We start from the raw sequence: 57671 nt of genomic DNA on the forward strand, positions 1-57671 counted from the left end.
CAGCCCTACTACCTCGCCTCCCTGTCGCTTAACGACCAGAACCTCCTCAAGGACAACAAGCTCATCCCCGGAATGCCCGTCGAGGTCTTCGTCCAAACCGCCGAGCGAACCGCCCTCTCATACCTCCTCAAACCATTCACCGACCAAATGATGAAGGCATTCAGAGAGGAATAGCCGGACCAACAACCAGACCGAGCCCTGCAGGTACATCGGACCGGCAACGGTTACTGATGCCGCAACCGCACTGCATGATTTTTTTTAAAAAGCTAACTGGAGTAGATCACGACTGCCTTGCAGGGGATGGATCAGTCGCTATCGCGCAAATGAGCGATGGAGATCTCGGCCGGTGCTCGGGCTTGTCGGCGGCAGCGGGGGCCTTTCAGTATATTATATCGGCCGCCTTGTGCCTGAGGTCACCGGCTTCATGCTGATCGATGCAGCGATCGCTCGTGACTGGGAGGTTTTCGGCGATGCGTTGAATCATCTCATCCTGCCCGCCAGCACGCCCGGTCAGGAAGCTTGCCGAAATACGGCAGAACAGTCTTGTCGAGACCCTCGTAGTCAATCAGGTAACGAAGCGCCTCCGGCCTTGGCCAGGCGATCGCTATCGCCTTGGCTGCGGCCGGTGACTCGATCGTCGCAGTCGGCCGCTCGGCGATGGACGAAACCGAGGCTGCAGTGCGCCAAGCCGGCGCATTCTTCCACGCAACGACCGTCAGTCACGTCCGGTCATGGACGGCCTCATACAGGCCCTCAAGGCCCTACCCCATCTAGCCCGTCGCTCGATCACCTTCGACCGTGGCACGGAGTTTACGGATTGGCCGTATCTTCAGGCGAGCATCGGCACCCAAACCTGGTTCTGCGGCCCGCAATCGCCGTGGCAGAAAGGCACCGTCGAGAATACCAATGGCCGCGACCGGAAATGGCTTTCGAGAGAGGTCGATCCATTATCGGTCACAGATGCCGATCTTATCGAGATCTGCAACCGGCTCAACGCAACACCCCGCAAATGCCTTGGCTATAGAACCCCGGCCGAAGTCTTCCGCAAGAAACTGCTCGCGCAGATCAGACATGCCGGCTAGCTTGATGAGCCACAAAAGTCGCGGTTCAGCATGAACTCACAGTCAATGCCATTGCGCCAGGCTATTTTGTCACGAACAACACGACAGCTCTGCGCGAGGATCCTGACCGCAGCGCTGGCATCCTTGCCCGCATCCCTGCCGGTCACTGGGGAGATCCCGCGCAACTCGGGGGCGCAGCAGTCTTCCTGGCGTCCAAGGCTTGCGACTATGTCCACGGCATAGTCCTACCAGTCGATGGCGGATGGCTGGCGCGGTAGTTCCATTTGTACGGCGACGACGCGCACAAGTGTTAAAAAAGACACGCTAGCGAACATTCGGCGACGGCCGCCCTCGCATCGGCTTTGCCTTTCAATTAGGGCATGCTTAATTACCGTCGTTAGACATCATTTTTCCTGGAACTCGGCCCACACCTCCCGTGGGCCTTTTTTGTGTCCGGGTAGGAAGCTCCTTCAGACTTCGCTCGAACCCAATTATTCAATGAGAGCAGGAAGGAAACGACGGTCGATATGGAAGCGCAGGCTTCGGGTGCAGTTTTTTTGGAAAGCGCGCCAAAAAGCGCCGCACCACGCCTAACCGCACTACGGCCTTGGCGTCGGGGGACATCCGGTCACGCCACAGATGAAAAGAACGGCGAGACCTTCCGATATAAGGGTCTCCCCCACATCTCGGTCGTCCACTTCCAGCCGACCGCAACTCTGACCGTAGTAACGCGGCGGGAATGGTTCTGGATGGCGGGGTACGCGATACCGCCGACATCGTCTCCCTCGGCTTCCCCACCTATTGCCTCGGGCCGGCCGCGCCCGCCAATCTGGTGGCGCATCATGCTTCGGACATGAACCAGCCGATTGTATGCGGTGGCGTTGCCGTCTATCCGGGCGACATCATCTTCGGCGACAGTGAGGCCGTGATCGTTATTCCGAAGGAGTACGTCGACGAAATCGCCGACGAGGCGATCGCGATGGAAGAGCAGGAAGAGTTCCTGAAAACGGAAATTGAATCCGGACGTGCGACGCTCGACGTCCATCCTCCTAATGAAGAAACGCTTGCCCGCTATGCGGAATGGAGCAAAGCCCGGACCGTCGAGAGCTGATTGTCGGAATTCGGGCGTCGCGCGATTTCGCGCCGACGCATCCCTTGAGACCGATACCTTTTCCGCGGACCATCGTGAGCAGCCGCTCCTCCTTGGCGGTCGCCGGCATCAGCCCGATTTATGTTGCCTGCACTCAGTCGCAGACTGCTTCCGCCTCGATTTCAACCTCGTAGTCCCCGATCAGGTTTCCGGCCTCGATGAGCGTATTGGCGGGCAGGATGGATGAAAAGGCACGGCCATGGGCCCGGGAAACGGGTTCCCACTGGTTTGCGTCGCGCAGATAGATACGGGTGCGGATGACGTCTTCTATACTGCCGCCAAGGGCCGAAATGGAGGCTGCGATCTTGTCGAGAACGTAAGTGGCCTGCGCACCGGCATCGCCGGGTGCGACGCAGCGGTCCGCGCCATGGGTCGCGGTGGTGCCGGAGACGAGGATACGGTTGCCGATCCGGACGGCGCGGCTATAGCCGGCGATCGGCTCCCAGATGCTGCCGGACGAGACGCGCGAGCGGCCTGGACGACCGGGCACGGCCTGAGCGGTGTAGATAGATGGAATGGCATCGAGATGGTGACTGAGGTCGCCGGATGCGGTGAGGAACGGCGGCTTGCGGTATTCGTCGCCGCAGTCGCCGGGAATGGGTTGCGTCTTGGCGAAGGCGGCGTTCAACGCCAGGTGATCCTCTTCCTCGAGCGCGAAGGAGAAGACGTTCAGGTTGTCGCCGCGATGCTCGTTCTCACCGATCCGCGCGCCGACGATGGTTGCGGCGACCGCATCGTGTTCCAGAACCCAGCGGCTCGCGACGTTGGAAATCGAGACGCCATGCGTAGCCGCGATGGTTGCGGCGGCATTGAGAATGCCTTGGAAGGCCTCCCAGCCGCCGGCGGTATCGATGAAGCGCTTGTACTTCGAGCGGCTCCAATCGGCGATCGACGTCGGTTCCGGCTTGTTGAGCCACTTCTCCGAGAGAAGTCCGCCGCAGAGCGTCCCATAGGCAAGAAGCTTGACGCCGCTCTCCGCGCAAAGCTTTGAAAGCGCACCGGCGGCGCGGCGGTCGACCAGGGAGAACGAAACCTGATTGCTGGCGATCTCGATGCCATCGGCGAGCGCCAGCGCCAGATGCCCGGCGTCGAAGTTGGTGAGGCCGAGCGAGCCGATCAGGCCTTCATCGCGCAGGCGCTGCATCTCGTGCAGGGCGTCGAGCCATGCGGGATGCTCGAAGCTCCACCAGTGGAATTGCAGGAGATCCACCTTGTCGACGCCAAGCCGCGTCAGCCGTTCCTCAACGCCGCGACGCACGACATCAGCCGTCATCGGTCCCGGTTCCGGGCACCACTTCGTGAAGGCAATGGGCCGCTGGCCATTGTGATAGCGCGACAGCAGTCGCCCTGTGATCAACTCCGCCGAACCGTAGTGATCGGCCATGTCGAACGTGTCGAAGCCGTCGCGCGCATAGGCCTGCAGCACATTGGCGCCCTTGTCGGGATCGATCACCGTGCCGTTCTTCTCGATGTCGGCCACTTGCCAGAGTCCGCAAACGATGCGGCTGATGGAGAGATCCTTGGTGAGCGCTATGCGTGGGGGCGTGGGGGACATGCTTCTATTCCCTGAATGTCTGTTTTCGCTTGCTGGTCAGCGAGGCCAGCGTATTGGAAGCGCCGAGGATGCCGCGTGGGCGCAGGAGCAGGATGAGGCAGAGCCCGACGCCGATCATGACGATCTGCATCGATGCCGCGCGGGCCTGCTGTTCGGGCGGTACGAGCGCGGAGACGGCGGCGGCCGACAGCGCCCAAAGACCCCAGACCAGCACCGCGCCGAGAATGGCGCCGCGATTGTTGCCGGAGCCGCCAACGATCAGCATCGCCCATACCTGGAAGGTCAGGATCGGCAGATAATTGTCTGGCGCGATAAAGCCGATGAAATGTCCTTGCGCCGCGCCTGCCAGCCCCATGATGGCGCCGCCGATGGTGAAGGCCTGCAGGCGAAAGCGGATCGGCCGTTTGCCGAGCGCCTGTGCCGCGTTCTCATCTTCGCGGATGGCGCGCAGCACGCGGCCCCAGGGACTCTTGGCGAGATGCTGGAGCGCCAGATAGAGCGCCAGCACGACGGCCGCCATCAGCGCGAGATTGGAAAGGGAAAATACCAGCGGATCAGCGGCAAGGTTTCCGAACGGGCGCGGAATGAAGCCGATGCCGAAGGCGCCGCCGGTCAGCGGCTGCAGGTTGAGAACGCAAAGCTGCACCGTGACCGCAACGCCGAAGGTAGCAATGGCGAGGTAATCGGATCGCAGCCGAATGGTCAGCGCGCCGACCAGCCAGGCGGCAAGGCCGGCGAACAGCGCGCCGCCGAGCCAGCCAATGGCGATCGGCATGTCGAAGCCGCCGAAGCGGCCGGGCGCATCCGGCGTCGTCAATAGCGCCGACACGTAAGCGCCGATCGCGACGAAGGCGGCGATGCCGACGTTGAAGAGGCCGGTCTGGCCCCATTGGACATTAAGCCCGAGGCACATGATGGCATAGGTCAGCGCCATCGTGAGAAAGAAGGCGGCGTAGGCGATCAGATCAAGGCTCATGCCGCTCTCCCGAACAGGCCGCGCGGGCGAAGAAGCAAGACCGCCACGATGATGACGAAGGAAACAGCCGCACGCCACTCCGCGCCGACGATCTGCACGGCGGCAGCCTCCGACAGGCCGACGATCAATCCGGCGATCATCGCGCCCGGCACGCTGCCGATCCCACCAAGGATCGCGGCTGCAAACAGCGGCAGCAGCAGGTCATGGCCAAGATAGGGGCGGATCTGCACAAGCAGCCCGGTCATGATGCCGGCGATGCAGGCAAGGGCAGCGCCGACGAACCAGACGACGCGGATCACGCGGCGCACATCCACGCCAGCAATGCCCGCCAGAGCCGGGTTTTCGCTAACAGCGCGCATCGAGCGGCCGATATCGGTCCGGGTCATCAGCAGGTGGATGGCGACGACCGCCACCAGTGACAGGCCGAGCGACAGGAGCTGATCGGGCGTGGCGCGCAGGCCGCCGCCGATCTTCACGGCGATCTGCAATGCCTTGGTGTAATAGACGGGCTTGGAGGTGAAGATGAATTCGAGCAGGCTGCGCAGCGCAAGCGAGGCGCCGAAGCTCGCCATGACGAGGATGATGATCGCGCCGCCGCGCGCTCGCAGGCGGGCGAACAGCACCGCATCGACGGCCAGCGCCAGCAAGCCTGTGAGCAGGATCGCGATCACGGCTGCAAGCGGCAGCGACCAGCCAAAGGAGAAGGGGCCGATCGGCTTCGTCAGCGTGGTCGACAAGAGCCCCATGCCGCCGCTGACGGCGAGCGCCAGATAGGCGCCCCAGGACAGCATCTCGCCATGGGCGAAATTGGCAAAGCGCAGGATCGAATAGGTGAGCGTCACGCCTATAGCGCCAAGGCCGATCATGGCGCCGGCAATCAGGCCATCCATGAGAAATTGCGGGTTCATGGTGCCTCCGACGCTTGCGTGGCGGTGCCGAGATAGAGCTTGGCGATCAGCGGGTCGCCGAGCAGCGAGGCGGCCTCGCCCTCGTGCCTGATCCTGCCTTCGACAAGGATGACGGCGCGGCTGGCGATCGCCAGCGCCGCCTTGATGTTCTGCTCAACGAGAATGACGGTAACGCCGCCGGCGTTAATCTCCTTCAGCATCGAAAACACCTCGCCGACGATCCTCGGTGACAGGCCGGCCGAGGGCTCGTCGAGGATGAGCACGGAGGGATCGACGATCAGTGCGCGGGCGACTGCCAGCATCTGCCGCTGCCCGCCCGACAGCGCCCCGGCAAGGCGCGAAGGCTTGCTGGCGAGGTCAGGAAAGCAACGGTAGAGCGCGGCAATCTGTTCGGAGCGCTGCGGCTTCGGCAGGACAGCGGCAGCAAGCTGCAGGTTTTCGTGAATGGTCAGCGTCGCGAAGATGTTTTCGGTCTGCGGCACGAAGGCAAGGCCTTCGCCGATCTTGCGGTGAGATGCGACGCGGGTGATCTCCCGCTCCCCGAGCATCACGCTTCCTGAGTGGATCGGCACCACGCCGGCGATCGCCTTGACGAAGGTCGACTTCCCGGCGCCGTTCGGTCCGAGCAGCACCAGCAGCTCGCCCGGCGCCACCGAGAGATCGACGCCGCGCACGATCGGCAGGTCGGGTTCGTATCCGGCGATCAGCGCATGGGTTTGAAGCGCTGTCGCTGTCATGCCGCCGCTCCGAGATAGGCTTCGATCACATCGGGATTGGAGGCGACGTCCGCCGGCGTGCCCTCGGCCAGCGGCTTGCCGAGCGCCATGGCGACGACGCGGGAGCAGAGCCGCGACACCATGTCCATATTGTGCTCGATCAGCAAGATCGACTTGCCCTGCGCATTGAGATCCAGCACGCGTTCCATGATCGTCTCCAAGAGCGCCGGGTTGACGCCCGCCGCCGGCTCGTCGAGCAGGATCGCTTGCGGATCGGCCATCAGGATGCGTGCGAGCTCGAGCAGCTTGCGCTGGCCGCCCGACAGCACCTTTGCGGGCTGTCCCTCAAGGCCGGACAAGGTGACGAACTCCAGCAGCGCGCGCGCCTTCTCAATCGCCAGCCGCTCCTGCTGCCTGACATGGCCGAAGCGCAGGAAGTTGGCGACCAACCGCTCGCCGTCCTGCGCCTGTGCGCCGACGAGCACGTTTTCGAGCACGGTCATCTCAAGAAAGGGCTTCGGGATCTGGAAGGTACGGCCGACACCGCGACCAATTCGTCGTTCCGGGCTTTCCTGCGACACCTCGCGACCACCGATCCAGATTTCGCCCGACGTCGGCTTGAGACTACCGGCGATCAGATTGAACAGCGTTGTCTTGCCGGCCCCATTCGGGCCGATGAGGCCGACCATTTCGCCTTCGCCGAGCCTGAGCGACATGCCGCCGACGGCCACGTTGCCCTGAAACGACTTCATTAGTTCGCGCGCGTCGATCACGGCTCTCGCGGATTCTGCCGCTTTCTTTGGGGCGTCTGGCATTGGCAAGGGCATGGAGAAAGAAGTCTCTTGATTTGATCGGTGATGTTTGATCAAACTTTACCCCATGTTTAAAAGCAACCGAAAAAACGGGCCTTCCACGGACCAGGCTCAATGGTAGTCCAGACGGGGGTAGTACCGTCTGCAGGAGCCCAGGCGAGGAAGCCCGCCGATGGCGGTCACTACCGCGACGACGCGCTCGCTCCGGTCGGGCGCGAGACGCTGCAGGACCGCGTCTACTCGCAGCTCCGGAACTCGCTGATCAACGGCATGTTCGATGCAGGCGATGTTTTGCGCATCGTCGATCTCGCCGAGCGGCTGCAGACCAGCACTATGCCGGTGCGCGAGGCGCTTGGGCGCCTCGTGTCCGAACAGGCGCTGGAATCGCTGCCCAATCGCTCGGTGCGCGTGCCGCTCATCACCCGTGAACGTCTCGACGATCTCGCCCGCGCCCGCATCTTGATCGAGGGCCAGATGGTTGCGCTGGCGTTGCCCAGTCTGATGGATGACGACTTTGCCGTGCTGAAGCAGATCAATGTCGATTGCGATCTCGCTTTCGAGCAGCATGGCAAGGATATTGGCCATGTCACATCAGCGCTGAACCAGCAGTTTCATTTCCACATCTATCATGCAGCGCGCTCGCAGGTGCTGATCCCGATCGTCGAGAGCCTGTGGCTGCAATCGGGCGCAATAATCCGCAAGGCCGCGCATATTCATGACGAACAGGGCGGACTTGCCGCCACCAATCATCACTGGGCGCTGATCGATGCGCTCGAAAAGCGCGATGTCGAGGCCGCGATGCGATCGCTTTCCAACGACATCAGCCGCTCCTTCGATCTGATCCGCGGGCGGCTGGACGCCGAACCTGAAGATGGCGCGCCGGGAGACCATCATGGCTGAACCCATCGACGACGGCTTCGACCTTTTTGATCTGAGGGTCGACGTGATCATTCCCGAAGGAGGCGCGGTCTATTGCGGCGCCAAGCCGGGCGACCATTTCGAGCTCAAAGGCGAGATGCTGCACCTGCCACAGGGGCAGGGGATTTCGATCTACTCGCTCTCCTCCGTGCTGCCGCTGCTCGCGGCCAAGCAGCGTCCGACAGATCGCAACGACTGGATGACGACGGACGCCGACATCGCTTGCCCGGATCCCAATTGCTCGACACGGCTCAGGATCACCCGCACGGGCCTGCGCCGTTTCAGCCATGCCGCCACCACGGCGGTTCCCTTGAATGACGAATAGGCCGACCAATATGCAGCGCATCACCATCGCCCCCGGTTACGCAATCTCCCGCGTCATTCGCGGCGGCTGGCAGCTGGCGGGCGGCCATGGCGCGATCGATGGCGAGAGCGCTCTCGAGGACATGATTGCCTTTGCCGATGCCGGCATCACCACCTTCGACTGCGCCGATATCTATACCGGTGTCGAGGAGCTGATCGGCCGTTTCCGCGTTGCCTACAAAAACCTGCGCGGCGCTGAGGCCCTCTCGCGCATCCGCGTCCACACCAAGTTCGTTCCCGATCTCACGGTCCTGCCAAACATCAGCAAGGCTTACGTCGAAGGCGTCATCGATACCTCGCGCAAGCGGCTCAACCTCGATTGCCTCGATCTCGTTCAGTTCCACTGGTGGGCCTATGATATCGAGGGCTGGCTGGCGACGGCGAGCTGGCTGAAGGAGCTGCATGAGGCCGGCAAGATCGGCAAGATCAGCGGGACCAATTTCGACACCGATCATATCGAGGCGATCATCGGCTCCGGCGTGCCCTTCACCTCGCTGCAGCTGCAATATTCGCTGCTCGACCGGCGCCCGGAAAAGCGCATGGTGGCGCTTGCTCAGGAGAAGAACTTCGCCTTGCTTTGCTATGGCACGGTGGCCGGCGGCTTCCTGGGCGATCGCTGGCTCGGCCAAAAGGAGCCGGAGCATCCGCTCGAAAACCGGTCGCTCACGAAATACAAGCTAATCATCGATGATTTCGGCGGCTGGGACCTGTTCCAGGTCCTGCTATCGACGCTGCGCGGGATCGCCGACCGCCACGGCACCGATATCGCGACCATCGCCAGCGCCGCCATGCTGACCAAGCCTGGCGTCGCGGCCGTGATCGTCGGCGCCCGCAATAGGGATCACCTGCAGTCCAATCTCGCCATCGCCGATATCGTGCTCAGCGAAACGGACAGGGCCGAGATTGATGCGGTCCTTGCGCATTCAAAGCCGCTCGACGGCGACGTTTATGCGCTGGAGCGGAACAGGGAAGGCCGCCACGGCAGCATTATGAAGTACAATCTCAACAAAGGGGAACAAAAATGAGAACGACATTCCTGCTTTCCGCCATGGTCGCTGCCCTTGCTGCGTCCACGGCGCCGACATTGGCGGCCGACTGCGACATCACCGTCGGCCTCGTCATGGAACTGACCGGTCCGGCCGGTGAATATGGCAAGGCGGGTGCCAAGTCCGTCGAGATGGCTTTCCGCGATATCAACGACGCCGGTGGCGTCAATGGCTGCAAGGTCGTGGCCGATACCCGCGACAGCCAGAGCCAGGGTAACGTTGCCGTCGATCAGGCGACGCAGCTCGTTAACATCAAGAAGGTGCCCGTCATCATCGGCGGCATCATCTCGTCAGTCTCGATCCCGATCCTGACATCGGTGACGGCGCCGGCCGGCGTCGTGCAGGTATCGCCTGCATCGTCTTCGCCGACGCTGACCGAGCTTGGCCGCAGCGGCAAGACCAACGGCGTCTTTTTCCGCACCATTACCTCCGATGCGCTACAGGGCACGGCGGCTGCGAAGTTCGCGATTGATCAAGGCCTGAAGAAGATCGCGATCATCAACGTCAACAACGATTTCGGCGTGAACATGGTCAAGGAGTTCGCGACCGCCTATCAGAAGCTCGGTGGCACGATCACCTCGACTACGCCCTATAACGAGAAGCAGTCGAGCTACGCCTCGGAAGCCAGCGCCGCCATGGCCGGTGATCCCGATGCGCTCTATCTCGTCAGCACTCCCGTCGATGGCGCCACCATTGCCCGCGCCTGGGTTTCCGGCGGTGGCAAGCAGACATTCCTGTTGAACGACGGCATGAACTCCAAGGACTTCATCGAGAGTGTCGGCGCGCAGTATTTGGAGAACGCCTATGGCACCTCCTCCGGCACCAGCCCGACGGCGTCGACCGAGTATTTCAACGGCAATTATGAAGCCTTCTCCGGCGGCATCTCGCCTTCTGCCCCGGCCGCCGACCGCTCCTATGATGCCGGTGCGATCGTCGCACTTGCCATCGCCAAGGCGGGCAAAGCGGATGCTGCCGCCATCAAGGCTGCGGTGCCGGGAGTGGTGGCCGAAGGCGGCACGCCGATCCATGCCGGCAAGGAAGAGTTTGCCAAGGCTCTGCAGCTCATCAAGGACGGCAAGCCTGTGAAGTACGAAGGCGTCATCGGCCCTGTCAGCTTCGATCAATACGGCGATATCACCGGCCCGTTCCGTCTCTGGAAGATCACCAATGGCGAGGTGACGACTGTTGGCGAATTGAGCGCCGAAGAGGTCAACAAGATAAAGACCGCGAAATAAGCGAAAAAGGCTCGGGGATCACCCGGGCCACTACTATCCTTTTCTAGGCTTTTCAGAAGCTTAGCTCATTTGAATAGTGCCGCGCTGGTTCTGTTCCCTTCAACTCAAACCATTCAGATGGGCCTGACATCCGATTCATCAGGAAAGACTGTACCAGGCGCCGCGGCCGGCACCAGGATGAGGTGCCCTTGATCCACAAGTGCCTTGAGATGGTCCTTGATGGTGTGACGGCTTGCATCGGTGATCCGGGCAGCCTGCGCGACCGTAATCCGCCCTTGCTCGCGCGCCAACTCGAGCAATGTAACGGATAATTCCGGCATGTCGGCGAGGATAATACGCTCGCGCTCCATTTTCTTCTCAAGCCGGGTCTTCTGCCGATGCAGGGCTCTCAAAAAAAACTCGATCCAGGGATTCCAGTCGGGCTGCGCGCTGCGGATCGTTCCCTGCGTGCGCCGAAGCGAGATGTAATAGCTCTCCTTGCTTTGCTCGATGATGCTTTCGAGCGAGCTGTACGGGACGTAAGCGTAGCCGGCCCGCAGGAGCAGCAAGGTGGTCAGAATACGCGATAGGCGGCCATTGCCATCCTGAAATGGATGGATTTCTAGGAAAACGACAACGAAGATCGCGACGACCAAAAGTGGATGGAGCCGCTTTTCTCGCCCTTGCTCATTCAGCCAGGCGATCAGTTCCTGCATTCGACGCGGCGTATCGAACGGCGAGGCCGTTTCGAAAACGGTGCCGAGGCTCTCGCCCTGTTCGTTAAACGCTTCCACGTTGTTGGAGAGGGTTTTGTAGGCGCCGCGATGCCGCTCGTCCTTTGTCGAATGCGCAAGAATGTCGCGGTGGAGCTGACGGATATGATTCTCGGTGAACGAAATAGCTTCGTAAGCATTGAAGATGGTCTCCATCACCTCCGCATAGCCGACAACCTCTTGCTCGTCGCGTGTTGTAAATGACCCGAGGCGGATATTTGCCAGCAGCTTTTCGACCTCCCGGTCGGTCAGGCGTGCCCCTTCAATACGTGTGGAGGAACCGACGCTTTCGATCGTGGCGACACGCCGGAGGATGGACAGCCGCTCAGGCGCGATCCGGCCGATCGCACGCCAAGCACCTTTGAATTCGTCGATTTCGGCGATCAGCGAAAGGATTTCGGGCGTGATCGGGACGGTCGCCGTGTTTAATCTGAAGTTCGGTTCATTGTCTTCTGGCAAAAGCGTTTGACCGACGCGAGGATCTGGTCGGCGGATTTGACCCACTTGTATGGGGTGGGATTGTCGTTGTGGGTTTCGATGAAAGCGTCGATGTCGGCTTCAAGTTCTGCAGTGGAACGGTGTACGCCGCGCTGCAACTGTTTTCGCGTCAGCTCTGCGAACCATCGCTCGACCTGATTGATCCAGGATGCCGACGTTGGCGTGAAGTGAACATGCCAGTGTGGGCGGCGCGCGAGCCATGCCTTGACCCTTGGTCTCTTGTGGGTGGCATAGTTGTCCATCACCAGATGCACGTCCGGCCCATTGGGCATTTCGGCGTCAATCCGCTTCAAAAAGTCGAGGGCGGACATTTTCCAGCACCCGCTTCGAGGACATCGGTGCAATACGTACCTCGCGGAATTCGGACATTTTTTTCTGAAAATGACGTGATGAGAGATCGTGTTTGGGCATGCTCATTCCATTTCTTGTCAGCACCGGTGCCGAGGGCGAGCGGAAATAAGCGTCGGCGTTTAACGAAGCATGTAAGGTGGGGACGCCTCGCGGTGTCGTCTGAAAACGTCATTAATGATATGTAAACAGATCATCTGTTATAAAATGATCCGTATGTTTATCTTTTTGTTTGACTGGAAGGGATGATCTTGCTAGCTCACCCACCAGCTCTAAGAAGACGGGACGGGTAAGGATGATGGCACGCTCCGAGTCAAACGCACTGCTGGATATCGGGCAACTGCTGAAGGCCGCTCGTAAGGTCCAGCGATTAACCCAAGAGCAGGTCGCCGACATGGCAGGCATATCGCGGCCTCGATACCGTGAAATCGAGGCTGGAAGTAGCGCCGCGCGTACGACGACTTTAATCAACATCGCCCGTGCTCTCGGGCTTGAGCTAATGCTCATCCCGCAGGCGATGGTGCCGGCCGTCGATGCTTTACTGCGGCCACACGACGATCTCGATGATCTTCCGGCATTCGTTGCAAATCCAGGCGGTGAACGTGGTGACTGAGGCCTTTCCCAATCCGAGATCCATCTCGTCGCTCGACGTGCTGCTGAACGACGTGAAGGTAGGCACGCTCGTAAGGACGCCCGGTGATTTCAACGCGTTCAGTTTCGATGATAGCTATCGCGCGACCGGCGGATTTCCCGTTCTTAGCCTGTCTTTTCGCGCCGCCAACGGGGGCTTGCGCAAAGACCCGAAGCCTATTGCCAGAGCCTTGCCGGCGTTCTTCGCCAATCTTCTCCCAGAGGACAAGCTGCGCGAGGCGATGGAAAAGCATCACGCCGATAGCATACGCGCCGGGAACGATTTCGACCTGCTTGTCGCACTCGGCTCGGACCTGCCGGGTGCCGTCCGCGTCGTGCCGAGCGACGGAACTGTGGTGCATCTCAACGATATACAAGTCCCGAAACCGAAAGCCCGGTTTTCGCTTGCAGGTGTGCAAATGAAGCTCTCAGTCATCAAGAACACGGGGAAGGGCGGCGGCCTGACCCTGCCGCTTGGTGACGAGCAGGGGTCGTATATCGCCAAGTTTCCGTCCACCTCATTTCCCGGCGTCTCGGAGAACGAGTATGCCAATCTTGCTTTGGCAGAAGCGATCGGCATGGAGGTGCCGGAACGCGAACTTGTCGAGCAATCGGAGCTCGAAGGAATTCCAAAAGAGTTCGAAACGCTGTCAGATGGAAAAGTCCTGCTCGTCAAACGCTTCGATCGTAGCATCAATGGTGAGCGGATCCATATCGAGGACTTCGCCCAGGTCTTCGGCGTCAATCCTTCCCGGAAGTATGAAGGAGCCGCCTATCATGATATCGCTGCGGCCTTGAACATTGCCGTGTCGTCCGCAGCCGCTCTCGAGTTCGCCCGCCGATTGGCTCTAGCTGCCTTGACGGGCAATGGCGACATGCACCTGAAAAACTGGTCATTGATCTATCGAGGTGTCGGCGACAAACCGGATCTCGCGCCTGTCTATGACGTGCTCTCGACGATCCCGTACATCCCGGCGGACGCCATGGCTCTGTCGCTCGCCGGCGAGCGTCCTTTCAAGGCATTGGATGCACAGCGATGGAAAGCCTTCGCCAATCGCGCGCGATTGCCGGAAGCCGCGGTTTTGAGGGTGGTGGTCGAAACGGTCGAGCGCGTAAATGATCGCTGGTGGTCGCTACCGGAACGCGAGGTCGTTCCGGCAAAGGTTCTGGAGCGCATGGATGCACATGTCAGGCTGATGACACCGATCCTCTGCACATGTGCAACCTGAGTACCCGGTGGACCTCAAGGATCATGCTGATTTGTCGGCCTTGTCAGCCATCGCACGATAGGAGACAAGATCGGCGTTTTATCAACTATTATCAAGAACGTTGATCTTCTGTCCCGCTGTCAGCGTCGGCCATTCCTGGCTTGGGAACCTGCCTGAAGGCGCCTCCGACGATCGTCGTGGCCTGTGCATGACCCGGCTATGTCGAACGGGATCTCGTTGGCAAGACCGATCTGATTTTGATGAGGGAAAGTCTCCTCTACACTTGGATGTCCTTTCGATATGACATCAAAGCAGCGGAACTGCAGAGTCGCTGGTTCGGATCCCTCACATCAGGTCCCTCTAGGTGCTACTCTTCCGTGGCCAGGCCGTGAGTGCGATATCGATTAGCCGTTTCAACAGAGCATCGCAGGCGCCGTCCCTGACGCTCCGTCTGCACGCCGCGCAAGCTCTGCTTGAAAAGGCCGGTTGCGCCATCGACCGAGCAATCCAGAACCCGAATGCTGAAACGGTCAGCAAATGAGGAGCGATCAAATTCCCGATTGATCGGCTCCTTGCTTCCACGTGTGATACAAACTCGACATACATTGACGCTAAGTCGGATAAATCATCAACGGCACTTGGTTAAAGTGCCAAAGTTTTCATAAATGCTCACGCGCGACTTGTTAAATGCAGAATCAATCCATACGTTGCATCATGATTAAGTGCTGAAAATTTTCATTGATGATCTGCTAAGTCATAAATCTTTGCATTTTCAGCGCCGCGGGTGCGGCTAAGGAGAGAAAATGGTCGATATTCCAGATTTCATAGTGTCCACAACAGCGACTTCGCTTCAGATTTCGCGGGCAGTGCAAGCTGGCAAGCTTCGGCCCCTCGGTAGTCGATTGTTCACAAGTCATCTCTCGGGTGATCCTGCCGAACTGGTCAGGCGGAATGTATGGAAGATCGTCCCCCTCTATTTTCCTGACGCTGTCATCGTTGATCGCACCGCGCTCGAAATGAAGCCGGCAGGTGACGGAACAGTCTTCCTCGATGCCGGGTCAAAACGGGATGTCGAACTTCCTGGTATCACGCTCCGCGCACGTATAGGTGTCGGGAGGGTGGTAGGCGATTTCCCTATGCGCGATAGTCTTTACTGTTCGTCGCGAGCGCGTGCATTTGTCGAAAACATGGTGTCCTCTCGCGCCCGAACCGGGGTTTCACGGACCGCTTCCCGAGTTGAGATTGAAGAACACCTCACCAAGTATCTTCGTACCAACGGAGAGGCTGGCCTGAATCTTCTGCGTGACCAGATTAAAGACGCAGGCCGCGTCCTCGGTTTGGTCAAGGAGTCCAACGACCTGGATACCATTATCGGTACGCTCCTCGGGACGAGGGACGTCAAGCTTTCGGCACCTTCGGCCATCGCCCATGCAACCGGGATGCCGTTCGATCACAAGAGGGTCGACCTGCTCAACTCAATGTACGACGTACTCAGGGCAAGGGCCCCTCAAAGTCCACGGATCGCTCATCTCAACGGTTCCTCGGCCGTGCACATGGCCTTTTTCGAAGCGTATTTCTCGAACTTTATTGAAGGTACAGAGTTCGAGGTCGAGGAGGCCGAGGATATCATCTTCAACGGGGCGATCCCGCCAGAACGGCCTGCAGACGCTCACGATATACAGGGTACCTTTGCCGTGGTGTCCAACCCAGACGACAACGGTCGAACACCCAAGAATTTCGAAGAATTTCTCGAACTGCTGAAGCAACGTCACCAGAGGATTATGGAAGGGCGTCCCGAAAAGAAGCCTGGAGAATTCAAGTCGTCCGGCAACAAAGCAGGTGCAACCATCTTCGTCAGGCCAGAAGATGTTGTCGGAACCCTACGACAAGGATTCGATATCTACCAACGACTCGAAGCGCCACTGGACCGGGCAATATTCATGATGTTCATGGTCGCGGAGGTTCACCCGTTTGCCGACGGTAACGGCAGGTCAGCACGCATTATGATGAATGCCGAACTGTCAGCAGGGAACGAAGCGCGGATCATCATTCCTACCGTCTACCGCTCGAACTATCTGGAGGGACTTAGGCTGATGAGCAACTACGGAAACCCGGACACTCTTCTCAAAACCCTCGAATTCGGACAGCGCTACTCACACGCAATCGATTGGACGACGCTGCCGGGTGCAATGGCACTTTTGAGCAAGACCAATGCTTTTGTCCTTCCAGAAGTAGGGGACCGCGAAGGCATACGGTTGCGTCTGCCGCGCGCCGATGACTACCACGACAACGACGGTGGTGATGGCACTGGTGGAGCAATGTCCGGAGGACCTGGTTAAAGCCATCGGAGACTTCGCGCCACCTGACCGACTTCCGGGACGATCTGAGGTTTTAAGACTCGATTCCGCCCTGTTGTGAGGTTCGTTCCGTCTGCGTTTGAAGCGCAAGCTGGATTATAAAGGAAAAACAATCACACTTATTCCGCCACGGTCTGAGGCGAGACTGGGTGGCACTGTCTACCTGTCCGCTTGTGACGAAAAGGGCATGATGGTTTCTTACATCCAGTCGAACTATTCGGGCTTCGGCTCGGGAGTTGTCATTCCCGGGACCGGCATCCATCTGCAAAACCGCGGGTTGGGCTTCACCACAGAAAAAGGTCATCCAAATCAGGTTGGACCCGGGAAACGGCCGTTCCATACGATAATCCCAGGCTTCCTGATGAAAGATAATCAGCCGTTGATGAGTTTCGGAGTCATGGGTGGCCCAATGCAGGCTCAGGGGCATGTACAGATGGTCGTGCGTATGATCGCATTCGGGCAGAACCCTCAGACGGCAAGCGACGCTCCACGGTGGCGCTTCGTTTCAGGTCGGGACGTGGCAGTCGAGCACACCATGCCGCAGGCGACGATTGACGGCCTTGTGAGCCGTGGTCACACCATCAGCCGGAATAGTCCCGACAACAGTTTTGCTTTCGGCGGCGCGCAACTTGTTTGCCGGTACCGTGACGGTTACATTGCCGGCTCTGATCATCGCAAGGATGGCGCGGCCTTGGGCCTCTGACTAGCGCTAACGCACGATCCCTTCATCACGACATTCCCGCCGTCCAACAGATCACAAACAGTTACCGCAATCTGTTGTTTTGCCCGCTTCGCACCCCTTCGCAGTATCCACAGGAGTTCGCACAGGCAGGGCAAGGAAACAGCGATCAGCGATGCCTCCCCCAGGAGTATGTCGGCGGCTCGGCAAAGGGTGAACGGCTTTAGAAAGGCTGAAAGAAAAATAGCATGGCTGCCGCTAGAGGGCGGCTTCAGGACGTCGCTTCCTTGCAATTCTGGAACTCTACTCCAGAAATGCTAGGATGGTTGCACGCCGGGGCGTCAACCTCAGCCCATGATCGCGGCAGTGTTCGCCTCGGCGGCGACACCATCAACGTCATGAAAAGCATAGCAAGCTGGCCGATATCTTCCATATCAGTTCAACCACTGCTATCTTAGAGATCTCGCATTTACCTCACGACGGTGCTTGATTTGGGAAGCCAGAGTTCAGGAAGTCGGATAACTAGGCCGCCGCTCTGGATAAAAAGCCGTAAAACGCCCCTCATCGGTCTTCTCTGTTTCGCTGTTGCGGGGAGCCTCGCGCTATCAAGCAATGCACACTTTTGGAGCTATCTCGCTCCACCAAGCGAATATCCTGTCGTTCAAAAGCAGGCACGATTAACGCGGTCGACCGGCGACTTGATTGCCGTGGGTGCCGATGCACGCCCATACGTGTTGAAGGGAACGCGCCTTTTCGATGCTCCGGTTTCTGAACTGACAAGCCAGTTCTCGCGCACATGGCGGATTTCGGGGCCTGAGATTTGCACTGCGTTTCGTGACGCGGGCATCGACACGACGCAATGGCGTGCCGCTTCCATGCGAAGTGTGAACTACGAGTGCTACTTTCAGCGCATTTACGAGCGAGACGAGGTCCGTCCTCTTCGGTCGACGTTTCTGCGTGTTCGAGGGAATCCATCGGGCGATATCACTGAGATCACCGGTAGAATTGTCGGGCCGAACACAGATGATCAGGGGGTGCTTGATCCCTCCCTTATGCGCATCTTCGAGGTCATCGTCGGCCAGGCGGGGTGGGGGGACTTTCAGGAAGCCCTGATCCCGGTCCAGAAACTCGCTGACACCAGATATGAGCGCTTTGGTGCATATTTTGACTTCAGAAGAGAGCCCAGCCAGGAGAACAGTTACAATTTTTCGCTGGTCCTTTCCCAGGCTTCTGACCAGCAGACTCGCACGAGAGCTTATTTCTCCGAGAACCGCTGGCTGATTTATCCAGATGACCAGAGGACACGCCCAGTTCTTCGGTAGTCTCGAACAGATAACTGAAACAGATCTGTAATTGCCTGCTATTTCATGGATGGGCCATCAGCCGACCTTGTGTGCCAACGAAAGCTCTCGCTGATAGGTCCGCCAGCCGCCGTAGTTCGTTATGTCAACTGCTCCGACAAGCGCCAGTGGTTCAACCAGGAACCCCTTTGCGGACGTGCCATCCGACAGCATGATGGTTCCGATGCTCATGGGAGCAGGGATGGCTGCCACGAAGGCACCGAAAGCAGCGGTTGTTAGCTTCCAGACTTCCACTTCGATCTTCCTTCCTTCGCCTTCGCCAACACGTGTCATGCCGGGTTTTAGCGGCACGGTCCCGGTGAGCGCATAAAGCCGGTACGCGCCGGACGTCCATGCGTCGCGAGAGAATTTTCCACCGAGATCGGTAAGCTGATGGTTCAGTGGCATGCCTGACAGGTGTGCGCCGACGACAACGATATCGATCAGGTCCTCACTTTCAGTGTCCGACGCGGGAGGAGCGTAGGGAGGCTGCGACCACTCCGTCGCCCCGAGCCTCATGCCGCTTGCCCGATGAAGATCCCGGGCAACAGTTGCTGCAAGCCCGTCTCGACCGGAGGGAGCAAGCAGCGTCACGCTCGCGGGAAGTCCGTCGGAGCGCGTGCCGGTCGGCACGGCGATACCGCATAGGTCGAGCAGGTTGACGAAGTTCGTATACGTTCCGAGGCGCGAATTCTCGCGGATCGGCTCGGCCTCGATATTGGCGAGCGTAAAATGGGTGGGGGCGGTTGGTACGCAGAGAAGATCGACCGATGCGATCAGCGGAGCGACCTCTTTCTTCAGTTCCTGCAGCGCATAAAATCCGCTGAACGCATCGGCTGCCGAAAGTGTCCTGGCGGCACCATAGATCTTGCGGGTCACCGGATGAAGGCTCTGCTCCTCGGCGTCGAAAAACGGCTTGATGGCGGCATAGCGTTCAGCCACCCAGGCGCCCTCATAGAGCAGGTTGGCGACCCTGTAGAAGGCGCCGAAGGGTATTTCAACCAGCCTGTGGCCAAGTTTTTCCAACGTGGACAGCGCGTTGAAATAGGCCTCTTCCATCACGGCGTCGCCGAAGAATTGCAGCTCGGCTTTCACAGGTACGCCGATGGCGAGGACCGGCGGAACCTTCCCGTAGCCGGTCGCTGCAATGGTCTTGGAATAAGGGTCCGTCTCATCATGTTGGGCGGTGACGCTGAACACGGTCCATGCGTCATCGACCGTGAGTGCGAAGACCGAGACACAGTCGAGTGTGCGACACGCGGGAATGATACCTGTTGTCGAGAGCGCGCCGACACTTGGCTTGAGGCCGACAATATTGTTGAGACCTGCTGGAATACGGCCCGAACCGGCCGTGTCTGTGCCGAGTGCAAAACTGACGATGCCGTGCGCTGTTGCCACGGCCGAACCGGAGGAAGAACCGCCTGGGACCAGTTTCGGATCGATGGCGTTTTTGGGGATCGGATAGGGCGAGCGCACACCAACCAGACCCGTCGCGAACTGGTCGAGATTGGTCTTGCCGATCACCAGCGCGCCGGCGTCCCGCAGCAGGCGGACGATGGTGGCGTCCTGTTCCGGCAGATAGGCATAGTTGGGGCAGGCTGCGGTCGTTGGCATGCCGGCGACATCGATATTGTCCTTCACCGCGAAGGGAATGCCGAACAGCGGTCGTGAGGGATCGAAGCTGCCGAGCCTTTCCGCCTCAGCCAGGAGAAACCTCTTTTCTGCAAGATGAATGAAGATGCCGGGATCGTTCACCGCGGCAATCCGGGCGAAGACCGTTTCGACCATCGCGGCGACACTGCCACCACTGCGATAAAACGCGTGCAACGAGCCAATATCGAAGGCTGGTATCGTCGAATTCATGCTTTTTCCTCTTCCAGTATTGTTACGGGCCGGTCCCACTGAATGAGCACGACACAACCCGTATCGCTCCAGACCGAATGCTCGGTACCGGGCGCATTGACGACGTAACGACCACGGCCGTAGTTGCCTGCCTCGTCTGATTGTACTCCCTCGAGGACCAGAATGGTCTCCAGCCCTTCATGTCGATGATGTGGAACGGAAGCGCCGGCCTCATATTTCAGCAGGGCAACGCCTGGCTGGTCGTCTTCGAAGGGACGGATCCAGTGGATTGTCACGTTTTTCCGGAAGGGGCCGAACTCCAGCTCCTTCCAGCCGTCTGTGGTCAGCAGGTCTAGGGTCGTTTCAGGCATTGGTGATGCTTTCCAGAATGTCATCGACATGGGCCGTCCAGCCAACAATCGCGCCCTGGGCACGGATCATGGCGATGGTGGCCGCCTTGAACTCAGGAAAATAACTCTCCGTCGCCTCCTCGGCGAGCAGGCATTGATAGCCACGATCGTTCGCTTCGCGCATCGTGGTCTGTACGCAGACCTCGGTCGTCACACCCGCGAAAACAAGTTGTTTGATACCCCTCTGCTGCAGCACTTCGCTAAGCTCGGTGTTATAGAAGGCACCCTTGCCGGGCTTTTCGATGATGACTTCCCCCTCGGCGGGAGCGAGTTCGGGCAGGATTGCGGTGCCGGGCTCGCCCGAGATCAGAATGCGACCCATCGGGCCTTCGTCGCCGATGCGGAGTATCGGGCTGCCACGGTCGCGTTTTGCCGGCGGTAGGTCCGAAAGATCGGGCTTGTGGCACTCCATCGTGTGAATGACCGGCAAGCCGGCATTGCGGAAGCCCTGGATGAGCCGTTTGACATCAGGCACGATCCTGGTGATGCGACTGACATCATTGCCGAGGCTGGCGCCAAAGCCGCCGGGTTCGGCGAAATCGCGCTGCATGTCGATGACGATAAGGGCAAGCTGGTCGTGCCTGACCGGGAAGGCGAAGGGTTCTGCCTTGATCTTTGCCATCAGTGATGCCCCGCCATGTGAGCGCCGATCGCGCCGATGTCAGCCGATCGCGCCTCTGTCTCGTAGACCAGCCTGCCTTCAGAAATCACCATGATGCGATCGGACATCTCAAGAAGCTCGTCGAGGTCTTCAGAAAGCAGGAGGACCGCCGTACCGCAATTGCGCGCCTTCATGATGCGGGCACGAATTTCGGCGACGGCCGAGAAATCGAGGCCGAAACAAGGGTTCGAGACGATTAGCAGGGCAACCTCACCGGTCAGTTCGCGCGCGAGAACCGCGCGCTGCACATTGCCGCCCGAAAGTGCCGCGATCGGCGAGGAAGAAGAGGCCGTCTTCACCTTGAAGTCGGAGATCAACGCGGTGGCGCGTTTCCTCATCCACCCCTTGTTAAGCCAGATCGCATCACTGCCGTCTGCCTTCAGGTCGAAGGTGCGAAAGGCGAGGTTTTCGCTGACCGTCATGCGCGGCGCGCAGGCGTTCTGAAGCGGTTCTTCGGGAATGAACCGGACTTTGTTCATGCGAGTCTCGGGACGCGTCGCGCCATAGGCGTCGCCGTTGATGGTAACGCGGCCGCTTTCGGCGGGCCGCTGCCCGGCCAGGATTTCCGTCAGCTCCTTCTGGCCATTGCCGGAAATGCCGGCAATGCCGACGATCTCGCCCGAGCGGACCATCAGATTATCGATCTCGATGGTCTTGAGGCCAGAGCGGTCGGCCGCCTTGACCTTTTCCATCTTGAGGACGGGCTTGGCTATTTCGGAAACCAGAACGCGGGTATCGAGCTCGGCGAGTTTCACATCGCCAATCATCATTGCCGCCATGTCTGATGTGGAGATCTCGCCAACCTTGCCACTGCCGACCAGCTTGCCACGCCGCAGGACCGAGACGGCATCTGCAAACTTTGTCACCTCGTGGAACTTGTGAGAGATCATCAGCACCGTCAGCTCACCGCGCCCGGTCATGTCACGCACGAGGCTGAGCATTTCGTCGGCCTCGGCTGGTGTCAGCACGGATGTCGGCTCATCGAGCACCAGGAAGGAGCGGCCGAGATAGAGCTGCTTGATGATCTCCAGCTTCTGCTTTTGACCCGCGGCCAGTTCGCTGACGGGACGGTCGAGCGGGATCTTGAAGGGCATGCGCTCCATGAACGCGGCAAGGTCCTTCCGTTCCTTTGCCCAGTTGATGACAGTGGGCACTTCGGCGCGGCTGATGACAAGATTTTCGGCGCCTGTCAGCGAGGGAACAAGCGTGAAATGCTGATAGACCATGCCGAGGCCGTAGTTGCTGGCGTCCTTCGGTGAGGCGATCGTCACCTCGTGGCCGTCAACCGAAAGCGAGCCAGAGGTCGCGTGGTAAAAACCCATAATGCATTTGACGAGCGTCGACTTGCCGGCGCCGTTTTCGCCGAGCAGGGCGTGGAAGCTGCCGGCAGGGACCTTGATCGATACATGATCGAGCGCGGTGAAGGCGCCAAAGCGCATCGTCATATCGATTGTGTCAATGCCTATAGCCGTGCCGGGTTGCGGGAGCGGAGTGTCTCGGACTGTCTTCATGGCAGCTGGCTCACGAGCGTTTCGGAGTTGGCGACGGAGCCGAACACGCCGCCCTGCATCTTCACCATCTTGATTGCGGCGAGATGATTGCCGTAATCAGTGGCGCCGCAGCAGTCCTCGATCAACAGGCACTCGAAGCCGCGATCGTTTGCCTCGCGCATCGTCGTATGAACGCAGACATCGGTGGTGATGCCGGTCAGGATGATGTTCTCGATCCGCTTCTGGTTGAGGATAAGCTCCAGATCCGTAGCGCAAAAGGAACCCTTGCCAGGTTTGTCGATGATCGTCTCTCCCTCGATCGGCTTCAACTCATCGATAATGTCCCACCCCGGTTCTCCACGAACGAGGATGCGGCCGCAGGGGCCGGCGTCACCGATCCCGGCGTTGATGCGCTGCGAGCGCCAGCGCTTGTTGGCGGGCAGATCCGCGAGATCAGGCCGATGGCCCTCGCGGGTGTGGATGACGTGGTAGCCCTTGGCGCGCATGGCCGAAAGAACTCGTTTGATCGGCTCGATCGGCGCGCGCACCAGCGAGAGGTCATAGCCCATGTGATCGACATAGCCGCCCGGACCGCAGAAATCGGTCTGCATGTCGATGATGATGAGTGCCGTGTTGTCGGGTCTCAGCGCGCCGTTGTAGGGCCAGGCATAAGGATCGGCATTGATGTAGTGTCCCTTCATTTCGACCATCGCATCCATTGTCTTCTCCTATTCACCTGCAAGTTTGAGGGTTTCGCCAAGGCGGCGCACCCGGGTGCCGCGCCTGGGTGCCGAAGCCGCGGGATGCGCCGTCGACGACCTTCTGATCGTCTCCCCCGTCAACTGATCGCTGACGAAAACGAAGCTGCGCATGCCGGCATACGGGGCGTAACCGGCGCCGCCATCAAGGACGACGTAATCGCGGCGGGGAAAATGGGAGGCGCCCTGACCTGACGTGTTGAGACTGCAGAAACCATTCACGGCAATCCTCTATTTCGTGAGCGACAACGCGCCGGGGGCTCCGGCAAGCGAGCGGGTCGGCGAGGACGTGGCAATCAGGATGGCGAGCGTCAGAACGTAGGGCGCTGCGTAGAACAGGTAGTAGCCCTTTGTGACGCCGACCGACTGCAGGGCAGGGCCAAGCGCACCCGCTCCGCCGAAGAGAAGTGCGGCCAGAAAGCAGCCGATCGGGTTCCAGCGCGCGAAGATTACCAGCGCCACCGCCATCAGGCCCTGCCCGGAAGAGATCCCTTCGTTCCAGGAGCCTGGGTAATAGAGCGAGAGATAGGCACCGCCGACGGCGGCGAGGGATCCGCCTACACCGGTCGCCAGCAACCGGACACGCTCCGGATTGATCCCCATCGCTTTCGCCGCATCAGTGCTGTCGCCAACCACACGCAGGACGAGACCGATCCGGGTGTTTTTGAACGCCCACCACAAGAAGAGCGCAAGCAGGCCGCCAAGGATGAACAGCACGTTGATGTTCAGGGCCGCCTGAACCTGTGGAAGATTTGACCAGGCGCCAAGCGGGATCGACGGCAGATGAGGGGCTGCCGGCTGGATGAACGGCTTACCAAGAAAGAACGCCAGTCCGAGGCCGAATTGCATCATGGCGATGCCGATCGCGATGTCGTTGACCTTGGGCCACTTGCAGATCCATCCGTGCAGCAGACCGAAGATCGCGCCGGTCCCCATCGCCGCCAAAACGCCGAGCCATGGCGAACCGCTGAGCACGGCGAGTGCGTAGGCCGTCATGGCGCCGAAGACGAGCGTGCCCTCAAGCCCGAGATTGATGCGGCCGGAGCGTTCGGTGATGGTTTCGCCAAGGCTGACGAAGATGAAGGGTGTCGAGACGCGGATCGCGCCTGCAAGGATCGCGAGGGGGACGCCCCAGATTCCAATGCCGCTTGCTTCCATCATGAGCGCCTTTTCCAGAGGTCGGGATTGAAGATCTTGAAGCGACCGTAAAAGGTCTCGCAAAACAGGATTACGACGAAGAGCGTTCCCTGCAGCACCAGCACGGTCGCGTCGGGCAAGCCCATCCGGCGCTGGATCAGCCCACCGGATGCGTCTATGCCGCCAAGCAGGATGGCGACCGGAATGATTGCCAGCGGATTGTGGCGCGCCAGGAAGGCGACGAGGATGCCGGTATAGCCATAGCCCGCGGCAAGCGAGGCATTGGCGCTGCCCTGGACAGCTGCAACCTCGATCATGCCAGCCAGACCGGCAAAGCTGCCGGCGATTGCCGTGAAACCGACGATCAGGCGGCCGACAGGCAACCCCTGGATCTGGGCCGCGCGAACGTTGCCGCCGGCGATACGCGCCGCAAAGCCATAGCTCGTGATCTCGATCAGCACCCATGAGACGATGCAGGCGACGACACCGATGGCGAGCCCCCAATGCACGTCCATTCCGGGGATCTTGCCGAGCATATCTTGCGCGGGAAGGGGAGCTGTGGAGGGTTTGTTAAGGCTCGCCGGATCGCGCAGTGGCCCTTCCACGAGCTGGTTCATCAGCGCGATGGCGATATAGGCGAGGAGTAGCGAGGAAATCGTCTCGTTGACACCGCGGTAGTGTCGCAGGAACCCTGCAAAACCAATCCAGATGCCGCCGACGATCATCGCTACCGCCGCCATCAGAACCAGGAGGAGGAGGGCAGGTAATGTTCCGACAAACGGCACGGCCGCGGCCGCAGCCGCAACGCCCCCCAATACCACTGCGCCCTCGCCGCCGATGATGACGAGCCCCAAGCGGGCCGGCAAGGCGACGCAGAGCGCTGTCAGAAGCAGCGGGGCGGCCCGACTGAGGCTGTTCTGGATCGAGAACCAACTGCCGAAGCCGCCCGTGTACATCAGTTGGAACAAGGTGGCCGGCGATTTGCCGATCACCAGAATGAAGAGGGAGAAGAACGCCAGTCCGATCAGAATTGCACCGAAGCTGATAACAACAGGTTCCGCGCGCCGTGCGAGCCATTCGAAGATGTGTCTGATTACGGACGGTCGATCGGAAGCGATCGCTATTGCAGACGTGTTTGCCTCGACTGTCATGGCGTTTCTCCCCTGGCTCAGGCCGTGGATCCGACGACGCCTTCCACCAGGTAGGCCATGCTCTCGAGCTCGATGGCATCCTCGGCATAGCTCTTGTCGGCCGTGACGACGACGTTGCCCTTGTTGTCCTTGATCGGACCCTTAAAGACGGAGAACTTGCCCGCCGTCATCTCGGCAAGCGTCGCGTCAAACTTCGTGCGTCCCTCGGCCGGCACTGCAGGTCCGAGCGGACTCATCTTGACGAAGCCATCCTTGAGGCCGCCGCGCACGAAGTTGCCGAGCTTTTCGCCGGCCTGTGCCTTCTTGACAAAATCGGTGTAGACGTTGCCCCACGCCCATTCGGCGCCGGTCAGATATTTTTCCGGCGCCAACGGACTCTGGTTTGCGTGATAGCCGCAGACGAAAGCTCCGCGGCCGGCAGCAGTCTCGACAACAACCTTCGGGCTGTCGACATGGCAGGTGATCACATCGGCGCCCTGGTCGATCAGCGCATTGGTCGCTTCCGCTTCCTTGACGGCAAGCGACCACTCGCCGGTGAAGATAACCTGGCAGGTAATCGATGGATCGACCGAGCGCGCGCCGAGCAGGAAGGCGTTGATGTTCTGCAGCACCTGCGGGATCGGCTTGGCGGCGACGAAACCGATCTTCTTGCTCTTCGAGGTGTAGCCGGCGGCAACCCCGTTCAGGTATTGGCCCTGGAAGATGTAGCCGAAATATGAACCCGTATTCATCGGGTTCTTGCCTTCCTGCCAGAGACCGCCACAATGGCGGAACTGGATATCCGGGTACTTTGCCGCCATCGCCAGCATATGAGGGTCGAAATAGCCGAACGACGTCGGGAAGATCAGCGTCGCGCCGTCGAGATTGATCATCGATTCCATCGTCTTCTGGACATCGACGGTTTCCGGTACATTTTCCTCTTCGACGATCGTGACACCCGAAACCGCCTTCAGTGCAGCCGCACCTTCGGCATGCGCCTGATTGTAGCCGTAGTCGTCCTTGGGGCCGACATAGATGAAGCCGACGGTTAGCGCGCTCTGGGCGAGGGCGCGGTCAGGCAACAGGCCCGGGGTCAAGGCGAGTGCGCCGGCTGCTGAAGCCTGAAGAAAATGGCGGCGGGTCATGGGAAGGAGTTTGGTCATCGGAATGCTCCTTGCGGCAAGGGCCGGTTCGAAAAAATGTTACAGAAAAGTGCATGCAATGAGCGTGCCAAGAGGTAAGGCATTGTTTAAGAACGCTTGTTGGTAAACGGAGAATCGCTGATGCAGAAAGTGCATACAGATTGATCGATAAAATGCATAAATAGTAATCAAAGATTACTGGATGTTCATCGGTAGGCGAAAGGTCAGGCTCTCCGCGGTTGTGAGATGGACTTAATGGTGCGGAAACAACCGATTTTACAGTCACTTCATGACTTCATTTGACTTCTTGAGCCATGGGCGCCATCTGTATGCATAGTGTCAAAGTGAGCAGATTCGCACCGTGAAGCACGCCGGCCGCAGACATGTCATCCGTACCGGAACCACTGTCGAACAGATGGTGCGGGCGATTTCCGACATGATCGTCACGGGACTGATCCTCCCCGGCGCGAAACTGGACGAAGGTTCGCTCGCAACTCGTTTCGACGTTTCGCGAACGCCGGTAAGAGAAGCCCTGCGCGAACTTGGTGCCATGGGATTGATCGATCGCGAGCCGAACCGAAGCGCCGTGGTCGCCACCGTCACGGAGACCTACCTGCATTCGATGTTCGAGGCGATGGCGGAACTCGAGGGGATCTGCGCCAGGCTGTCGGCAGCGCGAATGACAGTCGATGAGCGGCGGGCGCTGGAACTCGGGCACAAGGCGTCGATGAGGCTCGTGCATGCTGGCGCAGAAGAGGAATATTCGGTTTACAACACCGAGTTCCACACCCGGCTTTATCGAGGTGCGCACAATGATCATGTCTTGGAGATGGTGACCCAGACACGGGCGCGGCTTGCCCCCTTTCGGCGAGCGCAGTTCCGTCTCCCCGGGCGACTGGCAAAATCCTATCAGGAGCACGACCGGATTGTCACCGCGATCCTGAGAGCGGATGGTGCGGCCGCGGGGCAGGCTGCATATCAGCACGTAGAGCTTGTCAGTGATGCCAGCGCGGTGTTCGCAACAGCCGTCGCGCGGAGAGGCGCGTAGTTAAAATTCTCACGTGATGTCAATAACCTAGCTAATCGACTCTGAAATTCCCGATATTGTCCGCGGCGAGCGACCGTGGATGCCACCTTTGTGTCCTGGCTTTGGGCCTCGCTCAACATGAGGCCAGAGCGGCAATGGTTTCCGCTCTCGGCGGCCCAAAGCCGCGGTTATCAGCGTCCAGGGCCGCGTCGTCCGAAGACACTTTGCAAGGCCTTCCGGACGAGCGCCTTGAATGCGGCCTCTGTCGAGGTAAGCGGAATTTCCAGTGGATTGCCGCAGCAACCGCGAGGCGAGGTCGCCTCAGCGTGGCAGCATTGCCCGTTGGGCAACCCCTGAAGGTCGTCGAATTTTTCGACCGTCAGGCTGTGCCGCTCTGCCCTCATATTGCCAACCGACCTCGATGGGATCAACATGTGCGGTGACAAGAATACATGGAAGGAATTCAATTCAATGTTCGCATACTGACGCGCTGTGGGGTCTGGGAAGCGCGGTCGGGCAGCGCCATCGTGGGGGAGTGCGATGAGGGGGGTAGCTCGGTGTTGCTTGCGGCTCGGACAGTTTCTGGGGGCGCGTTGCGTCCTGCCGATTGTTCTTTTCCTGTCGACCGCACTTGTTCCGCTATACGCCAATTCGGCTGACAAGGCGCTGAAATTGCTGCTATGGCAGGCTCCAAGCACGCTCAATCCTCACTTGGCTCCCGGTATTAAAGACCAGACCGCCAGTCGGATCGTCTACGAACCTCTGGCCAGCTTCGACCGCGAGGGTCGCCTTGTTCCCTTCCTCGCCGCAGAAATTCCGACGCTGGAGAACGGTGCAGTAAGCGCTGATGGCCGTTCGGTCGTGTGGAAGCTCAGGCACGGCGTCAAATGGTCCGACGGGCACCCCTTCACCGCGAAGGACGTGCTCTTCACCTACAATTATATCACCAATCCAGATGTGGGCTCGGCGAGCATCGGGCCTTACAAGACCATCAACAAGGTCGTTGTTGTTGACGACTACACCGTGCAGATCACGTTCAAGGACGTTAATCCTGCCTGGGCGCTGCCCTTCGTCGGCGTCCAAGGTATGATCTTGCCCGAGCATGTATTTGCTCCCTACAACAACAGCGATGCGGCCACGGCGCCCGTAAACCTGGCCCCCGTCGGCACAGGCCCATATCGCTTGAAGGAGTTTCAGACAGAGGACGTGCTTGTCATCGGCGAGGATGTCGTCAACACCGTGAAGGTTATCTTCGAGCGCAATCCGTATTTTCGCGACGCCGGCCAGCTGAGCTTCGACGAGGTGACGCTGCAGGGCGGCGGCGACGCTTCAGTCGCGGCCAACGCCGTGCTGAAGGAAGGCGTTGTTGACTATGCCTGGAACCTTCAGGTCGACGACTCGGTGCTTAAAACACTCGAAACAGACGGAGTCGGAAAGGCGACGGTATCCTGGGGCTCCTATGTGGAGCGCATCATGCTCAACTTTACCGACCCCAGTCGCGAAACCGCCGAGGGGGAACGGTCGAGCGTACAGAATCCACATCCCGCATTGTTGGACAGAAATGTGCGCACCGCACTCGCACTTGCCATCGACCGCCAGAAGATCGCGGCGCTCTATGGCCGCACGGGCCGCGCGACCAGCAACATTCTGGTTGCGCCGGCAATCTTCAATTCGCCGAACAGCGAATGGGCGTTCGATCCCGACAGGGCCAAGGCCATCCTCGACGAGGCAGGGTGGAAGGATACCAACCGTGACGGTGTGCGCGACAAGAACGGCGTGCCTCTCAGTTTCCTGTTCCAGACGACCGTCAATTCTGTTCGCCAGCAGACCCAGGAGATCGTCAAGGCGAACTTGCAGGCGATCGGGGTCAAGCTCGAAAACAAGATGATCGACTCGAGCATCTTTCTCGGTTCCGGCTCCGACAGCACCAACTCCCGGCGGCACTTCTACGCGGATATGGAAGAATACGCCTACGGGAACAAGAGCCCCGATCCGGGCAGCTATATGATTGGCTGGACGTGCTCCGAAGCGGCACAAAAATCCAACAACTGGTCCGGGTCGAACTGGGCACGCTACTGCAACAAGGACTACGACGCTCTCTATTTAGCCTCGACCATCGAAGTCGATCCGGCCAAGCGCCGCCAGATCTTCGTGAAAATGAACGATCTGCTGGTTCTGGATAGCGCTGCAATTCCGCTGGTGCACTGGGCTGACGTCAGCGGAATTAGCAATGCCCTTGAAGGCTTCGACCCGACACCCTGGGATTCCGAAACATGGAACATCGCGGATTGGCATCGCAAATGACGACGTCACGCACGAGTATCAGTACAGCGCAATGCTCCGTTATTCTGACCGCGTTCATGCTGCTTACGGTCGTTCCACAGCAGGCGCATTCGGGTGATAGGACCCTGAAGCTCCTGTTCTGGCAGGCGCCCAGTATTCTCAACCCTCATCTCGCCCCCGGTGTGAAGGATCAGACGGCCAGCCGCGTTGTATATGAGCCACTGGCGAGCTTCGATGCCGAAGGACATCTGGTGCCGTTCCTCGCAGCAGAAATTCCCTCCTTGACCAACGGCCAGGTGGCAAGCGACGGGAGGTCGGTCACCTGGAAACTAAAGCCAAATGTGAAATGGTCAGACGGCGTCCCCTTCACCGCGAAGGACGTTGTCTTTACTTATTCCTACATCACCAACCCGGATGTAGGCTCATCAAGTATTGGAACCTATAAGTCGGTCGACAAGGTCGAAGCACTCGACGACCTGACCGTCAAGATAACCTTCAAGGACGTCGATCCCGCCTGGGCGCTCCCCTTCGTCGGCATACAGGGGACAATCCTGCCGGAGCATGTGTTTGCCCCCTATAACAACAAGGTCGCGGTCGACGCGCCGCCCAACCTGGCCCCCGTCGGAACCGGTCCTTATCGCCTCAAGGAGTTCCGCCCCGAGGACGTCCTGCTGATCGGCGAGGATGTCGTCAACACCGTCAAGATCATCTATGAGCCCAATCCTGAATACCGCGACCGGGCGCGTCTGGGATTTGACGAAGTGACCTTGCAGGGTGGTGGCGATGCGAAGACGGCCGCAAAGGCGGTGCTCGGCACCGGCGTCGTCGACTACGCGTGGAACCTGCAGATCGGCGATGCCGAGTTGCAGGAGCTTGAAGCGAAGCAGATCGGCAAGGTGGCGCTCTACTTTGGCTCCTACGTCGAGCGCCTCATGCTGAATTTCACCGACCCAAACCGTGAGACAATGGATGGCGAGCGCGCGAGCCTGCAGTTTCCCAACCCAATCCTTGCCGATGCCAAGGTGAGGCTCGCCTTGGCGAAGGCTGTCGACCGCAACAAGATCGCCGCGCTTTACGGGAGGACTGGTCGGCCAACCGCAAATCTCCTCGTCGCCCCCGTTCTCTACAATTCTCCCAACACGACTTGGGAATTCGATCTGGACAAGGCCCGCGTGCTTTTGGAGGAGGCAGGCTGGCGCGACACGAACGGCGACGGCATCCGGGACAAGAACGGCGTCCCCTTCACCCTTCTTTTCCAGACCTCCGTCAACACGGTCCGCCAGAAAACCCAGGAGATCATCGGCGCCGATCTGGCCGCGATCGGCATAAAGGTCGAGGACAAGCAGATCGACTCGAGCATCTTCTTCTCGCCTGCACCGGATATCCTCAATACCAGCCAGCATTTTTACGCGGATCTCGAGGAATTCGCGACCGGCAACAAAAGCCCCGATCCGGGAAGCTATATGGTCAAGTGGACCTGCGCGGAGGCCGCCCAGAAAAGCAACAACTGGTCCGGATTGAACGAGTCCCGCTATTGCAGCGACAAATACGAAGCGCTGTTCGACGCATCGGAAAGGGAGATCAATCCGGAAAAGCGCATTGGCCTGTTCGTGGCGATGAACGACCTCCTGATTGCCGATTCCGCGGTCATTCCCATTGTCGAGTGGGCAAACGTCCCGGGCCTTCGCAACGATATCGTCGGCTTCGATCCCACGCCATGGGACTCCGAGACGTGGAACATCGCGGACTGGCGGCGCAAGCCATGAAGGTCGAAGCTGACGGCGGGGAGCACGAGGAGCGTTTGGTCGCAAGAAATCGTCCATTCTATGTCGCCCCACTGCATGCGCTCGTCCGCGCAGCTTCGCCGGCTCTCAGAAACCTGAACATCGGCGGCAAGCTAACGGTCGGATTTGGCATTCTGGCGGCGCTGACGCTGCTCGTTGTCGGCTTGAACTATCTGGGTAGCCTCGATGCAGTCAGAAGCATCAACAGAACAACCGATCTGAGCGCCCCGAGTGCGGTCGCCTCGGCGCGGGCGCAGGCCGACTTACTACGGATGCTGAGTGCCGTCCGCGGCTATCTTGCGCTCGGTGAGGAGAGCTACCGTGACAATTACACTTCAGCAAAAGCCGCATTTCTGGAAGATATGCAGTCGCTGGAAAATCTCCTTAGAACCGGTCCGCAGCCAGGCCCCGCGGCAGACGTCGCACAGCGGATGCGCGAGCTCCACGAAAAGCTTAGCCCCTGGCAGCCGCTAACGGACCGCCTTTTCGAATTGCGCAACGATCAGCTCCGGCGCGAACCGGCCCTCAAACTGCTCGTCGCGGATGCCAATCCATTGATCGCCACAATTGTCGGAACCGCGAAAGCGCTGATCCTCGCGCAGCAGAAGCGGGACGCGACCCCCGAGAACATGGTGTATCTGGCCGATCTCGCGTCCTTTCAGAGTTCCTTTTATGCCATGGTCGCAGGGCTGCGGGGCTATGTGACGACCAAACGCGACAGCTTCAAATACGAATACGAGGCGAACTTTACGATCAACGATGCGGCCTGGAAGAACATAACGGAAGGGAATGCCGCACTGACGCCGTACCAGGAAAAGCTGATTGACAAGCTGTCGAAGACGCGAGCAGCATTTCTGCAATTCCCCGCGCAGATGTTTACTGCGGTTGAAGGCGACCATGCGCGAGAGGATCTGTATCTCTTCCGCACGCAGGCGGTACCACTTGCCGAAGGCATGCTTGGAATTCTCGACGAGATCGCCAATGAGGAACAGCAACGGCTGCAGGCAGATCTCGGTAGCGGCCGCGACCAACTCGAGACGGCCCAGCGCATTGTCCTGCTCGGCGGCGTGGCCGCGGCTTTTCTCGGCCTGATCTTGGGGCTGATTTTCCGGGAAAGCATTGCGGGACCGATCCAGCGCTTGACGGGCGTCGCCGACCGGGTTCGCCAAGGCGATCTCGCCGCGCGCGCCCAGGTCGAATCGGGCGATGAGATCGGCAAGCTGGCGACAACGTTCAACAACATGACAGAGCAACTGGGCTCCAATCTCGACGATCTCGAAAACCGCCGAAGGCAACAGGAGCAGCTCGCGCTGCGATTTCGCCGCCAGAGCGAATATCTGGCCGCCCTGCACGATACCTCGCTTGGACTGATTGCGAGATTGGATCTGACCGAGCTGCTGTCGGATCTGACGACACGCGCCGCCGGGTTGCTCGGCACGGAGCATGGCTACGTCTACCTCGTAGACGAAGCCGGGGAGGTCCTCCAGCGCATGGTCGGCGTCGGCGTCTATACGGGACAGGCCGCCGGCCAGCAGCTCAAGAGCAGGGAGGGCGTGGCCGGTGTGGTCTGGCACACAGGCGCGGCGCTTGTCATCAACGAATACGCGACGTGGTCGGGGCGGGCGGCTGCCGCTGCCCAGCTCGACGTGACGATCAGGGCGGTTATGGCCGTGCCGCTAAAGTCTGACGAACAGGTGATCGGTGTCCTCGGCATTGCCTACGACGATGCCTCGGCGCTCGAGTTTGGCACCGAAGAGGTCGAGCTTCTCAAGCGTTTCGGGCAGCTTGCGTCTATTGCGCTGGAGAACGCGCGGCTGCATACGGCCACGGAAGCCGCCAAGAGCGAGGCGGAGGAGGCGAGCATACGGATCGGCGAGCAGAACCGGGCGCTGGAAGCGGTGGCGAGCAAGCTGTCGAAATATCTCTCGCCACAGGTCTTCGCCTCGATTTTCTCCGGTAAGCAAAACGTCGAGATTTCATCCACCCGAAAGAAGCTGACTGTCTTCTTCTCCGATATCGCCGACTTCACGGCGACGACCGACAAGCTCGAGTCCGAAGAGCTAACGGACCTGCTCAATCACTATCTGACTGAGATGGCGAAGCTTGCGCTGGAATACGGCGCGACGATCGACAAATTCATTGGCGATGCGATCCTGGTGTTTTTTGGTGATCCTGAGACCAGGGGCATCAGGGAAGACGCACTCGCATGCGTCAGAATGGCGATCTCCATGCAGTCCAGGATGCAGGAGCTGCGTGCTGAATGGGCCGAAGCCGGCTTTGCCCTGCCATTCCATCTCCGCATCGGCATCAACACGGGCTATTGCACCGTGGGTAACTTCGGCAGCGCGGATCGGATGGACTATACGATCATAGGCGGCGAGGTGAATCTCGCGTCAAGATTGCAGAGCCATGCCGACCTCGGCGGCATACTTCTGGCTGACGAGACTTATGCCCTGGTCAAGGAGGAAATCGAAGCTGAGGAGCTGCCTCCTCTGACCGTCAAGGGCTTTGCCTATCCGATCAAGACGTACAGGGTGATCGGCTCTCGCATCGTCCAGGAAGCAATGAAGAACATGCTTTCGAACAGTGAGGATGGCCTGCAGTTGGATATAGACTCCGCTCTGAAAGGGACTGATCGCGAAAAGGCGATCAAGGCGCTCGAGCACTATCTGGCGACGCTGCGAAAATAGCGATACGCTCGACTTCATAGGCTGGACGCGCGCCGCATGGCGGGCCCCAAGTGCGCCTTCTTCTGGGTAGTTCCTGGTGTTTTCTGACTATTGCCGCAACGCCATCTGTGTCTCCGCCTTCATGGGTGGCCGATCAATCTACGTTCTCACCCACGTTCGATCGGTCTCGGCGAAGACGGCCCAACGCATCAGCCGGTCGAGCACCTGGCAAGCCTCCGGGCTATCCCGAACCTCCACGTCTTCCGCCCGGTTGATACGATCGAAACGCCGGAGTGCTGGGATATCGCCCTTCGCGATCAGAAGACGCCGTCCCTGCTCACTCTGTCGCGCCAAAACGTTCCTCAGCTGTGCACTGACTCCGGCAATGAAAACCTCTCCGCAAAGGGCGCCTACGTCCCGAAGGAAGCGTCGGGGCAATCGGGCGGCGACCCTAATCGCCACTGGCACCGAAGTGGCAGTCGAGGCCGCGAACGAACTGGAAGCGTCTGGCCACCCCGACGGCTGTTGTCTCGATGCCGACCTGGGATCAGTTCGACGCCCCGTCGAAAGAGTACCGGGCGCAGGTTGTAGGCCATGCCGCAAGGATCGCGGTTGAAGCGCTCGTTGCAAGTGAAGATGACGTCATCGGGATGATCGAATTTGGTGCGTCAGCACCGGCTGGAGTGCCCTACGAAAAGTTCGGTATCACAAAGCAGGCAATAGTATCCCGAGCCCTCAAGCTCATTGGGATCGCGTCATGACCGTGGACGTGTTTCAGCTCGCCATCGCGTCTTCACGCAAAAGATGCCGGGATCCTTCGCGCCGGCGAGCAACCCACCGCAATGCTAGTCGATATAGGCATCCAAGTATTGGTGGAGATCCAGCAGATCGGGCGGGATATTCCTCACGCGGCTTCACCAATCGACGCTTTTCTCAAGGCTAAGGAGATGCAAATCCTCAGGCAATAGAATCTAAGCTCCAAGTTTTTGTATCGATGGCGCGTATCCCTTCCAGAGTGTGGATCGCCGTGGACGCTAGTAACCACTTTTCATGCGAGGGGCAGTGGCAGCTTGATGCACTAGAGCACGGCCCAGTTCCGATCTTGGTAATCTCGCAAATCCCCTGAACGTCCACCCCGGAAAAAGTCGCACTCTTGAAGCACTTGGCTATTCCAGCCAAACTTGCCTTTGACCTCCAAAAAGGGCGTCTGAACGAACGGGCCCCTTCTCGACTTCAACGACTTTCAGTAACAGTGCCGATCCAAGGATCTCAGGCCAAGGAGCCGGGCAGCACGCCGGCGTAAAAAGCGATGGTGGCCCCCCAATTGGCGGCAAGGCAGAAACCCGAGGCAAGGATTACTTTTCGCAGAGCCGCCTCCCACCATAGTAAGGCTGGTATGTGCAGTCCGACGGCCGGAACGAACGGTAGCTGCGGGAGCAGGCGGTGATGTCGCAGGATTGGGGTGCGCCTTGACCGTCGTTCATTCCTCCCGTCGGCTTCGACTTATCCGGCGCAGGCTCCTTCATTGCCTCCCGCATGAAGTCCCGCCAGATCCGCGCCGGCAAGGCGCCGCCGGTGACGCCATTCATCGGCGTGTCGTCGTCATTGCCCACCCATACCCCGGCAACGAGAGGTTTCGTGAAGCCGACGAACCATGCATCGCGATTGTTCTGGCTGGTCCCGGTCTTGCCGGCCGCAAATCCACCGGGATCGGCTTCACGTCCAGTGCCGCGTTCGACCACGAGCTGCAGCAGGCCGAGAAGATCTGATTGGTAAGGCGAAAGATCGACATTCGGCACCGCTTGTGAGCCAACTCGAAACGCCTGTGGTTGCCCTGCTGCTTGAAAGTCGATGATGCCCCTTGGCTTGACAGGCGCCTTGCCAAGTTGGACAGCCGCATAGGCGCTGGTCAGATTAAGTAGGTTTACTTCGGATGTTCCGAGCGCCAGGGACGGGGTGTTGGCAAGCGGCGCATCGATGCCCAGCTCTCGAGCGGCCACAATCACGTTGTCGAGCCCCACCTCGTCGGCAAGTGAGACCGACGCGGCATTCAGCGACCGGGCAAAGGCTTCTGCCAGTGTAACCCAGCCGTGATAGCCGCCCCGGTAGTTTTCCGGCGACCATCCGTCAACGCTGATCGGTGCGTCGAGAATCCGGTCAGACAAGGTGAGCCCGGCCTTCAGGGCGGCATAGTAGACGAACAGCTTGAAGGTGGAGCCCGGCTGCCGCATTGCCGTGACAGCGCGATTAAACTGACTTGCCTTGTAGTCGCGCCCGCCGACCATGGCAACGACGGCGCCGTCCGGCGTCATCGCAACCAAGGCTGCCTGTGATGCTCCGACGGCCTTTCCTTCCTTGTCCAGAGCTTTGCTCACAACCCTTTCGGCGATCTGTTGCAGATTCGGCACCAGGGTCGTGCGCACGGTCGTCGAGCCTGGCGAGGAGCCAGCAATTTCGCTTGCTTGCGGCGAAATCCAGTCGGCAAACCAACTTCCGGAACGGGGTGTTGGCGTCGTCGGATGGAGTTTCGCGAAGCTCGCCTTGACCTCGTCGGCCTTCGATCCGGTGATCTTGCCATTAGCTGCCATCGCGTCGAGGACGACGGCACTGCGTTGTCGGGCGCCCTCGGAATTATCGATCGGGTTCCACTGGCTCGGTGCCCGCAGCAATCCCGCCAGCATGGCAGACTCCGGCAGGTTGAGGGCGCCGATATCCTTGTTGAAATAGATGCGTGCTGCGGCAGGCATGCCGGTCGCGCCGGCACCAAGATAGGCGCTGTTCAGATAGCGCGTCAGGATTTCCTTCTTCCCAAGTTTCCACTCCAGCCACAGGGCTATCACGACCTCCTGTATCTTCCGCTTTATTGTCCGATCACTCTCGAGATACTGCAGCTTGATGAGCTGCTGGGTGATCGTGCTCCCACCTTCTACCACCGAGCCGGCTTCAAAGTTCCGCAGGAGCGCCCTTGCGATACCTCTGAGGTCGATGCCGAAATGATCCATGAAACGCCTGTCTTCAATGGAGAGGACAGCGTCGATAAGCTGCGGTGGAAACTGGTCGTATTGAGCATACGCCCCTTGATACGGCCCCTGTCGTACCAGCGGTGCACCGTCAGCGGTTTCTAGCACTATGACAGGCTTCAAGGTTCCATCGCGGATCTCGCCCCACGGTACGTCCCTTAAAGCCCACCAAAGTGTGCCGCCTGCCACGAGGAGGCCGACAAGGAAGACCGATGCCAGAGCGGTTTTCCACCAGCCCGCGTTAGGTCGACTGTGCCGGCGACTCTCGCAAAGCATTGCCCGCAGACCATGAATTGCGGTCCCTGCTTTAGCCAGAGCAGCCCCCAGTCGCCTAGGGCTGCGGGGAGTTGCTGTAGTTTCCGGCCGGATTGCGGCCTTGAGCTTCGCCTTCAGGTAGGAAGCGGCTGTCTCAGCCTTGGTCTTTGCGAAGGTTGAACTTGCTTTTAAATCATGTCCCAGCGCACGCAGCAGATTGTGCGCTGCCAGTCGGCTTTGGCTAAAGGATGTGTGGGCCCGTCGTGGGTCGCGAGCAGGCGAGGCTGAACCGGCCTCATCCAATGTGTCCAAGCTGGGTGATGCTTGCGTCACGACATGGTCGGCTGAGATTCCTGGATCCGCCGTGGGGCTGGCGCCCGTACCGGGCTCGCCCGTATTTTGGTTTGAGGACTTGGGAGGGCTTTGCATCGGTTATCGCTAAAAAAACTCCTATCGAAAGTAGCGCGGGCTTATAGCGCGGCAATGCCGAATGAGCCACCGCGAAAGCGGCTCAATTTATACTTCGTGCTTTGAACGTGTCGCTGGCTCGAACGCCAAAACGCGAATGTGCGGCACGCCGAGTTTCAGCACTTCAGCATCACGTTCGCCGGTTCGCCTGTCATGTGCACATGGGCGGCCTTGGCGCGGGAGCGCGTCTGTCAACTCGCTGGTGCGGTTGATATGAATTCTGTATCTGGATATGGCTCTCGTTCCCAGCCCGAGAACCCGAACAGCTTCGCACAAATGGTTGCTGGATCCCGGCAACTTCCAGACCCAAAGGCCAGCGTTTTGAAGCGGAGCACGCGTTCCTTCGTCATCGCATGCCCGATAACCAATGACGTTTGAAATCCCGGCGCTCAGGTCCTTCAAGAGGGAGAGGATATCGGTTGTTTCAGCCATACCAAAGCTCTTGACGCAAGTCTGGAACTGGCTGGTCGGATCAAAGTACTGTGCATCCGAAGTACCCCGAGGTTTTGCCAGTCCTCTTCCTCGTAAAAGAACGGGTAGCGCGCCGGGATGCGGCGATGTCGAACACCGGCCAGGCTTCGGATCTCAGATCGACCTCGGCGCTGCTGACGATCTCGACCTGATGCGTCGGCGCGAAAAACGTCGCCGTGGCGATTGCGTTTTGGAAGACATCCGCTTTTTGGGCTATGCGGCCTTCAGGTAAAATATGAGGTCGTGAGTGTAGAGCAGGAGATCCGGCCCTTCGCGAGGACGTAAATCAGACGATGGGGGGAAAGCTGAACCGGCGTGAAAGCGGGTAGCCGGGTGCATCGTAGAGCGCACGGATCTGGTTGTGGTTGAAACGCGCCTCGTCAATCTCCAGCAAAGAGCCTCGTTGTTGACTGTGTGGCAGGTCTTCTACGGCGAACCGAAGGGCTTCGGCTGCTGTATCGAACCGCCGATAACGAGGACCGTTTATGCCGGCTTTCGATTTGCCAGCGTAAAGTCCGGCCCCGCCGGTGTAATCGAACTGAGTCATGTGATCGCCCTCGTGGCTGCGGAAGAGTGACGGAAGGGGCGGGCGGCTTCTCTGACGGTTCGCTCGCTATCTCGCAGCTTGCGTGTGCGCAGCTGCATGCCCTTTCGGAGGTTCAGGAGCTTTTCGGCATTGGAGCCGGCTTCTGGGGCCGGCGCGCGAAACAGAGTTTCTGCGAATTTCCGGGTGGTGTCATTGATCATTGAGTCCTCGAATAATAGCGCGGTGTCGCGCCCTTTGGCAGTGATATTGGCGTGATGAGCGGTCTACATGCTATTTCTTGCCAATACTCGCCGCGTGGCCGCCCGTAAGCTTGGCTTGCGGGCTAGATGGCGGTGGTGCTACCGCTGCGGTTTTGTCCTTCTTCGGTTTACGGATTTCTCGGTTGCTACGCATTTGGCCTTTGGCCATTGGTTTCTCCTTTAGCGCCAGGATCAATATCGGCTGTTTTGAGCCGTTAGGTTCGGGTCGGCGTTAGTCTCGCAGCGGATTTGCTAAAGCGGAAGGAGCGTCGTGCCCTAAAGTGCCGTCCGCATGCGGGATTTTCCATCGACGCCGAAATCGGGAAATGCTCTCATTCCTGCCAAAGGCAGCTTTAGCCGAGCGTCACGGGTGACCGCGGCGTCGAGAAGCACACGAAGGGTCGCTTGTTCATGATAGCCGAACGTACTCGTCCGAACCAGGTTCTGTGATACGTATGCGGAATACTCGTTGGAAGACATCGCGTCCTCCTCTCGTTTGGGTAAGGCCGTCCACTAAGACAGCGATGCCTATGACACGGCTTCTACGTCCACCACATGCCTGCCTCGCCGTTTGGGCAGGCTATTGTCATTTCCTGCGTGCGATGCCGCTTAGGCCAGATATGGGAGCGGTCGAAACCCGGGCCCGTCTTGGCTGATGCTTCAAAGATTACGACGTTACAATACGATCCTGTCACGAGGACTAGCAAATTCGGGCGTGACGATCTCTATGGCAAAAAAAACAAAAGGCCGGGCATGAACCCGACCTCTCACAGTCATTCAGCTTTGCTGCCAGTACATCCGTGGTCAGCGGTGCAAATGACGTTATTATGCCGCCTGAAGGTTGTCCGCCGAGCTCTTGCCGGACTTGCGGTCCTGGACGACGTCGTAGGTGATCTTCTGACCATCCGATAGCGCACGCATGCCAGCACGCTCAACGGCAGACACATGCACGAAGACATCCGTGCTGCCGTTGTCAGGCTGAATGAAGCCGAAGCCTTTAGCGGAATTAAACCACTTTACAGTACCAGTGTTCATAACGATTTCCTTTCGAAGCAATCGTTGGGGTTCCCGCGATGCCTTGCGGTATAAGATCGATTATTTGAGAGGAAATCCAACGGGAGCATAAAGCTCTGGAACGACGTCACAAGCATTGGTCGATAAACAAACATATAAGCTCAATTTTTGGTTTTGCAATGCCTATCTCGAATTTGTGCTAGATCCCTGCTGAGCCTGCCGTAAACTCAATAGCACCACCGGCTCTGCTTCGGTGGCATTCGGGTCGATCGGGCATCGCGCAGAAGGTTCTCGAACGGTGCAACCTCTTGGAATCGAGGCGGCCTTTCGAGCAATGGAGGCGCAGACGCAGCGTCATGGCGATAAGCGTCAGAAACGTCGACGATCGGCCATCCACTCTTTGGCGTGGCCTTGATCAGCCTTCTGCGGCCGCGCCCAACAGCAGGCCAGCTTCAAGGGATCGCCACCCATCCGGGTCCGACGAGGTGAGGTGAGAGTAGCCACCGCAAATACTGATGTGAGCACTGCCTGCAATTAAGCAAGGTATTTACCGTGAAAGAAATAACAATATTCTGCATCGTACTGTGTTATCGTTCTGGCATTGGAAATTTTTTTCAAGGAGACGCTTCAGTGAAATCCGCTTTCCCAGGCATGACCGGACGGCAAGTGGCGTTGTTTCTAATTGAAACATGTCTCGTGACGGCCGGATTGGTCGTTATCCTCGCAGTAACGATACCCATGCTCTAGCTGTCACGCCTCAATCGACCTCATCTCACCGGAACAGCGATTGATGTTTAACCGAGATCACTGAGGACGTAATTGTCCGCCGCTTTTTGAGCATAGCTGCGAAGGGTTCCAAGCGTATCTGGAAGCTGAATTGGATGATGGATTTGTTGGTCGCGATGACGTCGTTGAGCCCCGTCGCGGTAACCGGCGTTGGCCGGATGATGTAAAGGCTCGCATTGTAGCGGAAAGCCTTGAGCGTGGTGTGCGAGCAGTGGATGTCGCGCGCCGTAACGGCGTTGTAGCAAACCAGCTTTCCGATTGGCGACGTCAAGTGCGCGACGGCTTCTGGTGCTGACGGCTGAGACCGCAATTCACGCACCTTGGCCGCATGGCGCGCAACGGGGGAATGTTCTTCGCAGACGGCACATGCGCATGGACGGTTGTCAGATTCTCCTGGCGTTCACGACGACCATTAGGCGGCAATCCCCCCTTTACTTTTTCGGCCTTGCTCGGCCGCACACAGCGGAGCTCTCGGAGGCACGACGGTGGCAAAACTCAAGGAGCCCCTCGACGGCGCGGTTGGGCAAAACATTGACGTGGCCCTACAGCGGCTAAAAAACTCCAGGAGTCTTGGTCTGGACCTATTCCCGGCTCTAGATATCGCGATCGCCATAACGGGCGCCGACATGGCACTCTGCAACGCTTTGACGAAAGTACCGACTGACTTAAACTTGTTGCCAGCCGCGGTTTCTCCAGCAAAGCCGAGAGCTTTTTCAGCATCGTGCGTCGCGACACCAACACCACTTGCGCTGCGGCGCTCACGAGGCGCATGCGTGTGTTTGTCGAAGACGTCTCGACGACTTACCTGTTTGTGGGTACTGTTGAGCTCGACATGATGAGCGCCGACGGCATTGCTGCCGTGCAATCGACCCCGCTGATCAGCAGCAATGGCCGTCTCTGGGGCGTGCTCTCGACGCACTTTCGCAAAGCGCAGGTAGAGAGCGAGTTCGATCATGCTCCGCTTGATCGGCTTGCACTCCAAATGGCGGCCCCCCTGGCTTGGCCAGTGCAACAAAAAGCCATGGCGGAAATCCGCCATAAGGATAAACCCTCGGATCCGGGAGACTGATATGAAGTCGACGCCCCAGCCCATTCCCTTTGGTGGGACCATCCGATCACCACAAGTACGATCACTGTCAGCGGTTGCGCAACGCCGGCATCGACGTCGAGAAGGTGATGAAAAGCCGGCAACTTGAAGTAGCGGTGCCAGAGGATACATATCTCTGGACCGGGCGCTTCGATAAAGATACACAGGAAGGCGGTCACCGGGTCGGCGCCCTGATCCAACCAGCACGCCGAGAGCGCACTTGCCCAGTGAAACTGGCGTCATCCCTCCGCAGCTATGTGGCAGAATTCCTTGCATTTATAACGCGCATCTATACGGTATTGCCAAGCCTAGGCTGAACTGTTGATGGAATTGCCACCGAGGCGAAGACGTCGTCACGCGGACGCATGCGCAACTGGATAATTGAGCGTTTCGTCTCTTCTGCAAACGCCAACAGGCGGCAAACGGAACGCAGATAGAAACGTATGGGCCTTATCGAAACGTACGCACGGAAGATCGGTCGTGTCACCTGAATGGATTTCCGCATGGGCCAATCTAATGACCGGCATGGCGGCCCTTCTGGCTGGCTGGGCCGGGATGCGCGGGCTCAATGCATGGAGGGCCGAAACGGTCGGCAGGCGGAAGGCTGAATTGGCGGAAGAGGTTTTGGCGGGGTTCTATCGGACCAGGGACATTCTGACATGGGCGCGATTTCCGGCGTCAGATGCCGATCAAGATGAGACTGATCGACCAGACATTGGACAGGACGATGATGAGCCCGAAAAGAGCGAGATCATCGCCCCCGTGGACCGCTTGACGAAGGAAAGCCAAGTCTTCTCCGAGCTCCGGGCCAGCCGATACCGCTTCATGGCTTACTTCGGAGAAGAGGCTGCGCGCCCGTTCGACGAGATAAGGGCAATTCACAACGAAATTGTCGATGCGGCCCGCAATTTGGTCCGCACCCATGGCCAGAAGCCAGCCGGACGAGAACAAGAACGCGATCAATGGGAGGCGGCGATCGGTTGGGGAGAAATGGAGGGAGACGCTCTGAAGAAGAGGCTTGATCTTGCAGTAAAGGCGGTCGAGCAGACCTGCCGCCCCCTAATCGAGGAACGCCATAAGGCGCGCCGCGATAGTATCTTCTGATTTTCTGTGCGCATGACTTCGTCAGTGTTATTGTGGCGCGGCCTTGATCTTTCCACTCAATCGCGCTCGACATAGGCTTTTGAAGGGTTCGTCGCGCCGTCGGCAAAACATATCTGGCCTATGTTCGATTATCCAGTTGCGCGACACACCTGCTGTCCATTCTTTGCAGATGCCGCACGTTCCGCCCTCGATTTGAAGTCGGATGTAGCGCCGCGGTGAAAGCGCCCATGCCATTTTGCGCAGTCCTGTAAACTCCCCAAGCATTCGGAAATTTTGCTGAGTTCCTGACGGCGTATCTCGACACACTCACATTCCGGAATGACAAGACGCAAAAGCATTGTCGGAATCGAAATAGCCTCCTGCTCTTACGGTATTGCTAAGCCAAGACCTACCCGCTGTGATCCAGCCGATGCGCATGTTGGCATGCAGATCGCGGTCGCGCGTCCAGTTGGGCGGTTTTCGCAAGCCCGGCCTTGCCCGATCCATAGGCATCAGCTTTCAGCATTCGAGAAATATGATCCAGGAGGAACGCGTGAGCGCCTCCATGTTCTACGAGATCGCCGTCTCCCGTGAGCCGCTTCTTCGGAGGCTTGCCGGGCAATGATAAAGAGACCCGAACCTGGGCGGTGCCGAGAGTGTGTGAACGCCAATGATCGTTGGTCGCCGCGACGGTCGCAAACTCAGCCGCTACAACATGGCTCTCGGCTGTATCCGGATGGACGGTAACGCGTTCGATAGCCGCCGCCGCTCTGGCGCTGGCATCTGCGTTCATGCCGGGCCGGCCTTCGATGCCAACACGGTTAACTCGCTTCCGTCTCGTTGAAACTCCACCAGATCGTGTTGCACGCCAAAGAAACGAGCCGGCGTTGTCTGGCGTTGATATGTCGGGCCGCGACAAGGGCGGAACATTACCGCGTTGAAGGCGGAAAGACGGTCGGGAGCTCGGCGGCGGACGGGGCGCAAACGGTGGCGCTCTTCGCCTGACCGGTGAGATAGGTATGCAACTGGGCCACGACTTCGGCTCCTTCGCCGATCGCGGCGCCGACGCGTTTGACCGAGCCGGAACGCACGTCGCCGACCGCGAAGACGCCGGGGATGCTGGATTGCAGTGAGAGCGGTTCTGCGCCGTCGATTGCGGAGGGGATCGCCTGTGGCACGCTCGCACCCGTCTGCACGAAGCCTTTGGCGTCGAGAGAAACGCAGCCGTGCAGCCACCCAGACTCCGGCTCGGCTCCAAGGAACAAAAACATATGCCGAACCTGCCTTTCCGTTTCCTCACCTGAAACGCGGTTGCGCCACCGGATGCGCTCAAGCTGTCGTTGCGGTGAACCGCAGAGCGCGATAACCTCCGTGTTCGTCAGCACCTCGATGGTGCTGGCCGCATGTATCCGGTCAATGAGATATTGGGACATGCTTTCGGACAGGCTTGCCCCACGCACAACCAGCCAGATCTTGGCGGCGTAGTCGCGCAAGAACACGGCGGCCTGCCCCGCGGAGTTGCCGCCTCCGACAAGGACGATTTCTTCGTGCCGGCAAAGCCTTGCCTCGATGGGCGAGGCCCAATACCACACGCCTCGTCCTTCGAACTCGCTTAGATTGGGGATGTCGAGCCGACGGTAGCGTGCGCCGGACGCAATCACCACGGCCGAAGCCTTGGTTAAGGCCCCGTCCGCGAATTCCAGCATCAGCGGATTTTGATCGCAGTCGAGGCGTGCGATGGCGGACGGGATCGCCATTTCGGCGCCGAATTTTTGCGCCTGTACATAGGCTCGCCCGGCGAGGTCCCGGCCAGATATGCCGGTCGGGAACCCGAGGTAGTTCTCGATGCGCGCACTCGCCCCGGCCTGCCCACCGAACGCGTGTGCGTCAAAGACCACGATCGAAAGCCCCTCGGACGCCGCGTAGACGGCGGTCGCAAGACCGGCGGGGCCAGCCCCGACGATGGCGACGTCGTACGTCCGGTCTCGACCGTCCCTCCGTACCATTCCAAGGGCGCGTGCCAGGTCTGCCTCACTAGGGTTCTTGAGAATTGTGCCCTTGGGACACACCGCCAGTGGAAGGTCGCTCGGATCCGGCGCATATTTGTCGATGAGATCAGCGGCCTCGCGATCCCTCGCAGGATCGAGCACCTGATAGGGGTAGGCGTTCCGGGCGAGGAAGCCTTGCAGCCGCACGACATCGGGAGCGTCCTCGGACCCGATCAGCGCGGGTCCGCCGGCGCCCGCCTCAATAAGGAAGATGCGGCGCAGAATCAAGGCGCGCATGATCCGGTCGCCAAGCTCGGGCTCCGCGATCATGACGCCGCGCAGGTTCTCGGCCCGAATGACAACGGCCTCGATATCGTCGACCGCGTGAACGTCGACCAGCGCCGGCCGACCGGAAAGCTGTTCCACTTCGGCGACGAAATCACCTGCAGTCTCTTCCACGATCGGAGCGAGATGTCCCAGCGGGTCGCGCCGCGTCACTTGGGCGCGACCGCTCTTGAGCAGAAACATGCCGGGGGCGATCTCTCCTGTCAGGAACAGCGGTTGGCCCTTGCTGTAACGCTGCTGGTAGCCGAACCGACAAAGCCGATCGATTTCCGCCCCCGAGAATTTTGGAAACATCCTCTCATCGCTTGGATCGACCTTCGGCATCATATATCCTCACGGGTTCATCTCACGGCCTCGATCGCGCGGCCTTGGTGCGACAAGCAGGTCGGCGAAATTATCTGCCGTGTCTATCAGCTCGTGCCCAAGTCGATACCGGGGCCCGCCGGCGCGCGTATCGGATCGTCTTCTGACGGCACCACTGAGGTTTTACTAGCGCGATGCACGCCGCAACGCATTGACGACCGTCAATTCTAGGAGACGCGCCGCAAAGGGGAACGGGACCGTTCACTGGAACGCGCGATGGATCCGGCTGAACGGCAGGTCGATTTTTCAGAGCACGTGGCCGGCAGCGACGAGTTGATGCGCTCGCACCGCCTGATCCAACGCAACTCCGCCCGCGATCGGCGCGACCATCTGCCCTGTTCGATCACCTCGTTCAGCGCCTCCAATTCGGGGGCGCCCGATTGGCCGTTCTAGGAGACGATCTCAATTCGCGCGCTGCTACTGGACCGGCTCCAGCTCGGCCGCAGGCCGGGCCGTGAACCGCGACAGATATGGTGCTGTGCGGCTTATGGACGATCCAGCGACCTCGGCTGGCGTGCCGAACGCCACTACACGGCCGCCTTCCTCGCCTGCCCCAGGGCCGATATCCATGACCCAGTCGCTGCCGGCGGCGACACGCATGTCGTGCTCCACCACGATGACGGTATTGCCAGATTCGACGAGCCCGTCAAGTTGCGCGACGAGCCTCTCAACGTCAGCCGGGTGTAGTCCTGTGGTGGGCTCGTCGAGGACGTAGAGCGTGGCGCCGCGCTGAGGCCGCTGGAGCTCGGAGGCAAGCTTGATCCGCTGTGCCTCGCCGCCGGAAAGCTCCGTGGCCGGCTGGCCAAGTCGCAAATAGCCGAGGCCAACCTGCCGCAGCACATTGAGGAATCGGCGCACTTGCGCCTCCTCGGCAAAGAAGGCGTAGGCGGCATCTACCGTCATTCCCAGAACTGCGGCGATGTTCTTTTCGCGATATTCGATGTCCAAGGTTTGCGCGTTGAAGCGAGCGCCATGACAGGTTGGACACGGTGCATAGACGCTGGGCAAGAACATCAATTCGACGAAAACAAAGCCTTCTCCCTCGCAGGTCTCGCAACGGCCCTTGGCAACATTGAAGGAAAAGCGTCCAGCGTCATAGTGACGGGCGCGCGCCGACTTCGTCGCCGCGAAAATTTTGCGAATGTGGTCGAACAGCCCCGTGTACGTCGCGAGATTGGACCGTGGTGTGCGTCCGATCGCTTTCTGGTCGACGACCACCAGGCGCTTGACGTCCTCCGCCCCGCTCGCGATCCGACCGCGCGGTGTCGTCACGGCAGTCCGCTCGAGCCCGTCGTCTTCATCATCGATCGAGGGGATGGGATGGCCGAGCTGCTTTGCAATCAATTCCACCAGGACCTGGCTCACCAAGCTCGACTTGCCCGAACCGGAAACGCCAGTCACGGTGGTAAATGCTCCCAACGGAAAATCGACATTGAGCCCATGGATGTTGTTGCAGTTGACCCCGCGCAGCCGCAACCAGCCCCTGGGTGGGCGCGGCGTTCGGTCTGACACAATAGTGTGGTCGAACAGGTAGCGGCGAGTTTGCGATTGCTCTGCCTGCTCGAACCCTTGCAGCGGACCGCTGTAGAGCACGCGGCCACCGCGGTCGCCGGCGCCCGGGCCGACGTCGACGATCCAATCCGCATGGCGGATCACATCGATCTCGTGTTCGACCACGAACAGCGAATTGCCGGAGGCTTTCAATCGATCGAGCGCCGTCATCAGCGCCTCCGTGTCCGCGGGATGCAGTCCGGCTGAGGGCTCGTCGAGCATGTAGACGACGCCGAACAGATTGGACCGCACTTGGGTTGCAAGTCGCAGGCGCTGCAGTTCGCCCGGTGACAGCGTCGGGGTGCTTCTCTCCAGTGAAAGATAGCCAAGTCCGAGGTCGAGCAGAACCGCGAGCCGGCCGCCGAGGTCCTCGGCGATCCGCTGCACTACCAACGCCTTCTCCGGATGCTGCGCCTTCAGCTTGGTCAGGGTAGCGGCGGTGGCCTCCGCATAGGGGCGCAGGAGGTCAGCGAGCCTTGCCAGTGGGATCCGCGAAATGTCGGCAATATTGAAGCCGGCGAACTTGACGGAGAGCGCTTCGCGGCGAAGCCGCTTGCCGTGACAGAGCGGGCATTCGGTGCTCACCATGTAGCGCGCCACCCGTTTCTTGATCGACGCGCTTTGAGTGGTGGCAAAGGTGTTTAACACATATCGCCTGGCGCTGGAGAAATTGCCGCGGTAACTGGGCTCCTCCTTGCGCCTGATCGCCCGTCGCGCCTCGTCCGCGTCATACCCGATGTAGACCGGGACCACCGGCTGCTCGTCGGTGTAGAGGATCCAGTCGCGGGCTTCCTTCGGCAGCTCTCGCCATGGACGATCGACGTCATAGCCCAGCGTAGTCAGCATGTCGCGCAGGTTGCCGCCATGCCAGGCGGGCGGCCAGGCGGCAATGGCGCGCTCGCGAATGCTTTTGGAATCATCCGGCACCATCGAGCCTTCGGTCGCCTCGTAGACCCGACCGAGTCCATGGCATCGGGGACAGGCTCCCGCCGGCGTGTTGGGCGAGAAAGCCTCGGAATCGAGATGTACTTGGTGTCGGGGATAATTGCCAGCGCGCGAGTAGAGCATCCGAAGGAGGTTAGAAAGCGTCGTCACGCTGCCGACGGAAGAGCGCGTGGAAGGCGAGCCGCGCTGCTGCTGCAAGGCCACGGCCGGGGGCAGGCCATCGATTTCGTCGACCTCGGGAACCGCCATCTGATGAAACAAACGCCGCGCATAAGGCGACACCGACTCGAGATAGCGCCGCTGCGCCTCCGCGTAGAGCGTACCAAAGGCCAGCGACGACTTTCCCGAGCCGGAGACGCCGGTGAACACCACAAGGGCATCGCGCGGAATGACGAGATCGATGCTCTTCAAATTGTGCTCGCGTGCTCCACGCACGCGCACGAAGCCCCGCGGAGGCTCGTTTGCCGCTTCTTGAGACCGAGGCTTGTTGGTTTCCATCATTCGCACAGACCGATTAAGGAGAGTTCATGGCATCAGGGCAACGTTTCGACGACAATGGTCGCCATCGATCCGCTCGGCGTCGCGATAGTGTGGGCTGCCCGGGGGCTTCATCGATTCGAGGCTTTGGCAGCCCACGGGCCGGGTCGCGCTATCGCGGGGCGCTCGGCGTCAATCTTCCGGCGCTCGCCAGTTCAACCGGTCGACATCAGCTTGGTCATGTTGTGCGGATCGATCACGAATTTTTTGGGCGATCCGTCATTGAAGATTTGATATGCCTCGACTGCCCGTTCTAGCGATATCACTTCGGTGTTTATAAGCGGTGTCAGGTAAGGCATCCTGTCCCACAGGATGGCCATCATCAGATCGCGGTTGTAGTGCATGACGGGACATTGACCGGCGGTGAATGTGGGCGATTTTACCCAGGCTGCGGGAAAGCCCAGGGCCATGTAGCCTTTCTTGTTGAGTTCTGTGCGAGCACCGGGATCCAAATTAGTGTAGACGCCGGGGATGCCCATGGCGCCGGCAGGCTTGGTCACTTCCATCAATGTGTTGATGACGGCTTCCTCCACGTTCTCGGAGCTGCCGTCCGGCCCATACCCGTGGCACTCGAGGCCGACACAATCGACAGACGCGTCGACCCAGCGAGAGCCCGTGCCGAGGAGTTTCTCAATCTGATCGGCGACGGGGGTGGTGCTTGACGGATCCACGACCTCGTAGCCGGCTTTTTTCACCAGATCGCGCCTCGCCTCGTTATGGTCGCCGACAATGATGCAAGACGCTCCAAGAAGCTGCGCGCTCGCAGCCGCGCAGCGACCGACCGGCCCGGCGCCGGCAATGTACACGGTGGAGCCCGTTCCAACCCGCGCCACGACACAGCCATGATACCCTGTGGGCAAAATATCGGAGAGCAGGGTGAGGTCCCTGATCTTTTCGATTGCCTGGTCCTTGTCGGGGAATTTCAGCAACTGGAAGTCCGCCCACGGTACCAGCATATATTCGGCTTGGCCGCCCTGCCAGCCGCCGAGATTGAAGCCGTAAGCGCCACAAAAGCCGAGTTCTTCGTTCGCATTGAGGCATACTTCCGTATGGCGTTCCCTGCAGTTCCGGCATGTGCCACAAGACACGTTGAAGGGCACGGAGCAGACATCGCCGACCTTGATGCGCTCGACATGCGAGCCCACCTCAACTACCTCGCCGGTGTTCTCATGCCCCATCAGCATCCCCTGCGGGGCCGCGAAGCGGCCGTTATAGATATGCAGGTCGCTGCCGCAGATGTTTGTCGTAATGATCTTGAGGATGACTGCGTGCTCGATCTTCCTACCCTGCGGGTCCTCGAGCTTCGGGTATCCTTTGTCCTGGAGTTCCATCTTGTGTGGTTCCAAGAAAGTGATCGCACGATTGCTTGCTGGCATAACTAATCTCCTTGGGGCGATGACGTGGGTTTTGCCGCTGAAGCATTTGATTGATGCCTTGCGGTGAAGCAGAATAGGCGGAGAAGGCATCGGCCAGCCTTGATAACCGTCAGTATGGATGCGACGTCCGAAGTTTGTTGACTGTTAAGTTGCCATTCGATCGTTGCGCCTTGGCCCGGAACAACTAAGAGCGACATCGGCAGGCCCTCGCTGGCCGAGCCCTCTGGTTTGACCGTCAAATCATTGGCAGCCCGCGGCGACGCGGACCACGCGGGAAGGCGGCATCGATCCGCGCGATCTCGGCCTGCGACAAATGTATACCGGACGCGCCGGCATTCTCTTCGACATGCTCGACGCTGGACGCTTTGGGGATCGCGAAGACCCAGGGCCCCCGCGTCAGAAATGCAAGCGCGACCTGGCGCGTGGTCGCATCATGCGCCTTCGCGATATCCGCGAGCAGGCGGCCGCCGGGCGTGTAATTGCCTGGAAAATCGCCGTGCCCGAACGGACTATACGCGGTGACGGCGAGACGGTGCTGCTCGCACCAGGGCAATACGGCATGTTCGATCGCGCGCTCCTGCAAATGGTAGAGCACCTGATTGCAGGCAATGCTCGATTCGCCGGCAATCTCGCATGCCTTTTCAAGATCCGGAACGTCGAAGTTGCTCACGCCATAGGAGAGTATCTTGCCCTCCTTACAGAGCGCCTCGAAAGCCGCAAACGTGTCTTCCAGCGGATACGATCCGCGCCAGTGCAGCAGGTAGCAATCCAGCCGGTCGGTCTTGAGGCGGGTGAGCGATCTCTCGCAAGCGATCTTCGTCCCCAGTCGAGTGGCGTTCTGTGGCAGCACCTTCGAGACCAGGAATACCTCATCTCGTCGGCCCGCGATGGCGTTGCCGACCAGTTCCTCGGTGGCGCCGGTGCCATACATCTCCGCGGTGTCGATGTGGTTCATTCCGAGATCGATGCCTCGTTGCAACGCGGCGATCGCGGAGGCGGGGTCGCCTTCCTCGATGTACCAGGTCCCCTGGCCGATAATGCTGACCTCGCGATGCAGCGGACCGAGCTGCCGCCTGCTGGTCCGTCCAGTGGACCTGGCATTATGCGGCATGTCGGTGCCCACCAGCTCCACTGAACAGCTTGATCGTCTCCCGGTTGAATGCCGGAAGATCATCGGGACTGCGGCTCGTGACCAACCCCTTGTCCACAACCACTTCCTGGTCCACCCAGTCTGCGCCGGCGTTCTTGATGTCGGTTTTGAGCGAGGGCCATGAAGTCATGCGTCGGCCGCGCGCCGCGCCGGTCTCGATCACGGTCCAGGGACCATGGCAGATCGCTGCAACTGGCTTTCCGGCATCGAAGAAGGCCTTCGCGAAGCCAACCGCCTTCGAGTCAATGCGAAGCGAATCCGGGTTGATAACGCCACCCGGCAGCAGCAGAGCGTCGAAATCTTCCGGCTTGGCCTGATCAAGTTCCACATCGACCGGCAACTCTATGCTCCAGTCCGTGAAATTCCACGCCCGTACGTGTTGATGTTTGGGCGATACGATCTTGGTCGTGGCGCCGGCTTCATCCAGAGCTTTGCGTGGCCCGGTGAGTTCGACCTCCTCGAAGCCGTCGGTGACCAGGATGGCCACATTGAGTCCTTTGAGGGTGTCTTCTGCCATGATCGAGTTCCTTTCTGTGTTGAGTAAGCGACCTCTTCCTGGTGTAGTGGGCGCCGTTTTGCCGGCGAAGTGGCACAAGCTCCCGCCTTTGAGAGCAAGCTGTCGGCGCTCACCGCCAGCGCTGCCCGGATGGCGGGCCCGCGAGCGCGTCAGTGGCGCCATGACGATGCAATGCCGCAGGTTGAAGGGACCAACCCACGGTTGGAACAGTACATTCGGAGCCTGAGTTGCACTGGGGATACATATATTCGTAGCTGCTTCCTCCGACCCCGCGGAAACATTAGCAGCGAAGCGATCCGCCTTAAATGACGCCCGTCAATGCGGTTCACGATTAGAGTTCGCCAATAGCTCCACCTTTGTAACGCTCATTTGCGAGGGCGTGCGTGACCGTAGCGTTGACAGCGAGCCGAGTCTCGCTGACGTGCGCGGGCGGTGCGTGCCGTCCCCCGTCCTTCAAGGCAGGGAGGTCGGTTCGAACCTCTCAAGCACTAAGGGGCAGGACCTCGGCTGAGCCGTACCGATTCGGACCATTCATTCGAGTCTTTCTCGCAACACCTAAGCGGGAACTGCAATTGTGGACCGATTTGGCTGGATTGGAGCGTTTCTATTACGGTATCCTTACGACTGCAAAGTGATTTGCACGAGCGGGACAGCTAGAGAAAAGCACGTTCGCATCTCCTAAAGCGGGATCCTGATGAACGCGGATATGATAGCCGCCTGGGCGGCGGAAAATGGATTTTATACGGTGGATTCCGGCAAATATCGTCGTCATGACAATGCAGGCGTGATCACGATCGAGATAAAGAGAATGTCATTCCTCCTCATCGATGAGAGGCAAGGATCGCGACCGCGCCTCGTATCGCGGTTGTTCAAAGACACAACCATCGCAAGCGGGAGCGGCCGCTTGCAGGGCCTTCTTGTGGACCACAATCCCAACGATTGAGTTCTGAGGTATTGACCGCAGCCAGTCACCAGGCGGCGGTCGTGGCTAACGTTGATGCGGCCCCATGTTCTCGAGCTTGTCTTCCAGCTCGATTTCCTTGGCGACCGATATGCCGTCCTTGGTGATGCGCGGGGCGTCGAACGACTTGTCTTTAATCACGTTGCGGCCCTTCGGACCGAGCGTAACCTTGACGGCGTTCGAAAGCACATCGACCCCACGCAGCATACGTTCAGGCGCGTCGGCGTGGAGTTAGACTTCTTTCGCAGCCATGTCTTCAACTCCTCAGGCGACTTTCTTTGCTCCGCGTGGGCCTCGATGATCCCATGACGTCGCTTTGCTTCATGATCAGCAGATCCTCGCCACGGATCTTGATTTTGGTGCCCGACCATTTGCCGAACAGGATTCGATCGCCGGCCTTGACGTCCAGCGCCTGGATCTGGCCCGCGTCGTTACGTTCGCTGGGGCCGACGGTGAAAACCTCGCCTTCCTGCTGGGAGACTCAGCCAAACTCACCAAACGAAACATGCCATCTTCGATTGCAACCCGCTGAACCGCCGCTCTCGTTACCCTACAGATGCATCATCGATCTTTTGCTTGCCGAGCTTTGTTCACCGCGCGATTGGCACCGCGCTTTAAGCGAACTTCCGTTTCAAATATAGTCGGTTCACACCCGCGCGGCATCGGCTTCGCGGTTTTTCATTCTATGCTTTGAAAGGGTTCATCATGACCACCGGCACAGTTAAATGGTTCAATTCCACCAAAGGCTTCGGCTTCATCCAACCCGACAACGGCGGCGCTGACGCGTTCGTTCACATCTCTGCTGTCGAGCGTGCAGCAATGCGCGAACTCGTCGAAGGCCAAAAGGTTGGCTTCGAGCTCGAGCGCGGCATGAAGTCGGGCAAGATGTCGGCCTGCAATCTGCAGTCCGCATAAATCGAAATCCGCTTCCCTTTGACCACGGATGTACTGGCACTGCCGGAAGCCATTTCACCATGGAAGGCGTTTTTGCCTGGCCTTTTTCGTTTCGGCTGCTCGCCGAGCTTATCGCGGTTCCAACTGCAGACTCACACAGCCGACAGCGGGCGATATCGCCGTCAGCAGCGTCCAAACGCAATTCTTATCCAAAGACCGCGCAGGAAGAGCTGGAATCTACAGCTCGGGCCCGAGATGCCAAGACACATCGGTTGCGAGAGGCTCGACTGCCAAGGAGCTGTCCAAGAGCTTGTCGACAACATCGGGGCCGGAATCGCCAAACGCGAAAGAGCGCGCTGACCTCTGCAACGATTGCCATGGGGGACAAGAATGAAGAACGCTAGAAATAGCGGAGTTTCTTGACCGCCGCGCTGCATCAGCTGACGCCAAAGCTGCTCTCCTGAATTCCTACCGAGCGGCAAAGACCCAGGCGGAACCGCCGGAATGGCAAAGCACGCCGAACGCGCCGCCATTGCCACTCCTCGTGAAGAGCGGCGCGTCGAACGCGAACGCTTGAAGCTTGAGGAGCAAAAGCGCCTTACAGATCGCATCTGTGAATTTTGGCGCAAGGTGCATGAGGCTTCTGGCACTTCGACCTCCGGATCCGGCGAGTCGTCGGGCACCGCATCGGGTGAGGATGTCATCGACGCCGATTTTGAGGAAGTAGACAAGAACGGTCAGCGCCATGGTTGACACGGACCATAAACAAAAGCCCAGGCCGAAACCCGCAGAATCTGGACCCGTTGTCGATACCCCGGCCTCGGAAACCGTGGCTGACCAAGGCTCATCCGCTGTGCTCCAGGCGGAACTCGCCGAGACAAAGGATAAGCTGCTGCGCGCCCTGGCGGAGCAGCAGAACATCCGTCAGCAAATGCAGCGCCAGCGCGAGGAGGCGGTGAAATTTGCTGCCTCGCAACTGACGGGAGACCTGCTTGATACGCTCGACAATCTGCGGCGCGCGATCGAAAGTGTGCCGCGAGAGGCTTCGGACCGCGACGCGATCGATCCAGTGCTGAAGGGCGTGGAGGCCACCGAAGCCAACCTGCTGGCGACGCTCTCACGCCATGGATTGCAACGCATCGATCCGCTCGGCTCGGCTTTCGACCCGCACGTTCATCACGTCATTCGCCAGCATTCCGACACGACAGCCGCGGAAGGCACCATCGTTGAGGTGCTTCGTCCGGCGATGGTCGGTGTCGCGGTCCGGGGACGGCGGGCTCGGCGCCCCTTGATTGGCGCAGCCGAGCCTCGACCTATTGAAGTCAGACTGTCGAACATCTCGATATATATATATATTGTTTCAGCGCAGAGCACCCGATCCACGCACGCTCAGCCTGTTTGGCTTTTTTTTACGTCTTTCACGACGTGGTGGCGAATGCGCTGCGGCTGAGCCTCGAGCGCGTCGATCAAGTTGCTGAAGTCGCAGCGGAGGCTGTAAAGTTGGTCGACCAGACTCAGCACCACATCGACGCCGTCGTCGTTGATACCCATTTCATTGGCGAGATCGGCAATAAGCTCGGCTCGTGCACGGTCGACCTCCCGAAATATTGGCCTGCCGTCCTGAATGATCGGTGATATCCAGCCCCGGTTGATGAAGACGCGCAGCCTTGTCATATCGATATGAAGATCTCGGGCAAACTCTTGATGGTCCATGATCTATTCCCCCATCCCTTGCCTGGGATTGTATCCCTTGCTGGCCGACCAGCCGGCCACGAATGCCTTCAGTTCGGTGTCCGGCCTTTCTGGAAGCACGATCTTTAGCGTTGCGTAGACGTCCCCCCGGGTACCGTTTCGCCGGGCCGCGCCTTTTCCTTTCACTCGCAGCGTCTTGCCGCTCGACGAATTCTCCGGCACGATCGCTAGCACCGGGCCGGCGGGCGTAGGCACCGTAACCTTTCCACCAAGAACGGCCTCGCCAAGCGTGATCGGAAGGTCCAGGCGGATGTCGTCACCCTCGCGCCGAAAGAATGGATGAGGACGCACGTGGAGCTCGATCAGGGCGTCACCGGTCTCCGCTCCACCTTCGCCAGCACCGCCCTTGCCGCGCAGCCTGAGAATCTGCCCGTCGCGCGCGCCGGGCGGTATGCGGATTTCGAGCGTCTGTCCGTCGGATAGCGTCACCTGGCGTGTGCCGCCATTGATCGCTTCGATAAAGTCGATCTCCATCGAGTAACGCAGGTCGGCGCCGGGCATTCTGAAATTCCGACGCCCGCGGCGGGAGAAGAACTCAGCAAAGATGTCGGCTTCACCGGGATCCGCGAAGCCTTTGCCGTTCTCGTAGGAAAAATCGCCCGCGCCGGCATCAGCGAAGTCACGATAGTACCGACGTTGGGGCTTCTCCGCGCCTGTCGCATCGATCTCGCCGTTGTCGAAACGGCGGCGCTTTTCCTCATCACGCAGAATCTCGTAGGCTGCGGACAGGTTTTTGAAGTCCTGTTCCGCCTGCTTGTTTCCAGGGTTGAGATCGGGATGGAGTTTCTTTGCCCTGCGGCGATAGGCCGCCTGGATATCGTTCTGCGAGGCGTCGCGCCTGACGCCAATGATGTCATAGGGATCACTGCTACTCGTCGGCATCTTTGCAGACCTGTCCTTCGCGAATGTTCCCTCGGCGGGATGAAGACTGCTGGTGGCTTACGTCAGGACACCAAAGGCAACTACACGAATTTCCGCAGCTCTAAACTGACGATCATCAATGTCGCCTGCGCGGGATGGATGCACCTTGAGGAGACATAGCAGCTTGATCCGGAGCACGAAGGGAGATTGGCATGTTGCACAACATCGAGAACTCGGTGCGCTGGTACGATCCGCTGCGCCAGATGCGCTCAGCCCAGAGGGACATGGGCCGGCCGTTGGACAATCTCCGGCTGGCGGCTCCGCCCGAATACCCATTGATGAACATCTGGACCGTGGCGGACGGAGCCGTGATCACGGCCGAGATACCTGGCGTGGTGCCAGAGGAACTCGATATCGCTGTCCACCAGAACACGGTTACGTTGCGTGGCAGCCGCCCCGCCGAACCCTTGGCGGAAGACGCTGTCATCCACCGCCAGGAACGCATCAGCGGCGCCTTCGCCCGTAACCTCATCTTGCCATTCCGCGTCGACGGAGACCGCGCCAAGGCGACGTTCC

47 protein-coding genes and 14 pseudogenes (1 of these 61 running past the window's edge) are annotated in these 57671 nt (G+C 59.5%); 28 read left to right on the plus strand and 33 right to left on the minus strand.

The genetic code is table 11. From position 1 onward, the window contains the following. The 5 pseudogenes from FHT97_RS31140 to FHT97_RS26300 all read left to right on the plus strand — a co-directional run. A pseudogene (locus FHT97_RS31140) lies at positions 1-174 on the plus strand (HlyD family type I secretion periplasmic adaptor subunit); the annotation flags it as partial. A gap of 175 nt (positions 175-349) precedes the next feature. Continuing rightward, positions 350-502, plus strand: a pseudogene (locus tag FHT97_RS31145) (ABC transporter permease); the annotation flags it as partial. Between the two features lie 74 nt (positions 503-576). After that, positions 577-705, plus strand: a pseudogene (locus tag FHT97_RS31150) (2-deoxy-D-gluconate 3-dehydrogenase); the annotation flags it as partial. Positions 706-710: 5 nt separating this feature from the next. Continuing rightward, positions 711-1082: pseudogene (locus FHT97_RS26295) on the plus strand (IS30 family transposase); the annotation flags it as partial. Between the two features lie 35 nt (positions 1083-1117). Next, positions 1118-1339, plus strand: a pseudogene (locus tag FHT97_RS26300) (SDR family oxidoreductase); the annotation flags it as partial. Positions 1340-1660: 321 nt separating this feature from the next. Here the strand turns inward: FHT97_RS26300 and FHT97_RS31155 are convergent. Beyond that, positions 1661-1786: pseudogene (locus tag FHT97_RS31155) on the minus strand (thermonuclease family protein); the annotation flags it as partial. Positions 1787-1791: 5 nt separating this feature from the next. Here FHT97_RS31155 and FHT97_RS26305 point away from each other — a divergent pair. Then, positions 1792-2172, plus strand: a pseudogene (locus FHT97_RS26305) (ribonuclease activity regulator RraA); the annotation flags it as partial. Between the two features lie 133 nt (positions 2173-2305). Here FHT97_RS26305 and FHT97_RS26310 read toward each other — a convergent pair. The 5 genes from FHT97_RS26310 to FHT97_RS26330 are packed head-to-tail and all read right to left on the minus strand — an operon-like array spanning position 2306 to position 7193. After that, positions 2306-3766, minus strand: a complete 1461-nt coding sequence (locus FHT97_RS26310) for an aldo/keto reductase (RefSeq protein ID WP_183758955.1) — start codon at positions 3764-3766, stop codon at positions 2306-2308. A gap of 4 nt (positions 3767-3770) precedes the next feature. Then, positions 3771-4742 (minus strand): branched-chain amino acid ABC transporter permease, encoded by a 972-nt coding sequence (locus FHT97_RS26315; RefSeq protein WP_183758957.1) that lies wholly within the window; start codon positions 4740-4742, stop codon positions 3771-3773. Continuing rightward, positions 4739-5650 (minus strand): branched-chain amino acid ABC transporter permease, encoded by a 912-nt coding sequence (locus FHT97_RS26320; protein ID WP_183864729.1) that lies wholly within the window; start codon positions 5648-5650, stop codon positions 4739-4741. Before FHT97_RS26320 ends, FHT97_RS26315 begins: the two co-directional genes overlap by 4 nt. Continuing rightward, on the minus strand, positions 5647-6387 hold the full coding sequence (locus FHT97_RS26325) for an ABC transporter ATP-binding protein (RefSeq protein ID WP_183758961.1): 741 nt from the start codon (positions 6385-6387) through the stop codon (positions 5647-5649). The genes FHT97_RS26320 and FHT97_RS26325 overlap by 4 nt, the downstream gene beginning before the upstream one ends. After that, positions 6384-7193, minus strand: a complete 810-nt coding sequence (locus tag FHT97_RS26330) for an ABC transporter ATP-binding protein (RefSeq protein ID WP_183864730.1) — start codon at positions 7191-7193, stop codon at positions 6384-6386. Before FHT97_RS26330 ends, FHT97_RS26325 begins: the two co-directional genes overlap by 4 nt. A 99-nt stretch (positions 7194-7292) precedes the next feature. Between FHT97_RS26330 and FHT97_RS26335 the strand changes: the two genes are divergently transcribed. The 4 genes from FHT97_RS26335 to FHT97_RS26350 are packed head-to-tail and all read left to right on the plus strand — an operon-like array spanning position 7293 to position 10740. Beyond that, complete coding sequence (locus FHT97_RS26335) at positions 7293-8078, plus strand: GntR family transcriptional regulator (protein ID WP_183758965.1); 786 nt, start codon at positions 7293-7295, stop codon at positions 8076-8078. Next, positions 8071-8421, plus strand: a complete 351-nt coding sequence (locus FHT97_RS26340) for a TIGR04076 family protein (RefSeq protein WP_183758968.1) — start codon at positions 8071-8073, stop codon at positions 8419-8421. Before FHT97_RS26335 ends, FHT97_RS26340 begins: the two co-directional genes overlap by 8 nt. Positions 8422-8431: 10 nt before the next feature. Beyond that, entirely contained in the window at positions 8432-9484 is a 1053-nt protein-coding gene (locus tag FHT97_RS26345) for an aldo/keto reductase (protein ID WP_183864741.1), read from the plus strand. A 23-nt stretch (positions 9485-9507) separates the two neighbouring features. Next, complete coding sequence (locus tag FHT97_RS26350; RefSeq protein WP_246712796.1) at positions 9508-10740, plus strand: ABC transporter substrate-binding protein; 1233 nt, start codon at positions 9508-9510, stop codon at positions 10738-10740. Positions 10741-10853: 113 nt separating this feature from the next. Here the strand turns inward: FHT97_RS26350 and FHT97_RS26355 are convergent, their stop codons facing one another. Together FHT97_RS26355 and FHT97_RS26360 are read right to left on the minus strand one after the other, a co-directional pair. After that, complete coding sequence (locus FHT97_RS26355; RefSeq protein ID WP_246712791.1) at positions 10854-11951, minus strand: Fic family protein; 1098 nt, start codon at positions 11949-11951, stop codon at positions 10854-10856. Continuing rightward, positions 11918-12286 (minus strand): annotated as a pseudogene (locus FHT97_RS26360) (transposase); the annotation flags it as partial. The pseudogene FHT97_RS26360 and the gene FHT97_RS26355, both read right to left, overlap by 34 nt. Positions 12287-12636: 350 nt before the next feature. Between FHT97_RS26360 and FHT97_RS26365 the strand changes: the two are divergent. The 4 genes from FHT97_RS26365 (at position 12637) to FHT97_RS26380 (ending at position 17236) form a co-directional block, all read left to right on the plus strand. Further along, entirely contained in the window at positions 12637-12951 is a 315-nt protein-coding gene (locus FHT97_RS26365; RefSeq protein ID WP_183759038.1) for a helix-turn-helix domain-containing protein, read from the plus strand. Further along, positions 12944-14197: a HipA domain-containing protein gene (locus FHT97_RS26370; protein ID WP_312859793.1), complete on the plus strand. Its 1254-nt coding sequence runs from the start codon at positions 12944-12946 to the stop codon at positions 14195-14197. Before FHT97_RS26365 ends, FHT97_RS26370 begins: the two co-directional genes overlap by 8 nt. A gap of 782 nt (positions 14198-14979) precedes the next feature. Next, positions 14980-16515 carry a Fic family protein gene (locus tag FHT97_RS26375; RefSeq protein WP_183758973.1) on the plus strand — a complete coding sequence of 512 codons (1536 nt, stop codon included), beginning with the start codon at positions 14980-14982 and terminating at the stop codon, positions 16513-16515. Positions 16516-16612: 97 nt separating this feature from the next. Then, the gene (locus FHT97_RS26380) at positions 16613-17236 is read left to right on the plus strand and encodes a gamma-glutamyltransferase (protein WP_246712792.1); all 624 of its coding nucleotides are present in this window, start codon (positions 16613-16615) and stop codon (positions 17234-17236) included. Positions 17237-17259: 23 nt separating this feature from the next. On the opposite strand, the pseudogene FHT97_RS31160 reads toward FHT97_RS26380, so the two are convergent. The 10 genes and pseudogenes from FHT97_RS31160 to FHT97_RS26425 form a co-directional block, all read right to left on the minus strand. Beyond that, positions 17260-17403 (minus strand): annotated as a pseudogene (locus tag FHT97_RS31160) (VapC toxin family PIN domain ribonuclease); the annotation flags it as partial. Positions 17404-18591: 1188 nt separating this feature from the next. Beyond that, entirely contained in the window at positions 18592-20415 is a 1824-nt protein-coding gene (gene atzF / locus FHT97_RS26385) for an allophanate hydrolase (protein WP_183758975.1), read from the minus strand. Further along, the gene (locus tag FHT97_RS26390; RefSeq protein ID WP_183758977.1) at positions 20412-20765 is read right to left on the minus strand and encodes a cupin domain-containing protein; all 354 of its coding nucleotides are present in this window, start codon (positions 20763-20765) and stop codon (positions 20412-20414) included. Before FHT97_RS26390 ends, atzF begins: the two co-directional genes overlap by 4 nt. Beyond that, a complete protein-coding gene (locus FHT97_RS26395) occupies positions 20758-21426 on the minus strand; it encodes a cysteine hydrolase (RefSeq protein ID WP_183758979.1) in 669 nt (222 codons plus the stop codon). Before FHT97_RS26395 ends, FHT97_RS26390 begins: the two co-directional genes overlap by 8 nt. Beyond that, positions 21426-22976, minus strand: coding sequence for an ABC transporter ATP-binding protein (locus FHT97_RS26400; RefSeq protein WP_183758981.1), 1551 nt, complete (start codon positions 22974-22976; stop codon positions 21426-21428). Before FHT97_RS26400 ends, FHT97_RS26395 begins: the two co-directional genes overlap by 1 nt. Further along, a complete protein-coding gene (locus FHT97_RS26405; protein ID WP_183758983.1) occupies positions 22973-23674 on the minus strand; it encodes an isochorismatase family cysteine hydrolase in 702 nt (233 codons plus the stop codon). The genes FHT97_RS26400 and FHT97_RS26405 overlap by 4 nt, the downstream gene beginning before the upstream one ends. 9 nt (positions 23675-23683) lie before the next feature. Then, positions 23684-23935: a hypothetical protein gene (locus FHT97_RS26410; RefSeq protein ID WP_183758985.1), complete on the minus strand. Its 252-nt coding sequence runs from the start codon at positions 23933-23935 to the stop codon at positions 23684-23686. A gap of 9 nt (positions 23936-23944) precedes the next feature. Next, a complete protein-coding gene (locus FHT97_RS26415; RefSeq protein ID WP_183759042.1) occupies positions 23945-24871 on the minus strand; it encodes an ABC transporter permease in 927 nt (308 codons plus the stop codon). Further along, positions 24871-26001 carry an ABC transporter permease gene (locus FHT97_RS26420; protein WP_183758988.1) on the minus strand — a complete coding sequence of 377 codons (1131 nt, stop codon included), beginning with the start codon at positions 25999-26001 and terminating at the stop codon, positions 24871-24873. Before FHT97_RS26420 ends, FHT97_RS26415 begins: the two co-directional genes overlap by 1 nt. 17 nt (positions 26002-26018) lie before the next feature. Further along, entirely contained in the window at positions 26019-27143 is a 1125-nt protein-coding gene (locus FHT97_RS26425) for a BMP family ABC transporter substrate-binding protein (RefSeq protein WP_183758990.1), read from the minus strand. Positions 27144-27483: 340 nt separating this feature from the next. On the opposite strand from FHT97_RS26425, the gene FHT97_RS26430 reads away from it, so the two are divergent. From FHT97_RS26430 to FHT97_RS26450, 5 genes and pseudogenes are all read left to right on the plus strand, one after another. Then, a complete protein-coding gene (locus FHT97_RS26430) occupies positions 27484-28170 on the plus strand; it encodes a GntR family transcriptional regulator (protein WP_183758992.1) in 687 nt (228 codons plus the stop codon). Positions 28171-28689: 519 nt separating this feature from the next. Beyond that, positions 28690-30453, plus strand: a complete 1764-nt coding sequence (locus tag FHT97_RS26435; protein ID WP_183758993.1) for a peptide ABC transporter substrate-binding protein — start codon at positions 28690-28692, stop codon at positions 30451-30453. Then, positions 30450-32198 (plus strand): peptide ABC transporter substrate-binding protein, encoded by a 1749-nt coding sequence (locus tag FHT97_RS26440; RefSeq protein WP_183758995.1) that lies wholly within the window; start codon positions 30450-30452, stop codon positions 32196-32198. The genes FHT97_RS26435 and FHT97_RS26440 overlap by 4 nt, the downstream gene beginning before the upstream one ends. After that, on the plus strand, positions 32195-34906 hold the full coding sequence (locus tag FHT97_RS26445; protein ID WP_246712793.1) for an adenylate/guanylate cyclase domain-containing protein: 2712 nt from the start codon (positions 32195-32197) through the stop codon (positions 34904-34906). The genes FHT97_RS26440 and FHT97_RS26445 overlap by 4 nt, the downstream gene beginning before the upstream one ends. A 64-nt stretch (positions 34907-34970) precedes the next feature. Next, positions 34971-35646: pseudogene (locus FHT97_RS26450) on the plus strand (transketolase); the annotation flags it as partial. A 594-nt stretch (positions 35647-36240) separates the two neighbouring features. On the opposite strand, the gene FHT97_RS26455 reads toward FHT97_RS26450, so the two are convergent. The 6 genes from FHT97_RS26455 to FHT97_RS26480 all read right to left on the minus strand — a co-directional run bounded on the left by FHT97_RS26455 (position 36241) and on the right by FHT97_RS26480 (position 40920). Further along, entirely contained in the window at positions 36241-38589 is a 2349-nt protein-coding gene (locus FHT97_RS26455) for a PBP1A family penicillin-binding protein (RefSeq protein ID WP_183864731.1), read from the minus strand. 87 nt (positions 38590-38676) lie between these two features. Further along, a complete protein-coding gene (locus tag FHT97_RS26460; protein WP_183758999.1) occupies positions 38677-39060 on the minus strand; it encodes a hypothetical protein in 384 nt (127 codons plus the stop codon). Between the two features lie 325 nt (positions 39061-39385). Further along, positions 39386-39646, minus strand: a complete 261-nt coding sequence (locus FHT97_RS26465; protein WP_183759001.1) for a hypothetical protein — start codon at positions 39644-39646, stop codon at positions 39386-39388. Then, positions 39643-39846, minus strand: coding sequence for a hypothetical protein (locus FHT97_RS26470; protein ID WP_183759003.1), 204 nt, complete (start codon positions 39844-39846; stop codon positions 39643-39645). Before FHT97_RS26470 ends, FHT97_RS26465 begins: the two co-directional genes overlap by 4 nt. Positions 39847-40161: 315 nt before the next feature. Next, on the minus strand, positions 40162-40365 hold the full coding sequence (locus tag FHT97_RS26475; RefSeq protein ID WP_183759005.1) for a hypothetical protein: 204 nt from the start codon (positions 40363-40365) through the stop codon (positions 40162-40164). A 345-nt stretch (positions 40366-40710) separates the two neighbouring features. Beyond that, complete coding sequence (locus FHT97_RS26480; RefSeq protein ID WP_183759007.1) at positions 40711-40920, minus strand: cold-shock protein; 210 nt, start codon at positions 40918-40920, stop codon at positions 40711-40713. An 856-nt stretch (positions 40921-41776) separates the two neighbouring features. Here FHT97_RS26480 and FHT97_RS26485 point away from each other — a divergent pair. From FHT97_RS26485 to FHT97_RS26495, 3 genes and pseudogenes are all read left to right on the plus strand, one after another. Continuing rightward, a pseudogene (locus FHT97_RS26485) lies at positions 41777-41968 on the plus strand (transposase); the annotation flags it as partial. Positions 41969-42406: 438 nt separating this feature from the next. Further along, complete coding sequence (locus FHT97_RS26490; RefSeq protein WP_183864732.1) at positions 42407-42754, plus strand: GAF domain-containing protein; 348 nt, start codon at positions 42407-42409, stop codon at positions 42752-42754. Positions 42755-43252: 498 nt separating this feature from the next. After that, positions 43253-43876 carry a hypothetical protein gene (locus FHT97_RS26495; protein ID WP_183759011.1) on the plus strand — a complete coding sequence of 208 codons (624 nt, stop codon included), beginning with the start codon at positions 43253-43255 and terminating at the stop codon, positions 43874-43876. Between the two features lie 908 nt (positions 43877-44784). Here FHT97_RS26495 and FHT97_RS26500 read toward each other — a convergent pair. Continuing rightward, positions 44785-46512: an FAD-dependent oxidoreductase gene (locus FHT97_RS26500; protein WP_183759013.1), complete on the minus strand. Its 1728-nt coding sequence runs from the start codon at positions 46510-46512 to the stop codon at positions 44785-44787. A gap of 255 nt (positions 46513-46767) precedes the next feature. Between FHT97_RS26500 and FHT97_RS26505 the strand changes: the two genes are divergently transcribed. Further along, the gene (locus FHT97_RS26505) at positions 46768-46944 is read left to right on the plus strand and encodes a hypothetical protein (RefSeq protein ID WP_183759015.1); all 177 of its coding nucleotides are present in this window, start codon (positions 46768-46770) and stop codon (positions 46942-46944) included. 24 nt (positions 46945-46968) lie between these two features. Here the strand turns inward: FHT97_RS26505 and FHT97_RS26510 are convergent, their stop codons facing one another. The 4 genes from FHT97_RS26510 to FHT97_RS26525 form a co-directional block, all read right to left on the minus strand. Further along, complete coding sequence (locus tag FHT97_RS26510) at positions 46969-49548, minus strand: excinuclease ABC subunit UvrA (RefSeq protein ID WP_183759017.1); 2580 nt, start codon at positions 49546-49548, stop codon at positions 46969-46971. 191 nt (positions 49549-49739) lie between these two features. After that, the gene (locus FHT97_RS26515) at positions 49740-50960 is read right to left on the minus strand and encodes a glutathione-independent formaldehyde dehydrogenase (RefSeq protein WP_183759019.1); all 1221 of its coding nucleotides are present in this window, start codon (positions 50958-50960) and stop codon (positions 49740-49742) included. 235 nt (positions 50961-51195) lie between these two features. After that, positions 51196-52071, minus strand: a complete 876-nt coding sequence (locus tag FHT97_RS26520; protein WP_183759021.1) for an aldo/keto reductase — start codon at positions 52069-52071, stop codon at positions 51196-51198. Continuing rightward, positions 52061-52627 carry a type 1 glutamine amidotransferase domain-containing protein gene (locus FHT97_RS26525; protein WP_183759023.1) on the minus strand — a complete coding sequence of 189 codons (567 nt, stop codon included), beginning with the start codon at positions 52625-52627 and terminating at the stop codon, positions 52061-52063. Before FHT97_RS26525 ends, FHT97_RS26520 begins: the two co-directional genes overlap by 11 nt. A 694-nt stretch (positions 52628-53321) precedes the next feature. On the opposite strand from FHT97_RS26525, the gene FHT97_RS31645 reads away from it, so the two are divergent. Beyond that, positions 53322-53570 carry a hypothetical protein gene (locus FHT97_RS31645; protein WP_259131180.1) on the plus strand — a complete coding sequence of 83 codons (249 nt, stop codon included), beginning with the start codon at positions 53322-53324 and terminating at the stop codon, positions 53568-53570. 60 nt (positions 53571-53630) lie between these two features. On the opposite strand, the pseudogene FHT97_RS26530 reads toward FHT97_RS31645, so the two are convergent. Next, positions 53631-53795, minus strand: a pseudogene (locus FHT97_RS26530) (TCP-1/cpn60 chaperonin family protein); the annotation flags it as partial. Positions 53796-53889: 94 nt separating this feature from the next. Continuing rightward, positions 53890-54060, minus strand: a pseudogene (locus tag FHT97_RS26535) (co-chaperone GroES); the annotation flags it as partial. Between the two features lie 233 nt (positions 54061-54293). On the opposite strand from FHT97_RS26535, the gene FHT97_RS26540 reads away from it, so the two are divergent. The 3 genes and pseudogenes from FHT97_RS26540 (at position 54294) to FHT97_RS26550 (ending at position 55932) form a co-directional block, all read left to right on the plus strand. Continuing rightward, a complete protein-coding gene (locus tag FHT97_RS26540; RefSeq protein WP_183759025.1) occupies positions 54294-54503 on the plus strand; it encodes a cold-shock protein in 210 nt (69 codons plus the stop codon). Between the two features lie 369 nt (positions 54504-54872). Beyond that, positions 54873-55079 (plus strand): annotated as a pseudogene (locus tag FHT97_RS26545) (DUF6481 family protein); the annotation flags it as partial. Between the two features lie 232 nt (positions 55080-55311). Then, positions 55312-55932, plus strand: coding sequence for a nucleotide exchange factor GrpE (locus FHT97_RS26550; protein ID WP_348649648.1), 621 nt, complete (start codon positions 55312-55314; stop codon positions 55930-55932). On the opposite strand, the gene FHT97_RS26555 is transcribed toward FHT97_RS26550, so the two are convergent. Then, positions 55872-56195 carry a chaperone modulator CbpM gene (locus tag FHT97_RS26555; RefSeq protein ID WP_183759028.1) on the minus strand — a complete coding sequence of 108 codons (324 nt, stop codon included), beginning with the start codon at positions 56193-56195 and terminating at the stop codon, positions 55872-55874. The genes FHT97_RS26550 and FHT97_RS26555 overlap by 61 nt on opposite strands. Positions 56196-56198: 3 nt before the next feature. Further along, positions 56199-57116 carry a DnaJ C-terminal domain-containing protein gene (locus tag FHT97_RS26560; protein WP_183759030.1) on the minus strand — a complete coding sequence of 306 codons (918 nt, stop codon included), beginning with the start codon at positions 57114-57116 and terminating at the stop codon, positions 56199-56201. Between the two features lie 191 nt (positions 57117-57307). Here FHT97_RS26560 and FHT97_RS26565 point away from each other — a divergent pair, with 191 nt between their 5' ends. After that, positions 57308-57671 carry the 5' portion of an Hsp20/alpha crystallin family protein gene (locus FHT97_RS26565; protein ID WP_183759032.1) on the plus strand. It continues 77 nt past the right edge of the window, so only the first 364 of its 441 coding nucleotides appear in the window; the start codon lies at positions 57308-57310; its stop codon lies off the right edge, out of view.

The organism is Rhizobium sp. BK399 (assembly GCF_014194695.1).
In the GTDB taxonomy this organism is placed as follows: Bacteria; Pseudomonadota; Alphaproteobacteria; order Rhizobiales; family Rhizobiaceae; genus Rhizobium.

Bases quoted from the DNA above. Each gene is read 5' to 3' on its own strand.
- FHT97_RS26310 (WP_183758955.1), bottom strand. From the start codon at position 3,766: ATGTCCCCCACGCCCCCACGCATAGCGCTCACCAAGGATCTCTCCATC.
- FHT97_RS26315 (WP_183758957.1), bottom strand. From the start codon at position 4,742: ATGAGCCTTGATCTGATCGCCTACGCCGCCTTCTTTCTCACGATGGCG.
- FHT97_RS26320 (WP_183864729.1), bottom strand. From the start codon at position 5,650: ATGAACCCGCAATTTCTCATGGATGGCCTGATTGCCGGCGCCATGATC.
- FHT97_RS26325 (WP_183758961.1), bottom strand. From the start codon at position 6,387: ATGACAGCGACAGCGCTTCAAACCCATGCGCTGATCGCCGGATACGAA.
- FHT97_RS26330 (WP_183864730.1), bottom strand. From the start codon at position 7,193: ATGCCCTTGCCAATGCCAGACGCCCCAAAGAAAGCGGCAGAATCCGCG.
- FHT97_RS26335 (WP_183758965.1), top strand. From the start codon at position 7,293: ATGGTAGTCCAGACGGGGGTAGTACCGTCTGCAGGAGCCCAGGCGAGG.
- FHT97_RS26340 (WP_183758968.1), top strand. From the start codon at position 8,071: ATGGCTGAACCCATCGACGACGGCTTCGACCTTTTTGATCTGAGGGTC.
- FHT97_RS26345 (WP_183864741.1), top strand. From the start codon at position 8,432: ATGCAGCGCATCACCATCGCCCCCGGTTACGCAATCTCCCGCGTCATT.
- FHT97_RS26350 (WP_246712796.1), top strand. From the start codon at position 9,508: ATGGTCGCTGCCCTTGCTGCGTCCACGGCGCCGACATTGGCGGCCGAC.
- FHT97_RS26365 (WP_183759038.1), top strand. From the start codon at position 12,637: ATGGCACGCTCCGAGTCAAACGCACTGCTGGATATCGGGCAACTGCTG.
- FHT97_RS26375 (WP_183758973.1), top strand. From the start codon at position 14,980: ATGGTCGATATTCCAGATTTCATAGTGTCCACAACAGCGACTTCGCTT.
- atzF (WP_183758975.1), bottom strand. From the start codon at position 20,415: ATGAATTCGACGATACCAGCCTTCGATATTGGCTCGTTGCACGCGTTT.
- FHT97_RS26390 (WP_183758977.1), bottom strand. From the start codon at position 20,765: ATGCCTGAAACGACCCTAGACCTGCTGACCACAGACGGCTGGAAGGAG.
- FHT97_RS26395 (WP_183758979.1), bottom strand. From the start codon at position 21,426: ATGGCAAAGATCAAGGCAGAACCCTTCGCCTTCCCGGTCAGGCACGAC.
- FHT97_RS26400 (WP_183758981.1), bottom strand. From the start codon at position 22,976: ATGAAGACAGTCCGAGACACTCCGCTCCCGCAACCCGGCACGGCTATA.
- FHT97_RS26405 (WP_183758983.1), bottom strand. From the start codon at position 23,674: ATGGATGCGATGGTCGAAATGAAGGGACACTACATCAATGCCGATCCT.
- FHT97_RS26415 (WP_183759042.1), bottom strand. From the start codon at position 24,871: ATGGAAGCAAGCGGCATTGGAATCTGGGGCGTCCCCCTCGCGATCCTT.
- FHT97_RS26420 (WP_183758988.1), bottom strand. From the start codon at position 26,001: ATGACAGTCGAGGCAAACACGTCTGCAATAGCGATCGCTTCCGATCGA.
- FHT97_RS26425 (WP_183758990.1), bottom strand. From the start codon at position 27,143: ATGACCAAACTCCTTCCCATGACCCGCCGCCATTTTCTTCAGGCTTCA.
- FHT97_RS26435 (WP_183758993.1), top strand. From the start codon at position 28,690: ATGAGGGGGGTAGCTCGGTGTTGCTTGCGGCTCGGACAGTTTCTGGGG.
- FHT97_RS26440 (WP_183758995.1), top strand. From the start codon at position 30,450: ATGACGACGTCACGCACGAGTATCAGTACAGCGCAATGCTCCGTTATT.
- FHT97_RS26445 (WP_246712793.1), top strand. From the start codon at position 32,195: ATGAAGGTCGAAGCTGACGGCGGGGAGCACGAGGAGCGTTTGGTCGCA.
- FHT97_RS26455 (WP_183864731.1), bottom strand. From the start codon at position 38,589: ATGCAAAGCCCTCCCAAGTCCTCAAACCAAAATACGGGCGAGCCCGGT.
- FHT97_RS26460 (WP_183758999.1), bottom strand. From the start codon at position 39,060: ATGGCTGAAACAACCGATATCCTCTCCCTCTTGAAGGACCTGAGCGCC.
- FHT97_RS26465 (WP_183759001.1), bottom strand. From the start codon at position 39,646: ATGACTCAGTTCGATTACACCGGCGGGGCCGGACTTTACGCTGGCAAA.
- FHT97_RS26470 (WP_183759003.1), bottom strand. From the start codon at position 39,846: ATGATCAATGACACCACCCGGAAATTCGCAGAAACTCTGTTTCGCGCG.
- FHT97_RS26475 (WP_183759005.1), bottom strand. From the start codon at position 40,365: ATGTCTTCCAACGAGTATTCCGCATACGTATCACAGAACCTGGTTCGG.
- FHT97_RS26480 (WP_183759007.1), bottom strand. From the start codon at position 40,920: ATGAACACTGGTACTGTAAAGTGGTTTAATTCCGCTAAAGGCTTCGGC.
- FHT97_RS26500 (WP_183759013.1), bottom strand. From the start codon at position 46,512: ATGCCGAAGGTCGATCCAAGCGATGAGAGGATGTTTCCAAAATTCTCG.
- FHT97_RS26505 (WP_183759015.1), top strand. From the start codon at position 46,768: ATGGATCCGGCTGAACGGCAGGTCGATTTTTCAGAGCACGTGGCCGGC.
- FHT97_RS26510 (WP_183759017.1), bottom strand. From the start codon at position 49,548: ATGATGGAAACCAACAAGCCTCGGTCTCAAGAAGCGGCAAACGAGCCT.
- FHT97_RS26515 (WP_183759019.1), bottom strand. From the start codon at position 50,960: ATGCCAGCAAGCAATCGTGCGATCACTTTCTTGGAACCACACAAGATG.
- FHT97_RS26520 (WP_183759021.1), bottom strand. From the start codon at position 52,071: ATGCCGCATAATGCCAGGTCCACTGGACGGACCAGCAGGCGGCAGCTC.
- FHT97_RS26525 (WP_183759023.1), bottom strand. From the start codon at position 52,627: ATGGCAGAAGACACCCTCAAAGGACTCAATGTGGCCATCCTGGTCACC.
- FHT97_RS31645 (WP_259131180.1), top strand. From the start codon at position 53,322: ATGAACGCGGATATGATAGCCGCCTGGGCGGCGGAAAATGGATTTTAT.
- FHT97_RS26540 (WP_183759025.1), top strand. From the start codon at position 54,294: ATGACCACCGGCACAGTTAAATGGTTCAATTCCACCAAAGGCTTCGGC.
- FHT97_RS26555 (WP_183759028.1), bottom strand. From the start codon at position 56,195: ATGGACCATCAAGAGTTTGCCCGAGATCTTCATATCGATATGACAAGG.
- FHT97_RS26560 (WP_183759030.1), bottom strand. From the start codon at position 57,116: ATGCCGACGAGTAGCAGTGATCCCTATGACATCATTGGCGTCAGGCGC.